This is a genomic window from Coleofasciculus sp. LEGE 07092 (assembly GCF_015207375.1).
GTDB lineage: Bacteria > Cyanobacteriota > Cyanobacteriia > Cyanobacteriales > Coleofasciculaceae > LEGE-07092.
In genome coordinates this window covers 1-48,040 of record NZ_JADEWY010000041.1, presented here as the reverse complement: position 1 = coordinate 48,040, position 48,040 = coordinate 1, and the positions used below count along the sequence as shown (strand labels likewise).

Below are 48,040 nucleotides of genomic sequence, written 5' to 3'. Positions count from 1 at the left end.
GTGCAGGGGTGCAGGGGATAAATTAACTTGTTTTCCATCTCCCTCATCTCCCTCATCTTCCCCATCTCCTCCATCTCCCCCACTCCCGTTCGGCTAACGCTCACGGCGAAGCCCACTCCCCACTCCCCTGTAAAATGCCAAAGCTGTGTTACCGTAAACTTTTTGGCGACAGATATCTAGCCCGGACATGGGTTGAGGTGTCCAGTGGTTGGGGCTGTATTCTACGGCTAGTTCTCCCGAATCGGCGAGTAACTGATACTTAGCGATCGCTTCTAATACCGGTTGGTATAAGTTGCTGGCATAGGGAGGGTCGAAGTAAATACGGTCAAACTGTTGACCTGCAAGGGTTTTCAATCGCCCCACCACATCGCCCCGGAGTACTTTAAATTCTTGTTCCGGCTGGGCAACTTTCTCCCAGTTTTCCTGAATAATTGAGCAGACTTTGCCCCATTTGTCAATCCCTACTACCAAGGATGCACCTCGACAAAGTGCCTCGGCACCCATCGAACCCGAACCCGCACACAAATCCAGCCAACGACAACCCGCGATCGCACCTTGCCAGATATTGAATACCGCCTCCCTCACCCGTGCTGGTGTTGGGCGGGTTGTTAGTCCGGGTAAAGTTTTGAGCTGACGGTTGCCGTAAATTCGCATTGATAAGTGTTTCTATTAACATAACATCTGTAAGGTAGCGCAGAATTCCTCGAACGACGGCAGAGGATATCTTGCAGATAGTACAAAAGTACTATCAAATGGGTTCAACTTAAAAATGCGTCAATAGGGCAGACAGGATGCCCACCCCACCAGAAAACGGTATCTCCCAAAACAATAATCTGAAATTGGTAAGGTCATTATGTATCCACATAACCATGTCACCACATTTGCCAATCGGAATGTTGAGGAATTTGACTCTGACAAAGGCATTACCGATTCAGTTGGTAGGGCGATCGCTCTCAGATGTGACTATGACAGTCATGAAAAAATTGCAGATAAGCTGCAAAAGTTGCTGCAAGATTCCCAAGCGAGTAAGCTAGAAGCCTTAGTTATCGGTGCGTGGGAAAGTTTGCTCGATGGCGGTAATGACTCCAGCAAAGTGATTAATGCCCTCGTTGCAGCCAAAGAACAGCTTAAAGGTCTTAAAGCTATTTTCATCGGCGATATTCTTTCGGACGAATATGAGATTTCCTGGATTGAGCAGTGCAATATTACTCCTCTTTTAGAGGCATATCCCAATCTGGAGGTGCTGCGGGTTCGTGGTGCGACGGGTCTAGGATTCACTCCGATACAGCACAATAGGTTAAAAACGCTGATTGTGGAATCGGGGGGACTTAGTGGGACACAAATTGCTCAAATTGTAGCGCTTGAGTTGCCAGCGTTGGAGCATCTGGAATTGTGGCTGGGTGATGAAAACTATGGGGGAGACTCTTCCGTTGATGATTTGATGCCGATTCTTCACAGGAATTTCTACCCAAAATTAACGTACTTGGGATTGCGGAATGCTACCTACACCGATGATATTGCTGAAGCTGTGGTAAATTCGCCTATTCTTTCCCAGATTAAAACCTTAGACCTGTCGATGGGAACGATGGGGGAGAAAGGGGTTGAAGCATTGATATCCTGCGATACGATTAATCAACTCGACGTGCTTGATGTTTCAGAGAATTTTTTAGAGGAAGAAGCAATCGCACGGCAAAAGAGGCTGAATATTCAAGTAATTGCTGACAACCAGAAGGAAGAAGAAGACGAAGAAGATTACGGATACAGTCGCTACTGCTCAGTTTCTGAATAGCAACAACTAGCGCAAAGGTAAATTTGAGCGATTCGGGAAGTATTTAGGGTATTCCTCTCAACACGTCACCACATTTGCTAACCGCAACGTTGAGGAGTTCAATCCTCAAATCGGCATCACCGATCCAGTGGGCACCGCCTACGCCCTCAGATGCGAACATGGCGCAGAGGATGATATTACAGGTCAGATTGCCCAGCTACTACAAGATCCGCAGGTTAGCAAGGTTGAAGCGTTGGTGTTCGGAATATGGAGCGGATTTACGGAGAGTGACTTTAACTCTCGTATTCTCGTTAATGCTCTAATCAATGCTAAAGACCAACTAACGAATCTCAAGGCGGTCTTTATTGGGGATATTCACTATGGGGAATGCGAGATTTCTTGGATTCAGCAGAGCAATATCAGTCCTGTTCTAGAAGCATATCCTAATCTGGAGGTGCTGCAAGTTCGTGGCACTCAAGGTCTGGGAGATGAATGTCTGTCTTTTAGTCCTTTGTCTCATGAGCATTTAGAGGCGCTTATTGTTGAAAGTGGAGGACTCTACCCTGAAACTATTACTGAAATTTGTGCTCTCGAGCTGCCAGCGTTGGAGCATCTGGAATTGTGGCTGGGTAGGGACAAGTATGGGGGAGATTCTTCAGTTGACGATTTGATGCCGATTCTGTCTGGCGAGTTATTCCCAAATTTGATCTACTTAGGACTGCGGAATGCGGTATACACAGACGATATTGCTGAAGCTGTGGTGAACTCGCCTATTCTTTCCCAAATTAAAATTCTAGACTTGTCGATGGGAACGATGGGAGAGAAAGGAGTTGAAGCGTTAATATCCTGCGATGGTATTAATCAACTCGACGTGCTTAATGTTTCGGAGAATTTTTTAGATGAAGAAGCGATCGCACAGCTAAAGAGGCTGAATATCCAAGTGATTGCCGACAACCAAGACGAAGAAGATGATGACGGATACGCTCGCTATTGCTCGGTTGCTGAATAGCAACAACTAGCGCAAAGGTAAATACGTGATGACCAACAATCCTAATCAACCCAGAAAAGATGATGCCGTGCTTGGGGGTCAATCTCCACCTCCTGTAGAGGGTGTTGTTTTGGGAGGTATCGAAGGAGTAAAGAGTCGATTGGCGAGTGCGGTTGTAGAAGCGCGAATTGCTGCTCTTTCTGAGGCACTCCATTATGGTGATACTGGCTTAGATTTAGTCATTGGGGCTTTAAAGGATGAATCAGAACAAGTGCAGCATTCTGCCAGTCTACTCTTAAAAAACTCGCCAAATCCTCAAGCCAAGCAAGCCTTATTCGACTACGACCCCTGGCTATTTTTTACCACCTTAGAAAACTGGAAACTTGAAGAGTTTGACCCAGAAATTGGCATTGCCGATCCTATGGGAACTGCCTACGGCGTAAGTGCAGGTAACATTGATAAGCTCCTCGAAGATCCCCAAATCAGCAATTTTGAAGCCTTAGTTTGTGAATATCATTATTATCGGTCAGGTCATAAAGATGATTTTGCCGAAATTCTCTCTGACGCCAGCGCCAAGCTAACCCGTCTCAAAGCCATATTTATTGGGGATGTGGACATGGTAGACGAGTTAGGCGGTTACAAAGCATCCCGGATTGAACTTAGTGAAGACTATAGCTACCTCTTAGCCGCCTATCCCAACTTAGAAGTGCTGCAACTTCGTGGTAAAGATGATATGGAATTCAGTCCGCTACAGCACAACTATTTAAAAACACTGATTATTGAGACTGGAGGACTCTCTAAGGATACCCTTGCTCAGATTTGTACGCTGAAGCTACCCAGACTAGAGTATTTGGAGTTATGGCTGGGTAGTGAACGTAGTTTTTATGGATGCGGAGATTCTTTTATTGATGATGTAATGCCGATTATTGGTGGTGTTGCTTTTCCTGAGTTAAAATACTTGGGTTTGTGCAGCAGTGACTACTCGGATTATATAGCCTTAGCTGTGGCGCGATCGCCTTTTATTCGTAAGCTAAAAATTCTAAATCTTTCAAAAGGAAATTTAACAGACGTTGGTGCTGAAGCCTTGCTAAATTGTCCGGCTATTAATCATCTTCACACCCTCAATCTTACGATGAATCTTTTATCTCCAACTATGATTGAGCGGTTGTCTCATCTGAATTGTCAAGTGATGGCACAGTCACAAGATGAAGAGTATGAAATCTATTCAAGTAGGAGCAGATATGAGACTTATCCTGTGGGCATAGAGCGCTATTTTGCACTATTTGAGTAGAGAATACAATCAGGGTGTCAGAAAATGCCCATAAACTTTATTATTGTAGGGAATTCAGAAAATCGGCGGGTTGGTTTCTTTCAGCAAGCCCTAGAACGTTGTGGGTTAGAACCAGCCACAGTAGTTTCTTACTCGGACTTGATTGCTGGTAGGGATACTCTAGAACAATTTAACAAACCCAATACTATCATCCGCTTTGATTCCCCTGAGAAGAATTTTGAGGTAGAAAAAGCGCTGATTGCTGCGGGTGCAGATGTACTGGATGCAGGCAACCATCAACGCATTAGTGCTGTCGATGCCATGAGGTTGGAATTTGATAAAGGGCGAATTCTTTACCCCCGGCAATTGTATCTGGGATGGCGTCACCTACTGCACCAATGGGGGAATCAGTTAAGGTGTTCTACCATGAACCATCCGGTAGAAATTGCCCAAATGTTCGATAAACCCCTATGTCACAAATTGTTTGAAAAGTATGCAACCCCTTATCTGCGAGTGGAAGAAGAGAAACCCGCATTTTCTCCCCCTTCGCCCTCTTTGGGAGAGGGGGGTAGGGGGGGTGAGGGCAAAATACCCGTACCCCGTTCATTAGGTGTTATCCGCAGTTATGACGAATTGCGCCAAGCCATGCAATCTCAAAACTGTTCCCGCGTCTTCGTCAAACTGTCCCACGGTTCCTCTGCATCCGGTGTTGTGGCATACCAAGCTAACCCCCGATATGAATCGGCAATCACTACTGTGGAACGAGTGCAGGAAAATGGTGAAAACCTTCTCTACAATTCCCGCCGAATTCGGAATTACACCCGACGAGAAGAAATTACTGATATTATCAATATCCTCTGTAAAGAAGGCGTTCAAGTCGAAGCATGGCTACCCAAAGCCAGACTGCAAAATCAGCCCTTTGATTTGCGTGTGGTGGTGATTGATGGTGAAGCGCAGCACGTTGTTGTGCGGTTGGGTAAAAGTCCCATGACTAACCTGCATTTAGGAAGCGATCGCGCGGGTTTAGATCTACTCCTCACCCAGGTTAAACTAGAGGACTGGGAAGTTATGAAGCGAACCTGCGAAACTGTGGCTGCTGTATTTCCCAATAGCTTATACTCCGGTATTGACCTGTTAGTCTACCCTGATTTCCGGCGACACGCTATTTTAGAAATTAATGCCTTTGGAGATTTGTTACCGGGTACGACTTGGAACGGACTTGATACTTATACCAGTGAAGTGAAAGCCATACTCAAGAAGGCAGAAGAAAGAGAAAACTGTATATTTAATGCTGGGGCAAAGCAGCCATGATTGATATGAACCAAATCGTGGGCAGTCATGACATTTTATTCGTCACTCTAGATACATTACGCTACGACGTTGCCAGAGACTTACTCGCCCAAGGACACACACCAAATCTCAAAGCAGTTTTACCCCCAGAAGGATGGGAAGAACGCCACTCTCCGGGTAACTTCACTTATGCTGCACACCACGCTTTTTTTGCCGGATTTCTACCAACCCCTATTACTCCAGGATTGCACTCTCGATTATTTGCAGTAGAATTCCAGGGAAGCAGCACCACTACAACTAACACCTGTATTTTAGAAGACTCCAATATCGCTGCTGGACTTGCCACTAAAGGCTATCATACTGTCTGTATCGGTGGCGTCGGATTCTTTAATAAATCCAACCCTCTTAGTAATGTTTTACCGGGAATGTTTGCCGAGAGTTACTGGAGTCCAGAACTCGGTGTTACTAACCCCCAATCCACAGAATATCAAATAACTCTCGCTCGAAAAATTATAGCAAAAACTCCTAAAGAACAGCGCTTATTCTTATTTATCAATATCTCCGCACTGCATCAACCCAACTGCTTTTATGTACCAGGTGCTACAGAAGACACACTAGAATCCCATGGGGCTGCTTTAGAGTATGTGGATCGACAATTGCCTAGACTTTGGGAAGTTTTGCGAGTTCCGACATTTTGTATTTTCTGTTCCGATCACGGTACGACTTACGGGGAGGAGGGTTACACGGGGCATCGCCTCAGCCATTCAGTAGTTTGGACAGTTCCTTATACAGAATTCATTTTCAAGAGTTTATCTCAAATTCCAATGACTACCCAGAATTCCGTCAAACTATAGGCGGGATTTAACTTCATTCAACCCCACCTACAAACTTTCATCATTCATCATTCAAAATGACTCATCGCCCCTCCCTTCAGGAGATGCTACAAAAGTCTTCCTATCAAGCTTACGTCTACTCCTACCCCCACAAAACCGCCTACCGTTCCATTAATCCGCCTATTTCCCTAGAAAAACTCTGGTCGGAAGAAAACCGCAAAGCACTCTTTCTCTATATCCATATTCCCTTCTGTGAAATGCGCTGCGGGTTCTGTAACCTCTTCACTACTGTGAAAACCGATAGTGATTTTGTCACCCAATATATCAACACCGTTCGTAGACAAGCGAATCGTGTGAAATCAGCATTGGGAGACGCAACCTTTGCCAGATTTGCTATCGGAGGTGGTACGCCAACTCAACTCCCCTTACACGGATTAGAAGCAATTTTAGATATTGCAGAAGAAACGATGGAGGCAAAATTACAAGATATTCCAATTTCCGTGGAAATGTCCCCAGAAACCGTTGATATTAACAAACTAACATTATTGCGCGATCGCGGCGTTGATCGTGCCAGTATTGGTGTCCAAAGCTTCATCGATGCTGAAGTTCTCGCCATCCACCGCCGCCAAAGCGCCTCTCAAGTAGACACTGCCCTTACTTTAATGCGAGAGGCAGGATTTCCTACTATTAATATTGACCTAATGTATGGGCTACCAGGGCAAACCGTAGACAGTTGGCTGCAATCAATTCGCGCTGCGTTGCGGTTTCAACCGGAAGAAATTTACCTGTATCCTTTGTATGTGCGCCCCTTGACGGGTTTAGGAAAAAGCGATCGCGAATGGGATGATAGTCGTATTGCCTGCTACCGAGAAGGGCGATCGCTCCTTCTATCTGAAGGGTATACTCAAGTTTCAATGCGGATGTTCCGTGCTAATCATGCACCAGAAGCTAGCCGTCCTGTTTACTGCTGCCAAGCGGATGGTATGGTAGGTTTAGGGTGCGGTGCTAGGTCTTATACGGATTCGCTGCATTATTCCTGTCACTATGCCGTCAGTGATCAGGAAGTCCGCCATATTTTAGAAGCGTTTATCAATACACCCGATGAAGCCTTCGATTCTGCCAATTATGGCTTTCAGTTAGATGCTGAAGATCGTCGCCGCCGCTATATTTTACTATCCTTACTGTCCGATGAAGGGTTAAATCAGGTGAATTACTGCGATCGCTTCGGTACGGATGCCTTTATCGACTTTCCCGAACTCTCTGAACTTATTCAATTAAATCTCGCCAGCTTAAATAATCATACCCTGGTTTTAACTCAGGCGGGTATTGAGCGTTCTGACACCATTGGTTCTTGGTTATTCTCAGATAAGGTTCGGCAACTCATGCAAGCCTACAACTTAAAATAAACCCAACCAATGAACCTAACCATCCTCTATCGCGGTTCCTTAATAAGCTGTAACTACGGTTGCGAATACTGCCCCTTCGCCAAGCGATCGCAATCAGCCGTAGAATTAGCTAGCGATCGCCAATCCTTAGAACGGTTTACCGATTGGATTGCCCAAAACACCCAACACCAGTTTTCCATCCTATTTACCCCGTGGGGAGAAGCGTTAATTCATCCCTGGTATCAGCAAGCCTTAGCCAAACTGACACACCTACCCAACGTTAATAAAGCAGCGATTCAAACTAATCTTTCCTGTAAATTAGATTGGGTGGACGACTGCAACAAAGAACGATTAGCGTTGTGGGCAACATTTCACCCCGAATGGGTATCCCTAGAACAGTTTCTCGCCCAATGTTGGGAGTTAGATCGGCGGAGGGTGCGGTTTAGTGCGGGAGTTGTGGGGTTTCCTAAGTTTAAGAATGCGATCGCATCTCTGCGTCGTCAATTACCGTCACACATTTATCTATGGATCAATGCTGTGAAGCGGGCACTCTCCCAGTTATCCGAGGCGGATCGGCAATTTTTTGACTCTATCGATCCGTTATATCACCTCAACACCCATTACTATCCCAGTTATGGCAAAACCTGTCGCGCTGGAGAGTCTGTGATTTCGGTGGATGGGGATGGTACAGTACGCCGATGTCACTTTATTAAAGAGCCAATTGGCAATATTTACGATCCTAAGTTTGAAGCGACACTCTTTAAACGACTTTGTACTAATGAAACCTGCCACTGTCACATCGGCTACGTTCATCTAGACTACTTGGAACTAGATAAAGTCTTTGGTTCTGGTATTTTAGAGCGGATTCCGGAAACGGTTTGAACGGTTCTGCAATTTGGTAGATGTCAAATCGAGAGTAGGAAACTCTCCTAGGGAGGAATAGCAGTAGGGTGGGCTGTTTAATTCTTAACTCGACTCATTCCGGAATGAAGTAAGACAGGAGTGGAGAGAAAGAAGCAGACTTCTCAAAACAGTATTAGGTGATGATCAAAAAAATTCCGGTTTTTGCGTCTAAACCCGCTATTTTTATCAGTTTGTTGATGCTAACCCCCATCTCAACGACCTGGGGAAATGACAACAGAGTAAGCGCTCAAACTTTCACTACCTCCCAAATCGCCTTCGTCTCTTTCCGCGACGACAGAAATGGTGAAATTTACCGAATGAACCCTGACGGTTCCAATCTCACGAGATTAACTAACAATTCAGTCTCCGATTATGAGCCGGCTTGGTCCCCCGATGGTCGTCAAATTGCTTTCTCTTCTAACCGCGAGGGCAATACAGATATCTATGTGATGAATGCCGATGGCTCTAATGTCACTCGACTTACTAACGATCCAGATTACGATGTTAAGCCAACTTGGTCCCCCGACGGACGCAAGATTGCTTTTGTCTCTGGGCGCAATGACAGTGAATCGGATAACAACTCAGAAATCTACGTGATGAATGCCGATGGTTCCAATCAAACCCGACTTACCAACCATCCCGGAGACGATAGTGACCCAGATTGGTCGCCGAATGGAAAGCAGATTGCTTTCACCTCGACTCGCGATGGCAACTTTGAAGTTTACGTGATGAACGCCGATGGTTCAAAGCTCAAGAATTTGACTCAAAATATGGAATCAGATGGCGATCCAGCTTGGTCGCCGGATGGGAAAAGGATCGCTTTTATGTCCCAGCGGGATGGAAACCGAGAAATTTATGCGATCGCTCCTAATGGTAAACAACTCACCCGACTTACCAACTATCCAGGAGATGATGATGCCCCAACTTGGTCTGCCGACGGAAAGCAGATTGCTTTCGTCTCGTCCCGCGATAGCACCGATCAAGACTACAACCTTGAAATCTACCTGATGAATGCCGATGGCTCTAACCAGACCCGACTCACTGACAATCCAGGGACTGATTATACTCCAGCTTGGCAACCACTGACATCATCACGGAAGCGCTAAATGTTGGGTAGTGACGTGGCAAGGCTAACATGATGCAATAAGAAATCAGCAAAAAACCGAATTCATTGGATTTTAATCTAATTATCTAATGCAAAAATTTAATCTTGCCACACCAGTAGGCTGAGTTCACTACCTGAATTCAGCATCTGTGAGAGTGCGATCGCGTACCATTTCTGAAAAATGCCGATATCCAGTACAATGCAACTCACCCTTGCTCCTTTATTATCGGATAACCATTGCTTAATCCCCAACCTGCACGTCTAACCCCCGATGAGACGGGATGGCACGGCAGTTTAGAGCTAGTCTATCGCCACCATCAGGGCGTTACCCAACTGGTTCGCAACAGCGTGCGATCGCCATTGAAGGTACAGCGCCCTTTTTACCCAGAAGGGCAGGGAGTTTGTCACACTGTAGTATTGCATACGGCTGGGGGAATGGTGGGAGGCGATCGCCTTTCTCAAACGATCCACCTCCAAACCAATGCACGCGCCTTAATTACCACGGCTGCGGCGAGTAAGCTGTATCGCAGCAACGGACAACCTGCCAAACAAACGATTCACATTCAAGTTGATGCCGGGGCTTGCTTGGAATGGTTGCCTCAAGAAACAATTGTATTTAATGGTGCAGTTTACCAGCAGGATTTGCGGGTAGAATTAGCACCGGGGGCGAGTTGGTTGGGATGGGAAATAACTCGCTTTGGTCGTACTGCCCGGAACGAAAGGTTTTTGCAGGGGAATTGGCGCTCGCATACTCAAGTCTGGCAGCAAGGATACCCCTTATGGATTGATCGTCAGTGGTTGCCGGGAGGAGAAGAAATCCTCAACAGTCCCCATGGCTTGGCGGGACAACCGATTGTCGCAAGCCTCATCTGGATTGGACAACCTGTATCCTCTGCGATCGTTGAGAAAGCCAGAACGATTTGGACGGCAACAGAACGGCAGGGGGAAGCAGACGTCACCCAAACCCAAGAGGAAGGATTAGTCTGTCGCTATCGGGGTTCGTCAACGGCTGAGGTACGAAACTGGTTTGTAGGGGTTTGGCAGTTACTGCGCTTCGCCTATTTTGGATGTACTGCCACAAAGCCCAGAGTTTGGCTCATGTAGCGATTAACGTATTATCGGATTTATCGATTACCTAACAACCAACATCCGATATGCAACTATCACCGCAGGAAAAGGACAAATTGCTTATTTTCACCGCTGCCCTGTTAGCAGAACGACGCAAAGAACGACACATCAAACTCAACTATCCAGAAGCTGTGGCTTATATCTCTGCTGCTATTTTAGAAGGTGCCAGAGAGGGGCGTACTTTAGCCGAGTTAATGAGTTATGGCACAACTATTCTGACACGGGATGATGTGATGGAAGGTATCCCGGAAATGGTGCAAGAAGTACAGGTAGAAGCGACGTTTCCTGATGGCACCAAGCTAGTAACCGTACACAATCCTATTCGTTAAAGGGAAAAGGAAGGGGAAAGGGGAAACACTATATCTATAAAAACCTTTTCCCTACCTTCATCAAACACCGAATGCAGATTTCCTCAGTAAAGCTACCCACATATTGGGGGGATTAGAATAGTAGCTAATTTTACTAACTCGATAGCGATCAGAGTTATCGCCATTTTGCACGATCAGAGCATCACCTTCTTTAATCCCTTGACCTTGCCCCGTCAGGTAAGCTTGCATTCCTCCCGCTTTAGGCACAAATACATGGTCGTGTGTCTCGTTCGATATCCTATGAGTTTGGGTTTTCGGATATCCCTGACATTGGCTACTTGGCACTCTATCACTGGATAGCCAATCGGCAGTAGTGGCAGTAATTGAAGGAGTTGAAAGCATGGTTTTTTGTTTCCGAATATTACAATTTGTTTGAAAATGTTGTCTTAGAGATTGAAGTATTACATTTTGTTTGAAAGTGTCAATACTTTATCACACCTTGTTTTTGTTGGGAATGCGGCTCCACTCTTAGTTCTAACGAAAATTGTGGATTACCGCTTCCGCAGAATGGCTGAATTTTCACCCCTCTGGGGACTGAGAGTAAGTTTAATTCGTTAAGTAAAGATTATTTACGATTATCCCTTGAAATTTTGCGATTGCAATTTAAGAGAAAAAATTACTTGCGATCGCCTCGATAGATTAAATAAAGATTAAATGATTGTCCTAGCGCAGGAAATTATTGTATGGTTATAAATCTTGTAACTCCTATTAACTTCTGAATTTTTCGGGGTCAAGTAAAATTTAAGGTTTGGGCGTAGGGACTGTTGCCCTACCCAAAACACAGTATCGTGAAGAGCTTTGAGGAGTAGAGTGTGATTCCAGGAGAACTGATTGCCAAGGATGGGGAAATTGAACTGAATGCAGGGCGTCCTACAATGAGATTACAGGTAGCGAATACAGGCGATCGCCCTATTCAAGTCGGTTCTCATTTTCACTTTTATGAAGTGAACGAGGCACTGGAATTTGCGCGAGAGCAAACCCAGGGAATGCGGTTGAATATCCCTGCTGGAACAGCGGTTCGCTTTGAGCCAGGGGATGAACGGGATGTTGAGTTAGTGCCGTTTGTCGGTCGGCGGGAAATTTATGGATTTAATGGCAAAATTAATGGGTCACTCTGAAGTGTAATGCGAGCGCATATCCTGCGCTCATTTAGCACAAAGTAGCATAGACTCTTGATTTAGGCGATGGTATTTAGTTACGGCTCATAATAATTAATGACAAATAACTAATAATCTTACGATTGCTCAATTAAATTGATCCGCTCCCACCAGCGATTGAGAGGGTAGTAGACAACAGGTGCCCACAGACTACTGAGAATTGCTGATGAAAGCGCAATCCGCTGGTGGTCAGCCCAAATTTGTGTTAAATTTCGATCGCCCATCAAACTATACTGAATAGCAATTATAGTCTCCCCAACAACTGCCATACCAAAAACAATTAAAGCGACCGAAATAAAATCTTCCTGAATATATCGTTGCTTCTGTAGCCGAGCCGTCAAGACTCCGACTAAAGCAAGGCTCACGACATGGGTAGGATCATGAGAGGTCATACCATCTTGAATCAGCCCTAACGCCAAGCCTGCTAAAGCTCCCTGAAGAGCTGTGCGTTTCAGACTCCAAGCCACAACCCAAATTAACAACCAGTTTGGAGAAATTCCCAATAATTCCATTCCCGGCAACCGGGATGGCAAAATTACCAAGCAAAGGATAACCGAAGTAACGGTTACTATCCAATTAATAAGTTGGCGAGCCCAAGGTGAAAACTGAGAAAGGTTGGCAAGGTTCTTCAAGAGCTTACGCCTCCACTGTCCGCTACAAACCTGAAATTCTAAATTTAAGCGCAAGTCCCTTACTTAAACTGAAGGGCAAAGGTTACGGTTGTTAATTGGCAGCCGTTGACTGGGGATAAACCATGACCCACTCTAGAGCATTAAAGGGTGCGGTCAGTTCAATAACTGCCTCTGGAGCCGGACTTTTATCAAGATTGACAGACTCTACTCGTCCCAAAGGCAAAGCAGATGGGAAGAGTTTGCTAACCGATGAGGTCGATATCACATCACCCCGTCGAACATCCGGCACCTTATTAAAAAACTGAATAACAGCGCGGTTAGACCCTTGTCCGCGCAGAAAACCCATACTGCGGCTACGGCTAACTACAGCACCGACCCGGCTGGTGGCATCGCTAATGAGCAATACTCGACTAGTATTCGATGTCACACTCACGACCCGACCCACCAAACCACCAGGTGCCATCACTACCGAGTCAACCTCAATACCATCTCGGCGTCCTCGTCCCAGAGTGACTTGCTGCCACCAATGGTCGGCGCTGCGCCCCACAATCGGAGCAAATACTCCTTGTTGCTTCTGAGTTTTAGAATAATCTAAAAACTCTTGCAACTTCTGGTTTTGGCTCTCTAGTTCAACCAATCGCTGTTGCAATTCCAGCACTTTAGCATTAGTAAGACGTTCCTCTTGGGTCGGGTTTACCTGAAAAGGACGGCTCAATAACTGGTAAGCCTCGAAGAGGGCTGCTCCCTGAGTTTGGCGAAGCAACCAGGCAGCACTCAGAGTCAGTCCCCCTAGCACAACGGCTACTCCATGTTTGTCCCACCAGCGGCGCATGATGTACATAACTTGTCTATAAACTGCCAGCTTCTAGCAGACGCTTGAGTTCCAATAGTGCGGGTAGACGACTCATGGGGTTTGCTCCCAAAACTCCTCAAGGCTGATTAGGTATACCTGACCCTTAGAGGTGGCGAGAACGTCCACTGAACACCCGTTCTAACTGCTTGAAATTCTCCAGAACTCGACCAGTTCCCAAGACTACGCAGCTTAAAGGATCAGCTGCCACGTGAGTCACGATGCCAGTTTCATGGCTGATGAGGGTATCTAACCCCTTCAATAAAGCACCGCCGCCTGCTAACATGATTCCCCTGTCAATAATATCCGCTGCTAATTCCGGCGGTGTCCGCTCTAGAGTCCGCTTAACAGCATCGACAATTACCGAAAGAGGTTCTGACATACTTTCGCGAATTTCAGGTCCTTTGATCGCAACCGTTCGCGGTAAACCAGAAAGCAGGTGCAATCCCCGAACTTCCATCGTGGCATCGTTATCGTCATGAGTAGGGTAAGCTGAACCAATATGAATTTTGATTTCTTCAGCAGTTCGTTCCCCGATTACGAGGTTGTGGACTTTTTTCATGTAATGAGTGATCGACTCACTCAGTTCATCACCAGCGACGCGCACGGATTCGCTGAGAACTGTACCTTGCAAACTCAGTACTGCTACTTCTGTCGTACCGCCGCCAATGTCAATGATCATGTTGCCTGTCGGCTCTGCCACCGGTAGCCCCGCACCAATGGCGGCGGCTACTGGCTCATCGATTAAATAAACATCTCTGGCACCTGCTTGAGATGCGGCTTCCATTACCGCTCGTCGTTCGACCCCAGTAACACCACTAGGAATGCCAATGACAATCCGAGGTTGAACTAACGTTCGTCCTTCGTGTACTCGCCGGATAAAATGCTTGAGCATTAACTCGGCAGTATCGAAGTCCGCAATCACACCATCGCGGAGAGGACGAAGGGCAACCACATTTCCTGGTGTTCTGCCCAACATTTTTTTGGCATCCTCGCCCACGGCTAGTGGAACTTTTTCGTCTTGATCCATGGCAACGACGGAAGGCTCTTGCAAGACAATGCCTTTGCCGGACACATATACTAGAGTATTAGCAGTACCTAGATCGATACCCATGTCCCGTGATAGGGAAAAGCGACTGAACAGACCCACTCGTTTCTACGCCCCCAAAGTCGAATTGTTACTATGTATAACCAAAATGTAACTGAACTGTAACCGAGGTGGATTCTATTATGTTTTTATGGCTGAGTCTAGTGAATTTGAGCAATTCATAGTCAAAAGTCTTGAACAGTAAGCTGAAACTATCATTCGACCTACCCTATTCCCAATCCGGAGAAAGTTGACTTTAGGGTCTGGGTGCTTGAGTTTATAGTCTTGGAGACTTGGCGCTTTGATTGTTTTAACTCCCATATATTAGCTAAAGTAGATCCATTATTAATTCAGTACATATGTACTAAAGTCATGAGCCTTAATGTTGTCAATCTAGTCGGTCGGGTGGGCGCAGACCCAGATGTAAAATATTTCGAGTCAGGCAGCGTGTTGTGTAAGCTGGCGCTGGCAGTTGATCGCCGTAGCCGTAACAATGATAAGCCTGACTGGTTCAATCTAGAATTATGGGGTAAGACTGCAGAAATAGCTGCCAACTACGTGCGCAAAGGGAAATTAATCGGCGTCCAAGGCTCCCTGAAAATTGATCGATGGAGCGATCGCACCACTGGGGTAGAGCGTTCAACACCAGTCATTAAAGTCGATCGCCTCGAGTTACTCGGTTCTAAACAGGACAACGATTCAAATGCTGTTGATAGTTACGATAACACAGAGTTCTAAGCCACATTAGTAACTAATTTCCAGCGTCACCGACGCCTGCACCTCCTGCTCCCCACCAATGACCGGCGTTTTAGCAAATTCTGCGTTAGAAGCAGATCTGTCCAACAATAAAGGCGTAGGTGGGGGTGGGGTAGCGCCGTTGACTTGAATGCTAACCACATCTTGGCGGGTCAGGTTTAGAACACTCAAAACAGCATCAGCTTGCTGTTGAGCATCCTGGGTAGCTTCCTGTAGAGCTTCTTTTTGAGCTGCTGCGATCGCATTATCGGGTGCTGTAAAGCTAATGCCATCAATTCGGCTAGCACCCGCCTCAACCGCATCATCCAATAGAGTACCCGCCTGCTCGGTGGGAACTCGAAAACTAACAATGTTGCTGCCAGAGTAACCAACCAGGCGTTGCACATTGTCTTCGTAGTTGTAAACTGGGTTGAGCTGGATGCCCCTCGTTTGTAATTGTTCCACATTCTGCGATCGCAGCAACTCAACAACAGCAGCTGAACGACGTGCCACTTCTTGCTGAACACCTGCCGCTGTTTTTCCCTGAACCTCGACCCCCAATTGCACCTGAGCCGTCGTTGTGGGAATCCGTTCAACCCCCTGACCCGTAACCGTTAAGGTACGCAGGCGTCGCTCTTGAGCCAGTACGGGGTTAGCTAACGCCACAGCCACCAAAACCCCAACCAAAAACATAATCGGTAACCACAGCCCTCCTCGAGAGCGGGAATGAGATAGAAGTGTTTGAGTCATTGATAAATTATCCTAACTAAAGAAATGGCAGGATTATTGTAGAGTAAGGCTGCCATTACCTCATTACTCTGACACGATAGGGTATCGAAGGTTTTAACGGTTACTATTTTTGCAACAAAGCTGAACTAAGCACTACACCATCAAAGTAGGATAAGGCGGAGCAAATTTTTTTGAGCAACTTATGGCTTACTGGCTCCTCAAAACTGAACCCCAGGACTATTCGTGGGCAGACTTAGAGCGAGATAAACGCACGGTTTGGAATGGTGTCAAAAATCCCCTGGCTCTCAAATATCTGAGAACCATGCGACTTGGTGACGGAGTATTGATTTACCACACCGGCAAAGAACGGCAAATCATGGGTGTTGCCGAAGTCCTTACCTCTGCCTACCCCGACCCCTCACTAACAGACTTGAAGCAGGTGGTGGTAGAAATTCGAGCCGTGCGATCACTTCCCAAACCCGTCACCCTGGCACAGCTCAAGCAAGAGGATAGCTTTACTGGCTTTGACCTGCTCGGCCTGCCTCGACTATCCGTCGTTCCCGTATCTAGTGAGTATTGGCAGCGTCTGCTGCAATTGGCTGGTGAATGAGCTGTTATATGTCTAAAATTGCCGATTAGGGCAAACGGGTTAAAGCGAAAAAAGTCTCGCCTGCCATTAACAGGCAAGATGCCTGTCCTAGAAACGAAAGAAAGGCTGATTTTGTTAAGAAGCTTGTAGAGTAGAAAGAATGATCTTTTTTCAACGAATGGTTGATGCAACTGCCTGGGTGAGTTTCCTGGCTCCCACCCAATCACTCCCATCTTGGTTCACTCACCAACCCCTCTTAGCAGCGGCTAGCGAGGCAACCTCCAGCGAAGCTGAAAGTACGTCTATGGTTCTAGCTGGGGTATTGCTGAGTTTAGTCGTGATTTACTTCGCTAGCAAATTGGGGGGTGAAATTTGTTCTCGAATTAACTTACCGCCTGTTTTGGGCGAACTGGTGGGTGGTGTAGTCGTAGGAGTCTCAGCCCTACACCTGTTGGTTTTTCCAGAAGGCGGGGCACAAATCACTAACTCCATGATCGTCAGCTTTCTGGAGCGTACTGCCGGTCTGAGTCCAGAGGGAGCCAATTCAGTATTTCTAGCCCAGAGCGAGGTCATTTCAGTTTTAGCAGAACTGGGCGTCGTCATCCTCTTATTTGAAATTGGACTAGAGTCCGACCTTCAAGAGCTTATCCGGGTTGGTCCTCAAGCGGCGGTGGTAGCCGTTGTGGGGGTTGTTGCTCCCTTTGCGGCTGGTACGGCTGGTCTAGTGTACCTATTTGACGTTCCCGCTGTGCCGGCGATTTTTGCGGGTGCGGCTCTCACTGCCACCAGTATCGGGATTACTGCCAAGGTTTTAGCAGAAATCGGTCGCCTGAGTTCTAAAGAAGGTCAGATTATTATCGGTGCGGCGGTTTTGGATGACGTCCTGGGAATCATTGTTCTGGCAGTGGTTGCTAGTCTCGCAAAAACCGGTGAAATTGTAATCACCAATGTCATTTACCTGATCATCAGTGCCGGAGTCTTTCTGGTTGGAGCCATTTTAATCGGTCGCTTCCTAGGACCCTACTTTGTGGCATTGGTGAATGAAATGAAGACTCGCGGTCAGGTTTTGGTAACTGCCCTGATTTTTGCCGCGATTTTGTCTTATGTCGCCGCTGCAATTCAACTAGAAGCAATTTTAGGAGCCTTTGCTGCTGGATTAGTTCTGGCAGAAACCGATAAACGTCGAGAATTGGAAGAGCAGATTATACCGGTTGCAGATGTGCTCACACCCATTTTCTTCGTTGTCGTGGGAGCCAAAACTGATTTAAGCGTTCTTAACCCAGCCGTTCCCAGCAATCGGGAAGGATTAATCCTGGCAATTTTCCTGATTTCAGTGGCAATTGTCGGTAAGGTCATTACGGGTTTTACGGTCTTTGGTCAACCGGGTATCAACCGTTTGGCAATCGGCGTCGGCATGATTCCCCGAGGAGAAGTGGGACTTGTTTTTGCGGGTGTTGGTTCGGCGAGTGGGGCATTATCGCCAGCGACTGAAGCCGCAATTATTATGATGGTTATCATAACGACCTTTGTCGCGCCTCCTTTTCTGCGGCTTGTCTTTCAGGAGCCAGAGGCTGCTCCTATGTCTGAACCTGTGCCGAGCTTAGATGCTGCCAGCCGGGGTGCAATTGCTGTAGAACAGCAGGAGGACTCTCAGGAGTCACGTCAAGACAATGTGAAGGATGAAGGATAAATTTTTTTAACTTCACACTTCAGGTGGACTGGTATTTTAGCCCTATGTTGGATTCGCGAAAAGCCGTGTATACTATTTTTCCTGAAACTTAAATTCCCTAGGTTACGTCCCCTGAGTTTGAGTGTCTAAAAGACGACAAACCCTCAGGGCATAAATTTTGGGGTGTGGCACGCTTTTTTTCTGTCCTAGTGGGAACGAGAAAGCAGTTGGTTTTAGGGATTGCTAACAAAAGGTCAGAAACGGAATTTCTATTGTTGAGTATTGCCTCATGACCCAACTGCTTTCTAAACGCAGCAACGAGCTTTGAACAGGAGCAATGATTGTGAGATTTCGCTGGCTACTCCTACTCTCCAGCTTTTTGAGTATTTTTCTATTTTCATCTGTTGCCCAAGCGCGTCAACTGCTATTTTGGCGCTTTGATAGCTCTCAGAACCAATTAGTATTCACGACAGATGAGGGGGTTCAACCCAGAGCACAACTGATTGCCAATCCAACGCGGGTGGTGATCGATCTGCCGGGAATTCTTTTGGGACGCCCGACTGCTAATCAGCAAGTGGGTGGTGCTATTCGAGAAGTTCGAGTGGGTCAATTTGACAACCAGACGACTCGAATCGTGATTGAATTAGCTCCAGGCTATACCCTAGACCCCCAGCAGGTGAAGTTTAAGGGAGCTTCGCCAACTCAGTGGACTGTGGATTTACCAACTCCGCAACGGACTGCCGTATCTCCCAGTCCACCCCCCCAAGTTACTAACCCACCCAACAATTCTTCGTCTCAACCAAAGCCACCCAGTTCGGGGACAGTTGCGGGGGTAGAACTGAATAGTTTTCAGGTGACTCGCGATGGTTTTTTTATCCGCTCCAGTGGTGGGGAACCGAAAGATATAAAGGTTAAGCGGAGTCGCGATCGCCGTAGTATTGAGATTGACTTGGAAGGTACTACCCTTTCAAGGGATCTGTTTGGGCAAGAGTTGGCAGTCAATCGTTATGGCGTCAGCCAAATCCAGTTCCAACAACTCAACAATTCCCCCTCAGTTGTCCGAATGACGTTGAACGTCAACCGAGACAGCCCCGATTGGCAGGCATTGTTCAGCAGTGTGGGGGGTATCGTGGTTTTGCCTCGGGGAACCACAGCGTCTGAACTAGGGGGTGGATCTGGGGGAACTGTTGAAGTAATCCCTGTGTCGAATGTCAGTCAATTGGCAACCATTCAATCGGTTGAACTGGCAAACAACCAGACTCAACTGTTGATTCAGGCAGATCGGCGGGTCAGAGCAACTAGCACTTGGGATAGGAGTGCAAATGCTTACCGGATTACCATTCCTGATGCCCAACTCGCTGAACGAATCAGAGGTCCCCAGCTTAGTGCTAGCAGTCCGCTATCACAAATACTGCTCCGGCAGCAAGATTCGCGCACGGTAGCGATTCTGGTAAAACCAAGCCCTGGCACCCAGATTGGACAACTCAATCAGCTTAACGACCAGCTTTTAGCCCTGGAATTGCAACAGAGCAGAGCTAGTGTACCTCCCACTGGCTCGATTCCTGTGCCGCCGCCAGCCGAAGTTCCAACACCGCCTACTCCGCCACCTGTTGTTCCTAGAGGTCGGGTTGTGGTTATTGTCGATCCAGGACATGGGGGGAAAGATCCGGGAGCGATTGGGATTGGGGGAGTGCAAGAGAAAAATGTGATTTTGCCGATTTCCCAAGAAGTTGCCGCGATTCTAGAGCAACAGGGTATTCAGGCAGTATTGACTCGTTCTTCAGATTACTTTGTCACCCTGCAAGGACGAGTTGATATGGCTGAACAGGCGAGAGCTGATTTGTTTGTCAGCATTCATGCCAATGCTATCAGCCTGAGCCGACCGGATGTGAATGGATTGGAAACCTATTATTACTCGAGTGGACAGGGTCTTGCCCAAACCGTTCATAATAGTATCTTACAGAGTGTTGATGTGGACAACCGAGGTGTACGGCAAGCTCGGTTTTATGTACTCAGAAAATCGTCAATGCCAGCTATTTTGGTAGAAGTGGGTTTTCTGACCGGTCGGGAGGATTCGGCAAAACTATCCAACCCCGCTTACCGCAGTCAAATCGCCCAAGCGATCGCTCGTGGCATTCTTCAGTACATTCAGCAATCTTTTTAAATGGGAGAAAAATGGGTGTTTTTACCCGAAATCCTGGTATTTTGTCATTTGACCAATGACCCATAACCAATAACCAATGACCAAAGACCAATTCTTGACCTTCAGGGAAGAGCCGCAACGACGTCGCATTGGTGTTTTCGATAGCGGTGTTGGAGGACTCACAGTTTTAAGAGAACTCTACCGACAACTCCCTAACGAATCAATTCTCTACTTTGCTGACACGGCGCGGCTTCCCTACGGGACTAGGTCTGCCAATGAAATCCTACAGTTCGGCTTTGAAATTCTAAGCTGGATGGTGCAACAGGATATCAAAATGGTAGTAATGGCTTGCAATACCAGTGACGCTCTGGCACTGGAAACCCTGCGAGGCGAGTTTAATCTGCCAATTCTGGGATTGATTTTACCGGGAGCTCGGGCTGCGGTACAACAAGGGCGACGGATTGGGGTAATTGCTACGCCGGCAACGGCTGCCAGCAATGCCTATCGACGTGCTTTATTAGAAGTTGAACCGACGGTACAAGTCTGGCAGGTTGGCTGTCCGGAGTTTGTTCCTTTAATTGAGCAAAATCGTTTGCACGATCCCTACATGGCAGAAATTGCAGCCCAATATCTGATGCCGTTGCTACAGCAACGCATCGATACCTTAGTCTATGGTTGTACCCATTACCCTCATTTAGAACCCCTATTGCGACAACTGTTACCGCCACAGGTTAAACTGATAGACCCAGCTAACTATGTAGTTGCGGCTGCGGCTCAAGAACTTGATTTATTGGGATTGAGGAATACTTATCCTGCCCTGCCGACTCGCTTCTGTGTTAGCGGTTGTCCCCAGCAGTTTGCTCAACTCTCAGTCCAATGGCTTGGTTGTACACCCGTCACGGAAAAAACACAATTGCCAACACCATCCCACTGTCCGACGATGCCCCTAGAACCTGTTGATTAACCGTTTCATTGAAATTGGGATGGAGGAGTTGGTCGAGTCCAACCCATCCTCCCGATTTCCAATTTACATACCTTAGCTAACGCAGGCTACTTGCTTCTCGAACAGCTTGAGCTTGAGAAGGTTCCACATCATCCTCAGAAGAGGTAGACTCTGTTGACACGTAAGGAGCATAAGCATCGGTGAAAGAGTCAGCCAGGTATAGCGAACTCTTGATCGTCCTTTGCGCTAGTATCAACAGAAGGTAAATCGTTAACAAATAAATACTGGCTAGAGCAGGAATAATCACAGGCATATCAGTGTAAATCATATGGATGGACAAAAGGGGAAAAAGAAATTCCAATACCCGTTCTGGCAACAGTCCTCTCAAGCCCGCTCGCTGGTTGAGGTTGCTGTTGTCAGTGGAAGCTGCTGGTGAATTAGCTTCTTCATGACTTTTACAGTCATGCCAGCACTAACCTAATTTTTATTAGGTCTTGCCAGACACTCTTTGGAGCAGAAAGCAATCGATTATGTATGACAAACAGTACGACTTAGCCAAATAGCCAAGCCATGAAAACAAGTCGATAGGCTATCACTGCCTACCCAAATGCGCATCAACCTCTCGGTCAGTCTACGCTTTCCCTACCATCTCAGAATCAATTAATCTATTAATTTTTTGAAACCCTTAATAGTTAGCTTAACACAAGAAGCCGGGGGATTTACACCAATTTTCTCAGAGAGTTAATAAGTCGATACAATTTTTTTCCTCTTGCCAGCTCTAATGTTAGTCAAACACCATTCCCCTACTGGGGACGCTTCGCTTAAAATTAAGGACAGATATGTAAACTTTCGTAACCTAACGCCTGAGTCGCCCGATCCATGACCTCAGTAACATCCCTTTTTGAGCCTGTGGAAGCAGATCTTTATCTGCTGACCGAAAATCTAAAAAACTTGGTGGGTGCCCGTCACCCTATCCTGTATGCAGCAGCAGAACATTTGTTCGGTGCTGGCGGCAAGCGGGTCAGACCAGCCGTCGTCCTTTTGATTTCGCGGGCAACCATGTTGGATAGGGATATCACTCCACGTCACAGACGTTTGGCTGAAATTACAGAGATGATTCACACGGCTTCTCTGGTGCATGACGACGTTGTTGACGAATCAGAAGTACGTCGAAACGTCCCCACTGTCAATAGCTTGTTCAACAATCGCATAGCCGTACTCGCTGGAGATTTTCTATTCGGTCAGTCGGCTTGGTATCTTGCTAATCTTAATAACTTAGAGGTGGTAAAGCTACTGTCACAGGTCATAAAGGATATGGCAGAAGGGGAAATTCAGCAAGGGCTGAATCGATTTGATACTAGCAGCACTATTGAAACCTATCTGGAGAAGACCTACAACAAAACAGCATCCCTAATTGCCAACAGTTCCAAGGCAGCCGGTTTGTTGAGTAGCGTCTCAGTAGAGGTGGCAGAAAATTTGTATACCTACGGATGTCACCTCGGGTTGGCATTCCAGATCGTCGATGATATATTAGACTTCACCGCTTCGACAGAAGTTTTGGGTAAGCCAGCCGGGTCAGATTTAATTAGTGGCAATCTGACTGCCCCAGTACTCTATGCCTTAGAAGAGAAACCCTATCTGGAAGTGCTGATTGAGCGGGAGTTTGCCCAACCCGATGATATCAATCAAGCCTTGGAACTGGTTGAGAAGAGTAAGGGTATTGAGCGATCGCGGGAACTAGCCGCTTACCACGCTCGGATTGCTGTAGAAAACCTGACCCCACTCAAGCCCTCAGAGTCTTCTAAAGCCTTGGTCGATTTGGCTGATTATGTCCTGAGTCGTCTGTATTAGAGGTTTGAGAAGGAGAATCTACGATTTGGATTCACAGGTGGAGTGCCTGATTAGAGTCTAGCTGTCCCATAATATATATGAGGGACTCCGGTGCGAGCTCTATGGAAATTGACATTTCGATGCTGATTCAAGGGTATGCCCAAGGCTACTTCTTGATGGCAGATGAAACCGACTATTTAGGATGGTATTCTAGCCCTCAGCGAACGATAGTTCCTCTAGACAATCGGTTTCGCTATCCTAAATCCCTACGTCGCATTTTAAATCAGGAACGCTTTAGCACGGCTATCAACCGGGACTTCAAAGCTGTGGTTGCCGGTTGTGCTAACCGCGAAACGACTTGGATTTCTCCAGAACTTCAAGAAATTTACTGGGCGCTTTACGAAGCGGGTTGGGCGTATAGTTTTGAAACGTGGCAGGGTAATGAACTCGCAGGCGGAATTTTAGGCATTGTTATAGGCGGAGCGTTTATTGGGGAATCCATGTTCTACCGGATTCCTGAAGGGTCAAAGGTGGCAATGGTAAGATTAGTAGAGCGGTTGCGATCGCGCGGCTTTGTCTTATTTGATGCTCAACTCATGAATCCCCACTTAGCTCGCTTCGGTGCCTGCACGATTGGGGAACAGGAGTATCAAGTTTTGCTACGGCAGGCATTACGCCGTCGGTGCTATTTTGATCGCCTTCAAGCCTGAAGCTGGCAATAATTCATCATTCATCTTTTTATTTGTAGGGGCAAACTATCTTTTAACGATAGTTTGCCCCTACCCGAGTTAACTAAAGTAACTCGACTGGGCAATTAACCGCCTTCGCCGCCTTCACCGCCTTCACCGCCTTCCTCAGCTTCATCACCTTCAACTTCCTCGCCTTCTTCAGCTTCTTCAGCTTCTTCAGCTTGCTCAACTTGACTATCTTGAGGCTGCTCGGTTTGGGGGAGAGTTTCTTCCACTTCACCGCCTTCGTCACCTTCAGTGGCTCCGTTACAGGCTCCCACAGTGGCTGCCAAAGTTAACGCCAAAAATAATTGAATGGTTTTTGAATGCATTTTGACACTCCTCAATCGAAATTTAAACCCTTAGGATTGAATTAGACCGTCTTTAACTATACGGTAATTGAGAAAGATTTGCATAAAAATAAACAATAGGGGTAAATTATAGTTTTCTCCATGAATTATAAATTTGGTCAATAACCTTTAGGATTAAAAGCCCTTACTCAACGTTCTGCCATGATTTTTGCGATTGACAATGTTCTGACACCAGAGGAACTCAACTGTATTGCTGACAGTTTGGATAGGGCTGATTTTGTAGACGGCAAAACGACAGCAGGCTGGCACGCCAAGTTTAGTAAAAACAATAAGCAGCTTCAGGGCAGTTCAACCTGTGCTAAGGATTTGCGAGAACTTGTGAAAGCGGCTTTCAAACGCAATCCTTTATTTCAAAGTGCCGTTCAGCCTAAAATAATTCATTCTCTGCTATTTAACCGCTACGAAATAGGGATGTCTTACGGTAGGCACGTTGATAATGCTTTCATGGGCGATCGCGAATTTTGGCGATCGGATGTGTCCTTTACCTTATTTCTTAGTTATCCTGCCACTTATGAAGGGGGCGAGTTAGTCATTGAATGCAGTGATGGCGATCGCACTTACAAACTTGAGGCGGGTTCAGCGATCGTTTACCCCTCTTCAAGTTTACATCAAGTCGAATCTGTGACAGACGGTGTAAGGTTAGCGGCTGTGGGTTGGGTGCAGAGTTTGGTGCGTGATCCGAATGCGCGAGAAATTTTGTTCGATTTAGATACGGCGCGTCGGTCTATTTTTGCCAAAGAAGGGAAGACAGTAGAATTTGATTTAATCTCGAAAAGTTATGCTAATTTGCTGCGTAGGTGGGCAGACTGAAAAGACAAAAGTTTAGCGATCTTACCCCCAACCCCTCTCCGAGAGGGCGAGGGCTTTTTGGGTATCTGCTCACAAGTTTTGTCAGTCAACCAGAATTATCTACCCCCCTAGCCTCCTTCATGAGCGCCCCATCGGGGGCGGGATTGAGTCCTTGCTTTTACCTATAATGAATAAATCTACCCCCCTAATTTATCCTACCCTTGATTTGTTTCTCTACGACCTACGTGACGGTTTAGGTGAATATCCCGGCGAAATTCAGCGCAACCGCCAGGGATTTTGGCAAAAAATTGACCGTGATTTGGACGAAAAGCAATTAGCCGAATTGGAGGCACTAGAAAGTTCAGAAGCCGATTACGTCCAACTGGCTAACAAGTCTTTTGAACCCCCTATCGATGGCTACTATTGTGCCCTGCAATTGGGGGATATCTATGCCCTTCAACTGAATTGTTCGGGTGAGTATAAAGATGTCAGTACTCAGCAACGAAATGAGGAAACTAAAACACTGGATAATTTGCGAACTCTAAAGCAACTCATTGTTTCCAAAATCAATCAAACTCTGGAGCGATCAGAAATTGCCCTAGAAGGGCAGGGAACTATTGGGCAAACCTGGGTAGTTTCTGTTCAGATAGCAGATACGAATCAAGACCCTAGACAGCTAGCCAAAGAATGCTACCAACACCTTACCCCAAATTCTAACTGGAAACCTACCTTTAAGGAACAGGGAAGGTTGTTAGGAGCCAGAATATTTGAGTATTGGCACTCGCCGGAAAATTGGAATCAAGACTGGGAGCTATTTAGTTCCGAAAATTACCATATTCTCATTTGCTTGTTTCCGGCGGGTAAGAAAGTCGCTGAAATCCGAGAAAAGGTTGACGATGTTTATTTAGATTTAACGCGCTTGTTTAGTTATCGCCATAAGGTTGTGTGGGCATATTGGCAGAGTCGTCGGCTGACTACCAATCTCAAAAATCAGTTTCTTGAGATTAGAGAGTTAACTGTCAAAGTTCGGGAGTTAACGAACCTAATTCAGTCCCCAAGGTTAAATTTGGAAACTTGGCAGATTATCTTAACAAAGTCTCTGTCTATTTTATCAGAGTATGCGGTAAATTTAAATGATTTGGAGTTTCACTCTCATACTATTCGAGTGAATATAGAAAATTATAAAAAATGGTGGTACAAAATCGAGCGAGAAGCGAATGGCTATTTGAAACCCCTCGGCAACTTCAGCGAATTAGCTGATGAAAAATATCTGCAACAAGTCGAGATAGATTGCGCAAACCTCCGTCCTGGTTTGAGGTTATTGGAAAATTTAATTCGCACGATTGGCGGAATTACCGAAATCGAACAAACTCGGAGCGATCGCGTCTTGAATCGGACGGTAGCAGTGGCGACGAGTGGACTGGTAATTAGTTTAATGGCTGCTGCTGTTTTAATTGAGCAGTTTCCCCCTGCTACTGATGTCCCTTTCTTCCTCACCTCAGCGTTTTTGGGGGGTATTGTGGCGGGTTTGATTCCGGTAGCGATCGCATTTGTTATTTTGAAATCTAGCTACCGTTGATTTAGGATTTTAACAGGTCTGTAAAGCATGACAGCCAAAAGGCTTATTTGGCAAGCCCTAGACTAAATACAAATTTTTGTAAATAATATTGAGAGCGAAAACATCAATAAATGTAAAAAAATGTAAACAAAATTAGGTCATTTCCTATCAAATTGTGTCAAATAAGAGCTGAAACGCTCCGTAGGTCAGCATTTTCTGGTAAAACCACTTAAGTTGCCCTAAAAGTAACGAATTGTTCCAGGATAGAGCCAACCGAACCTTCCCTGGAACCCTACCGATGAGAAGAGAACAAGCATCAGAAGGAGCCTTACCGCATGTTCACTCACGTCAAGTCCACCATTCGCCGCATTACCCCCGATGACCTGAATAATCGTCATTTGCTTAAGGTGGTCTATGTCGTGCTAGAGCCACAGTACCAGAGTGCTTTATCCGCCGCTGTTCGTTCGATTAATCAGAATCAGCCGGATTTAGCGATTGAAATGAGTGGCTACTTAATTGAAGAACTCCGCGATACCGAGAACTACGAAGCATTTAAGCGGGATATTGCCGAAGCGAATATCTTTATCGCTTCTCTGATCTTCATTGAAGACCTAGCAGATAAAGTTGTAGCCGCAGTCCAACCCCATCGCGATCGCTTAGATGCAGCGGTTGTCTTCCCCTCCATGCCCCAGGTGATGCGCCTCAATAAGCTGGGTAGCTTCTCCATGGCGCAACTGGGACAGTCTAAGAGTGCGATCGCCCAGTTCATGAAGAAGCGTAAAGAGAAGTCTGGGTCATCCTTCCAAGATGGGATGCTGAAACTGTTGCAGACGCTGCCTAAAGTCCTGAAGTATATGCCCTTGGATAAAGCCCAGGATGCCCGCAACTTTATGCTAAGTTTTCAGTATTGGCTAGGGGGTTCCTCCGATAACTTGGAGAACTTCCTGCTGATGCTGGCGGATAAGTATGTCCTCAAGGGTAGACACCTGAAATTCAAAGATCCGGTGGTTTACCCAGATATGGGCATCTGGCACCCTCTAGCACCGAAAATGTTTGAGGATGTTAAGGAGTATCTCAACTGGTACAATAGCCGTCAGGATATTTCTGAAGATTTGAAAGACCCCTTTGCCCCCTGCGTGGGTTTAGTGTTGCAGCGCACTCACCTAGTTACCGGGGATGATGCCCATTACGTGGCAATGGTACAAGAACTCGAAGCCATGGGCGCACGGGCAATCCCGGTATTTGCTGGGGGGCTGGATTTCTCCAAACCCGTAGATGCCTTTTTCTACGATATCCCTGCGGCTAAGGGGGAAAAAGGGAAAATTACCCTCGTGGATACGGTAGTATCTCTGACAGGATTTGCTCTGGTAGGAGGACCCGCACGGCAAGACCATCCCAAAGCGATAGACTCCCTGAAGCGCCTGAATCGCCCCTATATGGTAGCCCTGCCCTTGGTGTTCCAAACCACTGAGGAGTGGGAAGGCAGTGATTTGGGACTGCACCCGATTCAGGTGGCGTTGCAGATTGCGATTCCCGAATTGGATGGTGCCATTGAACCGATTATTTTATCAGGACGGGATGGCACGACCGGGAAAGCGATCGCACTTCAGGATCGGATTGAAGCCATTACGCATCGGGCGCTGAAATGGGCGAACCTGCGCCGCAAGCCGAAACTAGAGAAAAAAGTTGCCATTACCGTCTTCAGCTTCCCACCGGATAAAGGAAATGTCGGTAGCGCTGCCTATCTAGATGTCTTCGGGTCTATTTATAAGGTACTGGAAGCCCTGAAGCATAACGGTTATGATGTCCCCAACTTGCCAGAGTCTGCTGAGGCGCTGATGCAAGAAGTCATCCACGACGCCCAGGCGCAGTATGCCACTCCGGAATTAAATATTGCCTACCGGATGTCGGTGATGGAATACGAACGGTTTACCCCCTACTCCACCCGTTTAGAAGAAAATTGGGGTCCACCGCCAGGACATCTGAATAGTGATGGACAAAACTTACTCATTTATGGTAAGCAATTCGGAAATGTGTTTATTGGGGTGCAGCCTACCTTTGGGTATGAAGGCGACCCAATGCGGTTGTTATTTTCCCGGTCTGCGAGTCCTCATCATGGGTTTGCGGCATATTACACTTACTTAGAACATCTTTGGCAAGCGGATGCTGTGCTGCACTTCGGCACCCACGGGTCTCTGGAATTCATGCCCGGTAAGCAGATGGGAATGTCAGGGGACTGCTACCCGGATAACTTAATTGGTTCAATTCCCAATCTTTACTATTACGCGGCAAATAATCCCAGTGAGGCAACCATTGCCAAGCGCCGCAGCTATGCCGAGACAATTTCCTACCTCACCCCACCCGCAGAAAATGCTGGGTTGTATAAGGGGTTAAAGGAATTGAGTGAGTTGATTGGGTCTTACCAAACCCTAAAAGAAACGGGTCGCGGTATCCCGATTGTGAATACGATCATGGATAAGTGCCGGATGGTGAATCTAGATAAAGATATCCCCGCACTTGTAGGGGCGGGTTTAACCAATAATCCTGCGGGTAAACAAGCCAATGAAGTAAACCCGCCCTCTTTCCTAGATGCCAAGGACATGACCTCTGAGGAACGGGATACCCTAGTCGGCTTGGTGTATAAAAAGCTGATGGAGATTGAATCGAGGCTTTTACCCTGTGGGTTGCACGTTATTGGGAAACCGCCGACAGCAGAAGAAGCGATCGCAACTTTAGTCAATATTGCTGCCCTTGACCGCCCTGAAGAGGAAATACTGAGTTTACCTCGGATTATCGCCAATAGCATCGGGCGGGATATTGATGAAATTTACACCAACAACGATAAAGGTGTCTTAGCAGACGTGCAGTTGCTGCAAGATATTACCCTAGCAACCCGTGATGCCGTCGGTGCTTTAGTGAAAGCCCAAACCGATGCTGAAGGGCGAGTTTCCAAGGTTTCCAAGCTCAATTTCCTGAATATGGGTAAAAAAGAGCCTTGGATTGAAGCGTTGCACCAGTTAGATTACACCAAAGTTGACGCCCAAGCACTTAAACCCCTGTTCGAGTACCTGGAATTCTGCCTCCAGCAAATTGTCGCCGATAACGAACTGGGTGCGATGCTGCAAGCGTTGGAAGGGGAATACGTCATCCCCGGTCCCGGCGGCGATCCGATCCGCAACCCGGATGTATTGCCCACAGGGAAGAACATCCACGCCCTCGACCCCCAATCGATTCCCACCACAGCAGCGGTAAAATCGGCAAAAATTGTGGTAGACCGACTGTTGGAACGCCAAAAAGTCGATAATGGTGGGAAATACCCCGAAACCATTGCCTGTGTTCTCTGGGGAACCGATAATATCAAAACCTACGGGGAATCCCTGGCGCAAATTATGTGGATGGTTGGGGTTAAGCCAGTACCCGATGCCTTGGGACGGGTGAATAAGTTGGAACTGCTTCCCTTAGAAGAGTTAGGGCGTCCTCGGATTGACGTGGTAATCAACTGTTCCGGCGTCTTCCGCGACTTGTTCATCAACCAGATGAACCTCCTCGACCAAGCCGTGAAAATGGCAGCAGAGGCAGAGGAACCTGCTGAAATGAACTTTGTCCGCAAACACGCCATGCAACAGGCGGCGGAAATGGGGATTAATTTGCGGCAAGCTGCCACTCGTGTCTTCTCCAATGCGTCCGGTTCCTACTCCTCTAATGTCAATTTGGCAGTAGAAAACAGCACTTGGGAAAGCGAATCTGAGTTACAGGATATGTACTTGGCGCGGAAGTCCTTTGCTTTCACCTCGGATAGCCCAGGCACGATGGAACAGAATCGCCAGATTTTTGAGACGGCGCTGAAAACTGCCGATGTTACCTTCCAAAATCTGGATTCCTCGGAGATTAGTCTCACCGATGTATCCCACTACTTCGACTCTGACCCCACGAAGATAGTTGCGACTCTGCGAGAAGATGGCAAGATGCCAGCATCTTACATTGCCGATACCACTACGGCAAATGCCCAAGTCCGCACGCTTTCAGAAACCGTGCGCCTAGATGCGCGGACGAAGCTACTCAATCCCAAGTGGTACGAGGGAATGCTGAGTCACGGCTATGAGGGAGTCCGGGAACTCTCGAAGCGGTTAGTGAATACCATGGGTTGGTCTGCAACAGCAGGTGCTGTCGATAACTGGATTTACGAGGATACGAATGCCACGTTTATCCAGGATGAAGAAATGCGGAAGCGGTTGATGAACCTAAATCCTCATTCCTTCCGCAAGGTGGTTTCGACGTTGCTGGAAGTGAATGGACGGGGTTATTGGGAGACGAGTGAGAGTAATTTACAGATGTTGCGCGAGTTGTATCAGGAGGTTGAAGACCGGATTGAGGGGATAGAATAGTCGGTAACTGAAACCCCTTTAGAGATGTTGTAGAGACGTTCCGCCGGAACGTCTCTATCATTTAGATGACCAATAGACCTCTTGCAAAAGTCGAATTTTGCTACGCAAAACCAATACTTTCAGCCGTTGTTTTAGCATTTATGCAAGAGGTCTAATCTTTAACTAATTTGGCAAGGCTGGTTAGAGGAATCTAAGGCTTTCAATAACTCTATTTAGTACCTCTAAAAACCACAAACCATCTCATCGCCTTTCATGTAGGCTTGATTAATTGGTACTTCAAGCTTTCCACTACTGTAGCCCATCATCATCGCATCAACTCGCTCTTGAGGCGTACCATGATGATCGGGGTTCCAAAAGTTGTAATCACCCTTTTCAAATAGGCTTCTTGCAAAAGCACAAAGCTCTCGATGGGGGATGCAGTTTTTGAATCCGAAGTAGTATCCTGCCAGAAAGTCAGCGTGCAATTCTCTGTACTTTCCGACAAGCCGCGATTGATTTCTCCACTGGAGAATATGAGCGAACTCATGCGCCATGATTCCTACAACAGCTAAAAACCCCTTATCCATACTAAAAAGTTCATCGCGCAGGAGTCTGATACCCAAGTAGATTGTTCCATAGAATCCAGAAGCAGTCATTCCCCAATAGGCAAAGGCATTAGGACTTTGCCAGTCATCAATTATTAATATGGCTGGATTTACTTCAAAAATACTCGCTAATAGATTCCCTTCCCCGTAGATTAGGGCGTCAAGGTTCGGGTCATATGTAGTAGTACAGGTGACTCCAGGGAAAGGACTTCCTAGGGTACATGCAGATGTATATAAGTTGTTCCAGTATATGTTCGCGCTGTTAGCTCTCATTGGGTTTATCAATGGGCGTGTTTCATCAAGAATAAACATTTACTTTATCCTAAAATTATTAAAGCTGAGTCTAACATATACACATGGCGATTGCCTTTCTATGCCAATGGATGTGATCACGCTTGCAGTGTCATTGGATGCGATCGCGTCTATTTTTCCCAAGGTGTGATCGCGTTGAGGAAAAATGTGACTATAAAGAACACCACACAAAGAGCAGAACGTGAGTCAACAAGACAAACTGCTGGCTAAAATCCTAAGTGGCACTTCTGACTCAAACATCCCGTTTGCCCAGATGTGCCAACTTTTACGCAAACTCGGATTTGAAGAACGGATTCGCGGCAGTCACCATATCTTCACCAAGGAAAGCATAGAAGAAATTGTGAATTTGCAACCCAAAGGCTCACAAGCTAAAGCCTATCAAGTTAAGCAAGTCCGTGCCGTGATTCTCAAGTACCAGCTAGGAGGTCAAGATGATGATTCGCTATGAAATTATTCTCTACTGGAGCGAAGAAGACAAAGCATTTATTGCTGAAGTACCAGAGTTACCTGGTTGTGCTGCTGATGGCGAAACTTATCAAGAAGCACTGCAAAATGTAGAAGTTATTATGCAGGAGTGGATTGAGACTGCCGAGGAGTTAGGGCGTCCGATTCCTGAGCCTAAAGGTCGCTTGATGTTCGCCTAGCTGATGAAGTCTGAAGTGCGATCGCCTTTGGCGTGTCAGTGAATGCGATCGCATTCCTCGCTTAAATTAGTAATGTATCCACTTGGGGTTAAAGCTTGAAATGACCACCCTAACCATCAATCTCCAATCCCTAACACTTACAGACGAGCAATTTTATCAACTCTGTCAGGATAACGAAACGCTGAGATTTGAACGCACAGCTACGGGAGAATTAATTATTATGCCACCTACGGGGGGAGAAACCAGTAACCGTAATGCTGGACTAACTGCTCAAATCTGGATTTGGAATGAGCAAACTCAACTGGGTAAAGTTTTTGATTCCTCTGGAGGTTTTAAACTACCGAATGGTGCAGATCGTTCTCCTGATGCTTCTTGGGTAAAATTGGAACGCTGGAATGCTCTGACTCCCGAACAACAAACGAAATTTGCTCCTCTTTGCCCTGATTTTGTAGTTGAGTTACTTTCTCCAAGTGATAGCTTTACAGAAACTCAGGCAAAAATGAAGGAATATTTAGAGAATGGTATTCGTCTGGGTTGGTTAATTAATCGGAGAACTCGACAAGTGGAAATTTATCGGCAAGGTCAAGAAGTTGAGGTGCTTGAGTCTCCTGCTAGTTTATCAGGGGAAGATGTTCTACCTGGATTTGTTCTAAATCTTGAACCAATTTGGTAACACCCCACAGTGCGATCGCGTCTATCTTCTCTAATGTGCGATCGCCTTTGGAGTATCATGTATGCGATCGCCTTTGCAGTATCGTCTATGCGATCGCGTCTATCTTTCCCAAGGTGCGATCGCCATCTTGTAGGTTGGGTTGAGGCACGAAACCCAACATTTCCAAAGCATTTGGGTTTTTTATCAGTGGATGATTTCATAGCTTGAACGGCGTTGGGCAACGCTTACGCTCTACCCAACCTACAGTTGCTAACTCGAGAGGCACGTTCCCGCAGCGTTCCTGTTCCTCGTAGGGGTTGCCGCAGCGTCGAGTAACCCAACAAATCCGGAATTTTACGGTGTTGGAGAAACTTAATGGCTGGATAAGCTGGTTGGAGTTGGGTTTCACTATCGCTCAACCCAACCTACGAGGTTAACAACGCCATGCAATATCGTCGGGCAAAAATAGAAGGGGGCACCTACTTTTTCACCCTAGTAACTCACAAACGGCGCAAGATTTTGTGTGAACCCGATAATGTTCCCTTACTTCGAGAGATTTTTCGCTCTGTCAAAGCCAACCATCCATTTACAATCGACGCCTTCGTGTTGCTACCAGACCATTTGCATTGCATTTGGACATTACCCGAAGGTGACTGTGACTTTTCCACCCGTTGGCGATTGATTAAAAGCGAATTTAGCCGTCGCTGTCATCCCAAATACAAACAACAACCGTCTGCATCCAGGCAACGAAAAAAGGAACAGGCTGTTTGGCAGCAGCGATTTTGGGAACACCTCATTCGGGATGAGACAGATTTCACCCAGCATGTGGAGTACATTCACTACAACCCAGTGAAACATGGCTTGGTGCGAACTCCCAGAGATTGGGAATTTTCCAGTTTTCATCGTTATATCCGAGATAGTTTATACGATCGCTGCTGGGGTGAAGGCGAGGAGATTCCCTTTGTTGAAGGGATTGGGAATGAATGAATTGATAGTAGGGTTAGTAGATTGACTTGGTGTTGGGTTTCGCTAATGCTCAACCCAACCTACGTTTGTTTGGAGAAAAGTGCGGGAGTGCGATCGCCTTTGTGCCTCAGTGGATGCGATCGCGCCTATCTTCCCCAAAGTGAACTCGGCTTCGGAGTGTCGACGGATGCGATCGCGTCTCTGTTTCCCAAAGTGCGATCGCTCAGTCTTCATCTTCCACAAATAGCGCTTCGAGATCGCGATAACCGCCCACCACCCGCATCACCTCGATTCCGTTTGAAACCAGACGATAAAAAATCAGGTAATCTTCTAACGATACACTCCGCAAGCCAGGATAGAGTTCATCTCGTTTGCGTCCTATTCGAGGGAACTGAGCTAGCATTTTGAACTTCGTGTCGATCTTCTCAAGAAAACGCTCTGCCGTTTCAATACTTCCTCTCTCAGCGAGATAGTCCATAATACTCTCTATATCTCGGCTTGCTGTCGGTGTAATTCGGCAAAAATTGCTCATCAATTAGCCTAAGCGCGACGCTGTTGCAATTTTTCTTGCAGTCCAATTATGACGGTTTCTGCATCCAACAATTCGCCTCGTTCAGCCTCTTCAACCCCCACCATAACCTCACGACGTAATTCTTCAAACCGTCCTTGATAAAGATTTTCTCGTTCTTGTAGCAGCTTAATACCTGCTAAAAAGACTTCATCAATGGAGGCATACTTGCCGCTAGCAAGCTGATTTTTGATAAACTGTTCCAGTTCCGGTGGCAATGTAATTGGCATACTAAAATCAGCTTCGGATTAACCTGCTGCTATTTTAGCGCGATCGCGCTTGCCGTTTGAGTGGATGCGATCTGCGCTTCTCCCAAGGGGAGACGCCAAGGGCGAACGCAGCAGCGCTGACGCTCGTTCCTCGCTATAGCTTCGCTTCACGCTATCGCGTCTATCTTTACCCAACGTGCGATCGCGTTCCTGTGTCGGTGTATGCGATTCGCTAACGCAATAGCTTCGCTTCACGCGCCTATCTTCTTCAAAGTGCGATCGCGTTTGCAATATCGGTGGATGCGATCTGGGCTTCTCCTTGCGGAGAGGCTACGCCAACGCAGCAGCGCTGACGCTCGTTCCTCGCTATAGCTTCGCTTCACGCTATCGCGTCTATCTTTCCCAAAATGTGATCACACCTGCCTAAAATCAAGCCCTCAGTTCCTCTAACACCAACACTTCCAACCCAGGTAAAGAAGGTAAACGTGAATCATTAGTCAAAAAAAACGAAGCACCTTGGCGAATTGCTGTAGCCATTTGAATTGCATCAGGCGTTCTCAAATTGTAAGTTGCCCGGAGCTGTGCAGCGATTTCAGCAATAGCTGGAGAAACTTCGATGGTTGTCAAACCTTCTTCATCCGATAGGATGTCACGATATTGTTGAGCTAGTATACTGTTCCCTTGTCGCAGAGGATAAACTAGCACTTCTAACAAAGTTATCACCGAGGTTACAACCCTTAACTCCCCGTGCACCATCGCCTCAAAGAAAGCGTCAGTCATCTCCAAGTAAGCCGGATTTTCTTCTATAAAGTAAATCAGCGGCGCACTATCCAAACCGACTACTTGCCCCTGTAACTGGGCTATCCATTCCATGAGTCTCGTTCCTGATTGACATATTCTTGAGCATCAATGCCATTCCAGATTTCTTTACCTAACCCTCGCAACTCCAGGATGCTACGTTTGGGCTTAGGTGTCAGCGTAAGTTGTTGACGAATTAAGCTGAACAATTCTTCTATCAGCCGCATTTGCTCATCAGGAGTAAGGTTTTCAGCTAGACGACGTACTTCATGATAAGTAGACATACACTTTCTCTTGTAATGCTCTTGCCCTAAGTCCAATATACAGAAGCTAGAATTTCCTCAAAAATAGGCTGCACGGTTGGGTCATCGTTAAAGTAATAAATCAGGATGTTTGTATCCAGTAGATAACTATTATTCACCCCATTCTTGCCTGAGTGACTTCTGAAACTCTAAAGCATCCACGCGCTTAGGCAAAAATCCCCACCATTTGTCTTTACTTACCCCTTGTAATTGGAGAAGGTGACGTTGATGCTCCGATGTTACCTTCTGACGAACCAGCGCTGCTAATTCTTCCAACAGGCGCAGTTGCTCATCAGAGGTAAGGCTTTGAACTTGACTGAGTACTTCGTTATAGGTGGACATGGACTCTATCTGAATAATTCTTTTGCTCTAAGTCCACTATATACACCAGAGCGATCGCGCTTGCCGTTTCAGTGGATGCGATCGGGTCTATCTTTCCTAAAGTGCGATCGCGCTTCAGTGTGGATAGATGCGATCACGTCTATCTTTCCCAACGTGCGATCGCATTCCTCGCTTAAATTAGTGAATTTCGGGAAGTGACAGAAGAGGGATAAGACTTGGAATTTTTATGCAACTTAGTCTCGTGACAAGTAAGAATTCCATTCGGGTTGGTAATCAAACAACCATCTAAACTGCCAGTCAGCTAACCAGGTTGGAGTAAGTTTGTAGATCCAATTGCGCAGGAAGCAGCCGAAGGCAGTGTCAGCTTGTCCGAGATTGCCAACCTGACGGGAGATATTGAAGACACGAGTAACTCGATTGCTGCGACTGTTCTCGAATTGACGCAGTAGCGTTGGCACTTGGTCATAATTTGTTTCGTTAGTCAACAGTCCCTTAACTAACTCAAAAGCATCTTCCACCGCCATACAGCCGCCCTGTCCTAGATTGGGTTGGACGGGGTGTGCAGCATCTCCGATTAGCGTAACCTGCCCTCGTCCCCACTCTCGACTAAGGGGTTGGCGATCAAGGATATCATCTCGGTAGATATTATATTGATCGAGAGATTCGATGATAGCGGGTACTGGGTCAGCATAGTCTGAAAAGAGCGATCGCATTACCTTTAAAGAACCTCCTACCGCGTCGTCATTCCCCCCAGATTCAGTATTCTTAAAGGCGTAAAAACCAAACCGACCTCCCCCCACATCAAAGTACCCAAAGCGGTTTCCCTGACCCCAAAATTCCCCCCAGCTATAGCGATCATCAAGGGGTAGATTTGAACGGTTGAAATATCCCCGCCAGCAACACATTCCACTGTAGATTGGTTGCTCTAACTGCTCCCGATCGTTGAGACGAGCACGCACTTTTGAGTAGAGTCCATCAGCTCCCACTAAAATATCACCTTCTGCAATGCTGCCATCATTGAAAAAGACTCGCACGCCATCCCCCGTATCTTCAAAATGCTCGAAGGCAATACCCGTCCGTACAGTTCCTGCAGGTAAGGATTCGTAGAGAATCTGCTGCAGTTCAGGTCGCAGAAGGCACACACCTAAGTCGTCTTCTCCAACAAACCCAGGCGTGTTGATGTAAAGGGGAGTCCCGTCTTTGCTGAAAAATCCACCTTTGAGAATCTTGCCTCCCTGTTCGTAGAAACGATTGTAGATTTTTCCGTCCCAGAGGAGTTTGTAGACGCGCATCGCATTTCTTTGTATGAAAATTCCTCCGGGTCCCGACAACATAGAATCTAGGTGGCGTTTCTCGTATAACTCCACCTCAATTCCTACATCAAGGCAGGCACGGGCAAAGGTCAAACCACCTATTCCACCTCCAACAACGATCGCTTTCGACACAGATGATTTGATGGCATTAGGGGTTGTTGGCATCACTCTCTCCAGGAAGTTTTCGATACTTAATCTAACGTTACTCTCTCTAAATATCGAAATATTTGGTAAAATAATGTTAGGTAGGGCGGCATTTGTTCGGCACGACCTAGCACCTAAAGAACTTAAGATTATGCGGTTCCAGTAGAGAACAAGCCCTCAAATCACTATCTTAGAAATCATTAAAACCCCATGATCCGATCGCAAGTAAGGAACCGAAGCCGCCTTAAACCCCGTTACAAAGGGCTTGTGATGCAACTGCCAGTAACTCGGACTCAAATCATGGGCGATCGCTTTTAATTCCCTCAGTTCCTCCACCAATTCCGCTGCCAGTTCGTTGATCCGATTGGCGCGCTCATAAGCCTCTTGGACTGTTGCCTCAATTTGCTCTTCCGGTGTCAGGGGTTGCTTGCGTTCCACTCGCGGCTGTAACTCTAGCTGTTTTTGCTCTAACTGCGCCTGTAGTGCGGCGATCGCATTATCAATTCCCTCGACTTCTGCCGATACCTGTGGCGCTTCCCTAGCTTGGCGGCGGTAAGCTTCAGAGATTGCTTCTGGTGAATCATTCTGTGGCAGTATCTCCTTCGCCATTAATGCATCCCGTTCGCGGCGCAATGCCTCAATTTGAGAGCGAATTGCCTCAAGTTCTGCCTGTATTCGGTCCATCCTAACCTCAGCTATAACCTTCTGCTCCTTACTCTAAACTCTATAACGACCTGTTATTGGGCGAAAGGGGAAAGAGTTGTTTTATCTTCTTTTTTGCTTTCATAAAAAAACCTGTGCGTGCAGACTTTTTTGGAGTAGATACCCAGAAAGCTCTCACCCCAAGGCAGAGGGCGCAGTTGCGATGTGCGATCGCTAACTCAACTCTGCATAACACCCAAGACGTTGGAACTATAGCATCATAGAGGTATGCAGACAGCGCTGAGTGTCGGTCTGAGGTAAATAATGCTACAAACTGCACAAGTCTTACAGGAACGTTACCGACTGCAACGCCAGTTGGGAAATAATGCGGGGCGTCAAACTTGGCTGGCAAAGGATATCCAAACTTCACCCGCCGAACCCGTAACCCTGAAGCTGCTGGCGTTTAGTCCTCAGATGCAATGGGAAGAATTTAAGCTATTTGAACGGGAAGCTTCTATCCTCAAACAACTCAACCATCCCCGTATTCCCCGCTATCGTGATTACTTTTCCCTAGACAAACAGACAGGTGCAGGGTTGTGCTGGTTTGGCTTAGTGCAGGATTACATCCCAGGTTACTCCCTGCAACAGCTAATAGACTCTGGCAAGCGGTTTACCGAAGTACAGGTGCGTTCTATTGCCACTCAAGTATTGAAGATTCTCTCGTATTTGCATGGATTAAATCCACCCGTCCTCCATCGGGATATCAAACCCAGCAATCTTATTTTGGGAAAAGACAAGCGGGTTTATCTGGTGGATTTTGGTGCAGTTCAAGATAGTGCGGCGGTTGAAGGTGTCACGTTTACTGTAGTGGGCACGACTGGATACGCACCCCTCGAACAGTTTTGGGGACAAGCGGTTCCGGCGTCTGATCTATACGCCTTGGGTGCTACCTTAATTCACTTATTAACAGGCATTTCTCCGGCTGAGTTACCCCAGAATAACCTACGGATTCAATTTCGCGATCGCGTCAGTATTAATCCCACATTCCTCAACTGGATTGAAGCCCTCACCGAACCCGATCTTGACCTGCGATTGAGTACAGTTGCACAAGCATTAGAAGCACTTGAAACGGGTCGCCATATCAGCTATCCATTGGAAACGGTTAAACCCCCGTTTAATAGCCAAATAAAGCTTAAAAAATCTCCCCATCAGTTAAGTATTAAGATTCCTGGACGGCGGAGATCCGTTCTTCGGGGGAGATCCGTTCTTCTAAGTATCATCATAGTGGCAGGAAAATTACTTCCCTTTTTCAGCTTGGCAATTGTAATGCTAGTGCTAAGTTTATTAATTCCAGCCTTAGTAGTAGTATTTGTAGCATCTGTAGGCTTACTCTTTTCCTCTTTTAAAGATTTTTCTGTAGGCTTACTTTTTTCCTTTTTTGAAGATTTTCTGGCTGTGGTATTTCTTTTTAGTATGGCTATGGCAAGCTTAATCATGTTTTGGATATGGGGACGCGAGAATTTCGTGAAAATGGCAGATGATATAGAGCAGAGTCATTTCTCTGCCTCCGTATTTAGCAACTGTTGTCTTGAGTTTGATAGAAATAAGTTTTCTATTGAATTTAGACAGTTTGGGAGAATCAATTCCCACTACCAAGGTCAAGTTTCAGAGATTAAAGAGGTCTGGGATAATCCTTCACTTAAAAAGGTTTTTTTAAAAACGGAAGCTAAGACCTATTGTTTGACTAAAGGATTAACTCAAGCTGAACGTCAGTGGCTCGTTCAAGAAATTAACGAGTGGTTGGCAGACGTATAAAAAACCTAGAACTAAATTAATTCATCATGCTAAAAGCCAAAGATACTTTAAAAGAACGCTATCAACTGATTCGACAGCTAGGGCAAAATGCGGGTCGTCAAACCTGGCTTGCAACTGACATCGAATCCTCTCCTCCTAAAACTGTCATCGTCAAACTGCTAGCGTTTAATCCCCAAATGCAGTGGGATGACTTGAAGCTGTTTGAACGGGAAGCCCAAGTTCTCAAAAATATTAATCATCCCAAGATTCCTGAGTATCTCGATTATTTCTCGGTAGACGATGTAGGGGCGGGTTTGCAGACATCTTCCCTAGGTTGTCAGGATATTGGTAAAGCCGCCCTGACAGGCTTACCTTGGTTTTGCCTAGTGCAGGAATACATCCCCGGTGACTCTCTCAAACAGCTTTTAGAGCAAGGCAAACCTTTTACAGAACAGCAAGTACGCTATTTTGCCGAAGACATTCTCAAAATTTTGAGTTACCTGCATGAGCTGAGTCCACCCATTCTTCACCGTGACATCAAACCTAGTAACTTGATTTTGGCAAAAAATAACCAAATTTATCTCGTTGATTTTGGTGCCGTTCAAGACAGAGCCAAGGCAGAAGGCGTTACGTTTACCGTGGTGGGAACTAGTGGTTATGCACCGCCAGAACAGCTATGGGGAAAAGCTGTCGCAGCTTCCGATCTTTATGCTTTAGGGGCAACTCTGATTCACTTATTAACGGGTATTTCTCCGGCTAATTTGCCCCAGCGTCGGATGCGAATCCAGTTTAAGGATAGGGTTAGTATTAATCCCGATTTTGCCAAATGGATTGAACAACTCATCCAACCCGCTCCCGAAAAACGATTCAGCACGGCACGTCAAGCACTCTCGGCGCTGCAAGCTCCTCTCCTGCCTCGCCCAAATCGCCACTCAATCTCAGGCAATAGCTATTCACCTCAAACTAACCGTGGATACGGCTGTGGATGCTTGGCATTGATAGTGTTCGTTGTCGCTCCTCCCTTAGTCTTGATGGCAACATCATTTCTGGACAAAGAAAGAGACAGAGGAGCTGTTGGTGAGATGAACCGCTACCAAGCTGCCTATTTTATTGAAGATAATACCTTTAACGATGACTTTGGAGAGGTGAAGCGTGCCGTTGAGGGGGAATATGGCAGTCTACCATCAGAGAGATACAACTATATAATGCGTGTGACCGACGGAGCTGTCTTTCACTATGCGTTATCCCGGAAAGAAAAACTTAAAAGCTATGTTGGAGGTATTTTTGCCGTTCCCTCGATGGAGGTTGGGATCAACGATACATCCAATTCTATGACGACACTAAGTATCCTGTGCGTAGCGGAGTTTCCTGGACTAGTCAAACCGACAGAGCCAACTTATAGCAATGGTAAACTTGCCTGCGGTGAAGGCACAAGGCACAGTGGAGGTTAGATAGAGGGAAGCGGAGACAAGGGAACTATTGCCGAGCCTTGTCCCATCACCTCCCTTACCTACCCTCTAAGCTCAGTACTGCTTAGGAACGATTCAGAAATGCCTGAACTTGTCTCAAAGCAGCAGCACCGATATTGAATAAAGCCCAGCTTGCTGCCAGGATGATAGGTAACAAAACGACAACTAACCGCCAATCCATAGTCTTAGCTCCCTCACTTACTTCTTGAAGTTTTTTGAACTTTTCTCATTATTTATCGTTTTAATCAGATTTTACCCCCATAGGTCAATACAGAGGAACCTTTTTTTCTCAACACTTACGCTGAGGGTTGAGTAAACCCCAAGTTGGTTCCTTTGCCTGCGTGTACGAGAGCAAGCTGTTCATAGCGGCGTGCGTGTTCGATTAACTCAGCCGCCTCGGTTTCTGACATATCGCGGACTCGTCTAGCTGGAACGCCGACAACTAGGGATAGGGGGGGAACGTCTTTTGTGACTAAAGCACCAGCACCAACCATACTGCCATATCCCACACGCACACCATCGAGTACCACGGCACCAATCCCAATCAGACAACCCCGTTCGATATGAGCTGAATGAATCACCGCCCGATGTCCAACGGTAACGTGGTCTTCTAAAATCGTAGGCTTGCCTGGGTCGCCGTGTAAAATGGCACCATCTTGGATATTGGTGCGATCGCCAATTTCGATACGCTCTACATCTCCCCGCACGACAGCACCATACCAGATACTGACTCCAGTAGCTAACTGCACCTCACCTATCACCACCGCATTAGGGGCGATAAAGGCAGTTTGAGAAAGGTCAGGGGGAGACCAATAAGACGGATTAAAATGATTCATGATTGTTTTTAAACTCCCAGACTCTCACCACAAAGCTCCGGCAAGAAACTAAAAAATAAATCCAGATTCAACTCAATCGCGCCCCGCACTCTAATAGTTTCGTGCCCCCGGCTAGTGTTATCATATCTAGGCGCTATTGCCAAATTTGTTATCTCAATCCTCTTTCACGAGGAGTGTCTCTGACGGTATCCTATAATGAAACCAAAGGTACTAGCACACCCACCGAAAGACGCCCTGTAGCATTTGATGATCAACCCTAGCTTGCAGTACCCCATATTTGGTTCTGAGATTCAATGTCCTCACTGCCGTCAGTTAATTCCGGCATTGACATTGACAGATACTTATTTGTGTCCCCGGCATGGTGCTTTTGAAGCAGATCCGAAAACAGAAGAACTGATTCACTTACAGTCCGGGCGTCACTGGCGTCGGTGGAATGAGGAGTGGTATCGTCAACACACCCATCCTGATGGCATCCGCTTCGAGATTCACGAAGCCCTCGATCGCCTCTACACCCAAGGCTATCGAGCGACAAGGGTAATCATTGCCAGCCGCTATCGAGAATTAGTGAGTGCCTACTTGGAGCGCAGCACACCTTGGCGGGGGCAGTCTGAGACAGCGAAACCCCGACTCTACGGCTTGCCGGTTGAGTTCAGCCCCGATCCAGCACAAGAACCGTGCTGGGACGTGATTAATTTTGATTTGGAAAAAGAACCCGGTATCCCCGTGCGCTATCCTTACTTCCGATTGTTTGAGTAGACGGCAAGATGTTCCATCACGCTTCGATTCGCACGGCAAATATCCATCGCGCGATCGCATTCTACGAAGAATTGGGATTTACGATCTCTGAACGCTTTACCGCCGGAATCACCCTCGCTTGCTGGATGGAGGGAATTGGTGGACGGATCGAATTGATCCAAATTCCTGAACCTAAACCCGCCCCCGATGCCTTTGGAGATGAGCATTACGTCGGCTATTACCACCTCTCCTTTGACATTACAGAGGTAGCGACTGATTTGCTAAGTTGGTTAACGTCTCTCCAAAACCGTTTTACCGAAGCAGCAAGTCAGAACCCTGAGCAGTTTCAGCCCTTGAAAGTTCTCTTAGAACCGACTCAACAAATTATTGGCGATCGCGTTTACGAAGTCACGTTCATTGCTGATACAGATGGATTACCCTTGGAATTTATTCGAGTTTTGGGAATGGGACAAGGAGTAGGGAATAGGGAGTAGGCTTTTGCCGTGAGCGTCAGCGTTCGACTGAACTTCGACAGGCTCAGTTGCCGCGCTCACGCCGAAGTCCGAACGGGAGTAGGGATAAAGATGTTCAATGATACGGTTTAATTTCTCTATGGATAAACAAAAGAGTCAGCGTCGATGGATTTACCTAGGGTTGACGCTCGTGCTAGGCATAATTTTTGGGTTGGGGAGAATCACTCCATCTGCCATCGCCGCTACTGCTCAACCCATTACTGAGGTTACTGTCAGCTTGGGCAATAGCACTGATGAACTCAAGTTTTTTCCCGATAAATTGGAGTTTGTAGCTGGCAAACGCTATAAACTGCTTTTAAATAATCCCAGTCCTCAAAAGCACTACTTCACCTCTAAAGACTTTGCTGATGCCAGTTGGACTCAGAAAGTTGAATCCGGCAAACTTGAAGTCAAAGGCGCAATCCATGAAGTGGAACTGAAGCCCGGAGGTGAGGCGGAATGGGTATTTGTACCAATGAAACCGGGAACTTACGAACTTCATTGTTCCATTCGAGGACATTCAGAAGCTGGAATGAGGGGGGAAATTGCGATCGCAGCGCAGTAGTTTAAGCTAGACGTTTTCCGATTGTCTGAAGGGGCAGGAGACAAATGGGCGTCCTGGCTATCTTGCTAATGGTTCAAGATGTGAGCGCCCAAAAAAATACCCCACGAGAGTCAAGGAGTGGGGTACAGACTCAATCAGTGGTTTGTACACTAATCATAAGGTTTCATTCGGTAAAGAGACTTCACCTGATTGATTCACCCGATCGGGTGATGTTTTACTATTAACGCAGTTGAAAGCCGGAGTTCATTAAAATATAAAAGATATTTTACATTGGAGTAAGACCTTAAGGACTCAAATCAGCGACTTCGTAGCGCCATTGTCAGTACCCATTTAACAGCCATCTATGAATATTCTGAGCAACTTGCTTCCCAAACAGACTCAAGCTTCCCGTCAGAACAAAAAACGTCGGGGTGTTGAAATCAAATCCGAGCGCGAAATTGAAATTATGCGGCAGGCAGCCCAGATTGTCGCCAAAGTACTGAAAGAAATTTCCGAAATGGTTGAGCCGGGAATGACAACGGCTGACTTGGATGCTCACGCCGAAAAACGCATCCGCGAAATGGGAGCAATACCCAGTTTCAAAGGGTATCACGGCTTTCCGGCATCCATCTGCTCTAGTATCAATAACGAAGTGGTTCACGGTATTCCCAATCGCAAGAAGGTGATTCGCGTCGGTGATGTTCTGAAAGTAGATACCGGGGCTTGCTATGAAGGCTTCCACGGCGACTCCTGCATTACTATCGCCGTTGGTGACGTTAAACCCGCAGCCGCTAAGTTAATTCGCGTTGCAGAAGAAACTCTCTACAAGGGTATCGAACAGGTGAAGGAAGGAAACTACTTACTTGATATTGCCGGTGCGATCGAAGATCATGTTAAAGCAAATGGCTATAGTGTAGTGGAAGATTTCACCGGTCATGGTGTGGGGCGGAACTTGCATGAAGAACCCTCAGTGTTTAACTTCCGCACCCGCGAAATGCCGAATGTTAAGCTTCGTGCTGGGATGACGCTGGCGATTGAACCGATTGTCAATGCGGGTTCTAAAGTTACACGCATTCTATCTGACCGTTGGACGGCAGTTACCGTAGATAATGCATTATCGGCTCAGTTTGAGCATACAGTCTTGGTGACAGCAGATGGCTATGAGATTTTAACAGATCGAACGAAGGTATAGAATTGGGAAGCACGATCGCGCTTTATTCTGAATCAGAACCGAACTCCTATCCCTTAGGCATCTGAGGGGCGAAAAGAAGCGAGTAGAACGACATCCTAGAGGTAAAATATGTCAGAAATCGTCTCGATCCACTCATTCCGTGGGGGTACTGGCAAGTCGAACTCAACCGCAAATCTTGCTGCCACGGTTGCTCGTGAGGGGTATCGGGTGGGTATTGTAGATACCGATATCCAGTCTCCAGGCATTCACGTCCTTTTCGGTTTCGATGAGGATAAAATTCAAAATTCCCTGAACGATTATTTGTGGGGTCGGTGTGCGATCGAGGATGCGGCTTATGATGTGAGTTGGGTACTGGGGGAAAAACGCAAGCTCAACAGCAAAATTCACCTAATTCCGTCGAGTATCCGCATGGGTGAGATTACTCGCATTTTGCGGGAAGGGTACGATGTGAATATGCTGATTGATGGCTTTGAGGAACTGATTGAAGCCTTGAAGTTAGATTATTTGTTCATTGACACTCACCCCGGTCTTAACGAAGAAACTCTCCTATCGATTACAATCTCTGATACACTGCTTCTTATCCTGCGTCCAGACCGTCAAGATTTCCAGGGTACGGCAGTCACGGTGGAAGTTGCCCGGAAGTTGCAGGTGCCAAAGCTTTTACTTATGGTGAATAAAGCACTTCCGTCTTTAGATTTTAAAGCCTTGAAACAAGATATGGAGAGAACCTATAAAGCTACCGTGGCGGGTATCCTGCCCTTAGCTGAGGAGATGATTCAGTTAGCTAGCGGTGATGTCTTTTGCTTGCGCTATCCCAATCATCCCCTAAGCAAGGAAATCCAAAAGGTTGCCCAACATATTATTAGCTAATGGGGCACAACCTCAGATATCCAAACGTTGATAAACCTCCTCTAGATGCTGGAAATGGTATTGTGGGTCAAAACACGCCTCAATTTCTGCTGGCGTTAGCCGACTAGTGACGCGGGAATCCTTTGCAATCAGGTTGTGAAAGTTGCCTTCAGGCTGATTCCAAGCAGCGTGGGCGCAAGACTGCACGGTGCTGTAAGCGTCTTCCCGATTCATGCCTTTTTCGACAAGGGTTAATAAGACTCGCTGACTAAAAATAACACCCCCGTAAAGATTTAGGTTTCGTTTCATGTTTTCGGGGTAAACCAACAGGTGTTTTACCAAGTCGGTAATTTCCGAAAGCATGAAATGCGTCAAAATGCAAGCATCGGGTAAAATCACTCGTTCGACGGAACTGTGAGAAATATCTCGTTCGTGCCAAAGAGCGACATTTTCTAGTGCTGCAACCCCATGAGCTCGGACAATTCGCGCCATTCCTGTTAGTCGTTCGGAACGAATTGGGTTACGCTTGTGCGGCATTGCCGAAGAACCTTTTTGTCCTTTAGAAAAGTATTCCTCAACTTCTAAGACATCGGTTCTTTGCAAATTGCGAATTTCTACAGCAAAGCGTTCAATGGATGCCGTCAACAGTGCTAACTGCTGCACAAAGTCAGCATGGCGATCGCGTGATATTATCTGAGTTGAAGCCGTATCCGGGTCAAGTCCAAGTTTGGAACAGGCGATCGCTTCTATCCGGGGGTTAATGTTGGCATAAGTTCCCACAGCACCGGAAATCTTGCCAACAGAAATTTGCTGGCGCAGGCGCACTAAGCGATCGCGGTGCCGCAATACTTCTGCTAACCAACCCGCCAACTTAAACCCAAAGCTAATCGGTTCGGCGTGAATTCCGTGAGAACGCCCGATCATCACCGTGTAGCGGTGTTGTTGAGCCTGATAGCGGATGGCTTGACATAACCGCTCTACGTGTTCCAGGATAATATTCAAGCTGGCGACGAGTTGCAGGGCTAGGGCAGTATCCAACACATCTGAACTCGTCAAACCCAAATGAATATAACGCCCCGCATCGCCCACATATTCATTCACGTTGGTGAGAAAGGCGATGACATCATGGCGAACCTCCGCCTCAATCTCTTCAATCCGTTGGGGATTAAAATTCGCCTTTGCCTTAATTTCCTCAACCGCCTCAGCCGGAATCTCACCTAGTTCCGCTTTGGCTTCGCAAACAGCTATCTCAACCTGAAGCCAGGTTTTGTATTTATAGCTGTCTGTCCACAGTTCGCCCATTTCGGGCAGGGTATAGCGCTCGATCAATGCCAATGTCGCAGAATACAACCGTCATATTGTATAGCAAAAGGCTGGGGTGCTGGGGTGCGGGGGGGCAG

Annotated in this window: 55 protein-coding genes; 34 read left to right on the top strand and 21 right to left on the bottom strand. The window is 46.7% G+C overall.

Translation table 11 applies throughout. From position 1 onward, the window contains the following. Positions 1–93: 93 nt before the first annotated feature. Positions 94–654: a 16S rRNA (guanine(966)-N(2))-methyltransferase RsmD gene (gene rsmD / locus IQ257_RS12410; RefSeq protein WP_193933049.1), complete on the bottom strand. Its 561-nt coding sequence runs from the start codon at positions 652–654 to the stop codon at positions 94–96. A gap of 199 nt (positions 655–853) precedes the next feature. Between rsmD and IQ257_RS12405 the strand changes: the two genes are divergently transcribed. The 10 genes from IQ257_RS12405 (at position 854) to ureA (ending at position 10,999) form a co-directional block, all read left to right on the top strand. After that, the gene (locus IQ257_RS12405; protein ID WP_193877960.1) at positions 854–1,789 is read left to right on the top strand and encodes an STM4015 family protein; all 936 of its coding nucleotides are present in this window, start codon (positions 854–856) and stop codon (positions 1,787–1,789) included. Positions 1,790–1,916: 127 nt separating this feature from the next. After that, complete coding sequence (locus IQ257_RS12400) at positions 1,917–2,777, top strand: STM4015 family protein (RefSeq protein WP_322744305.1); 861 nt, start codon at positions 1,917–1,919, stop codon at positions 2,775–2,777. 28 nt (positions 2,778–2,805) lie between these two features. Next, positions 2,806–4,047 carry a HEAT repeat domain-containing protein gene (locus IQ257_RS12395; RefSeq protein ID WP_193877961.1) on the top strand — a complete coding sequence of 414 codons (1,242 nt, stop codon included), beginning with the start codon at positions 2,806–2,808 and terminating at the stop codon, positions 4,045–4,047. Positions 4,048–4,071: 24 nt separating this feature from the next. Next, positions 4,072–5,337 carry an STM4014 family protein gene (locus IQ257_RS12390; RefSeq protein WP_193877962.1) on the top strand — a complete coding sequence of 422 codons (1,266 nt, stop codon included), beginning with the start codon at positions 4,072–4,074 and terminating at the stop codon, positions 5,335–5,337. After that, positions 5,334–6,170, top strand: coding sequence for an STM4013/SEN3800 family hydrolase (locus IQ257_RS12385; RefSeq protein ID WP_193877963.1), 837 nt, complete (start codon positions 5,334–5,336; stop codon positions 6,168–6,170). Before IQ257_RS12390 ends, IQ257_RS12385 begins: the two co-directional genes overlap by 4 nt. Positions 6,171–6,226: 56 nt before the next feature. Beyond that, positions 6,227–7,555: an STM4012 family radical SAM protein gene (locus IQ257_RS12380; RefSeq protein ID WP_193877964.1), complete on the top strand. Its 1,329-nt coding sequence runs from the start codon at positions 6,227–6,229 to the stop codon at positions 7,553–7,555. A gap of 9 nt (positions 7,556–7,564) precedes the next feature. Continuing rightward, positions 7,565–8,416 carry an STM4011 family radical SAM protein gene (locus IQ257_RS12375; RefSeq protein WP_193877965.1) on the top strand — a complete coding sequence of 284 codons (852 nt, stop codon included), beginning with the start codon at positions 7,565–7,567 and terminating at the stop codon, positions 8,414–8,416. Positions 8,417–8,577: 161 nt separating this feature from the next. Continuing rightward, positions 8,578–9,543 carry a DUF5050 domain-containing protein gene (locus IQ257_RS12370; RefSeq protein ID WP_228060655.1) on the top strand — a complete coding sequence of 322 codons (966 nt, stop codon included), beginning with the start codon at positions 8,578–8,580 and terminating at the stop codon, positions 9,541–9,543. A 236-nt stretch (positions 9,544–9,779) separates the two neighbouring features. Continuing rightward, entirely contained in the window at positions 9,780–10,646 is an 867-nt protein-coding gene (locus IQ257_RS12365) for an urease accessory protein UreD (protein ID WP_193877966.1), read from the top strand. Positions 10,647–10,696: 50 nt separating this feature from the next. Then, complete coding sequence (gene ureA / locus IQ257_RS12360) at positions 10,697–10,999, top strand: urease subunit gamma (protein WP_193877968.1); 303 nt, start codon at positions 10,697–10,699, stop codon at positions 10,997–10,999. Positions 11,000–11,059: 60 nt separating this feature from the next. Here ureA and IQ257_RS12355 read toward each other — a convergent pair whose 3' ends face one another. Continuing rightward, the gene (locus tag IQ257_RS12355; RefSeq protein ID WP_193877970.1) at positions 11,060–11,380 is read right to left on the bottom strand and encodes a hypothetical protein; all 321 of its coding nucleotides are present in this window, start codon (positions 11,378–11,380) and stop codon (positions 11,060–11,062) included. 470 nt (positions 11,381–11,850) lie between these two features. Between IQ257_RS12355 and IQ257_RS12350 the strand changes: the two genes are divergently transcribed. Beyond that, a complete protein-coding gene (locus tag IQ257_RS12350; protein WP_193877978.1) occupies positions 11,851–12,156 on the top strand; it encodes an urease subunit beta in 306 nt (101 codons plus the stop codon). Positions 12,157–12,272: 116 nt separating this feature from the next. On the opposite strand, the gene mreD is transcribed toward IQ257_RS12350, so the two are convergent. From mreD to IQ257_RS12335, 3 genes are all read right to left on the bottom strand, one after another. Next, positions 12,273–12,827, bottom strand: coding sequence for a rod shape-determining protein MreD (gene mreD / locus IQ257_RS12345; RefSeq protein ID WP_193877979.1), 555 nt, complete (start codon positions 12,825–12,827; stop codon positions 12,273–12,275). Positions 12,828–12,918: 91 nt separating this feature from the next. Continuing rightward, a complete protein-coding gene (gene mreC, locus IQ257_RS12340) occupies positions 12,919–13,668 on the bottom strand; it encodes a rod shape-determining protein MreC (protein ID WP_193877980.1) in 750 nt (249 codons plus the stop codon). A 115-nt stretch (positions 13,669–13,783) separates the two neighbouring features. Continuing rightward, positions 13,784–14,791, bottom strand: a complete 1,008-nt coding sequence (locus IQ257_RS12335) for a rod shape-determining protein (RefSeq protein ID WP_193877992.1) — start codon at positions 14,789–14,791, stop codon at positions 13,784–13,786. 345 nt (positions 14,792–15,136) lie between these two features. Here IQ257_RS12335 and IQ257_RS12330 point away from each other — a divergent pair, with 345 nt between their 5' ends. Beyond that, positions 15,137–15,502, top strand: a complete 366-nt coding sequence (locus IQ257_RS12330) for a single-stranded DNA-binding protein (RefSeq protein ID WP_193877981.1) — start codon at positions 15,137–15,139, stop codon at positions 15,500–15,502. Between the two features lie 6 nt (positions 15,503–15,508). On the opposite strand, the gene IQ257_RS12325 is transcribed toward IQ257_RS12330, so the two are convergent. Continuing rightward, on the bottom strand, positions 15,509–16,249 hold the full coding sequence (locus IQ257_RS12325) for an SIMPL domain-containing protein (RefSeq protein ID WP_193877982.1): 741 nt from the start codon (positions 16,247–16,249) through the stop codon (positions 15,509–15,511). A 181-nt stretch (positions 16,250–16,430) separates the two neighbouring features. Between IQ257_RS12325 and IQ257_RS12320 the strand changes: the two genes are divergently transcribed. The 4 genes from IQ257_RS12320 to murI all read left to right on the top strand — a co-directional run bounded on the left by IQ257_RS12320 (position 16,431) and on the right by murI (position 21,593). After that, entirely contained in the window at positions 16,431–16,838 is a 408-nt protein-coding gene (locus IQ257_RS12320) for an EVE domain-containing protein (protein ID WP_193877983.1), read from the top strand. 139 nt (positions 16,839–16,977) lie between these two features. Next, positions 16,978–18,507 carry a cation:proton antiporter gene (locus IQ257_RS12315; protein WP_193877985.1) on the top strand — a complete coding sequence of 510 codons (1,530 nt, stop codon included), beginning with the start codon at positions 16,978–16,980 and terminating at the stop codon, positions 18,505–18,507. Between the two features lie 316 nt (positions 18,508–18,823). Continuing rightward, on the top strand, positions 18,824–20,650 hold the full coding sequence (locus IQ257_RS12310) for an N-acetylmuramoyl-L-alanine amidase (protein WP_228060654.1): 1,827 nt from the start codon (positions 18,824–18,826) through the stop codon (positions 20,648–20,650). Positions 20,651–20,726: 76 nt separating this feature from the next. Further along, entirely contained in the window at positions 20,727–21,593 is an 867-nt protein-coding gene (murI, locus tag IQ257_RS12305) for a glutamate racemase (protein ID WP_193875825.1), read from the top strand. A 76-nt stretch (positions 21,594–21,669) separates the two neighbouring features. On the opposite strand, the gene IQ257_RS12300 is transcribed toward murI, so the two are convergent. Further along, positions 21,670–21,900, bottom strand: a complete 231-nt coding sequence (locus tag IQ257_RS12300; protein ID WP_193875827.1) for a hypothetical protein — start codon at positions 21,898–21,900, stop codon at positions 21,670–21,672. Positions 21,901–22,451: 551 nt separating this feature from the next. Between IQ257_RS12300 and sds the strand changes: the two genes are divergently transcribed. Next, positions 22,452–23,423, top strand: coding sequence for a solanesyl diphosphate synthase (sds, locus tag IQ257_RS12295; RefSeq protein ID WP_193875829.1), 972 nt, complete (start codon positions 22,452–22,454; stop codon positions 23,421–23,423). A gap of 101 nt (positions 23,424–23,524) precedes the next feature. Beyond that, on the top strand, positions 23,525–24,112 hold the full coding sequence (gene aat, locus IQ257_RS12290; RefSeq protein ID WP_193875831.1) for a leucyl/phenylalanyl-tRNA--protein transferase: 588 nt from the start codon (positions 23,525–23,527) through the stop codon (positions 24,110–24,112). 104 nt (positions 24,113–24,216) lie between these two features. On the opposite strand, the gene IQ257_RS12285 is transcribed toward aat, so the two are convergent. Further along, the gene (locus IQ257_RS12285) at positions 24,217–24,462 is read right to left on the bottom strand and encodes a hypothetical protein (protein ID WP_193875833.1); all 246 of its coding nucleotides are present in this window, start codon (positions 24,460–24,462) and stop codon (positions 24,217–24,219) included. Positions 24,463–24,642: 180 nt separating this feature from the next. Between IQ257_RS12285 and IQ257_RS12280 the strand changes: the two genes are divergently transcribed. The 3 genes from IQ257_RS12280 to IQ257_RS12270 all read left to right on the top strand — a co-directional run bounded on the left by IQ257_RS12280 (position 24,643) and on the right by IQ257_RS12270 (position 31,233). Further along, complete coding sequence (locus tag IQ257_RS12280; RefSeq protein WP_193875835.1) at positions 24,643–25,311, top strand: Fe2+-dependent dioxygenase; 669 nt, start codon at positions 24,643–24,645, stop codon at positions 25,309–25,311. Positions 25,312–25,477: 166 nt separating this feature from the next. Then, entirely contained in the window at positions 25,478–26,869 is a 1,392-nt protein-coding gene (locus tag IQ257_RS12275; RefSeq protein ID WP_193875837.1) for a hypothetical protein, read from the top strand. Between the two features lie 314 nt (positions 26,870–27,183). Further along, positions 27,184–31,233, top strand: coding sequence for a magnesium chelatase subunit H (locus IQ257_RS12270; protein WP_193875839.1), 4,050 nt, complete (start codon positions 27,184–27,186; stop codon positions 31,231–31,233). Between the two features lie 221 nt (positions 31,234–31,454). Here the strand turns inward: IQ257_RS12270 and IQ257_RS12265 are convergent, their stop codons facing one another. Continuing rightward, positions 31,455–32,129, bottom strand: coding sequence for a hypothetical protein (locus IQ257_RS12265; RefSeq protein ID WP_193875841.1), 675 nt, complete (start codon positions 32,127–32,129; stop codon positions 31,455–31,457). Between the two features lie 181 nt (positions 32,130–32,310). On the opposite strand from IQ257_RS12265, the gene IQ257_RS12260 reads away from it, so the two are divergent. From IQ257_RS12260 to IQ257_RS12245, 4 genes are all read left to right on the top strand, one after another. After that, on the top strand, positions 32,311–32,577 hold the full coding sequence (locus tag IQ257_RS12260) for a type II toxin-antitoxin system HicA family toxin (RefSeq protein ID WP_193875843.1): 267 nt from the start codon (positions 32,311–32,313) through the stop codon (positions 32,575–32,577). Beyond that, positions 32,561–32,773: a type II toxin-antitoxin system HicB family antitoxin gene (locus IQ257_RS12255; RefSeq protein ID WP_193875845.1), complete on the top strand. Its 213-nt coding sequence runs from the start codon at positions 32,561–32,563 to the stop codon at positions 32,771–32,773. The genes IQ257_RS12260 and IQ257_RS12255 overlap by 17 nt, the downstream gene beginning before the upstream one ends. Positions 32,774–32,873: 100 nt before the next feature. Beyond that, positions 32,874–33,446 carry a Uma2 family endonuclease gene (locus IQ257_RS12250; RefSeq protein ID WP_193875846.1) on the top strand — a complete coding sequence of 191 codons (573 nt, stop codon included), beginning with the start codon at positions 32,874–32,876 and terminating at the stop codon, positions 33,444–33,446. Beyond that, positions 33,440–33,589 carry a hypothetical protein gene (locus tag IQ257_RS12245; protein ID WP_193875848.1) on the top strand — a complete coding sequence of 50 codons (150 nt, stop codon included), beginning with the start codon at positions 33,440–33,442 and terminating at the stop codon, positions 33,587–33,589. The genes IQ257_RS12250 and IQ257_RS12245 overlap by 7 nt, the downstream gene beginning before the upstream one ends. An 81-nt stretch (positions 33,590–33,670) precedes the next feature. On the opposite strand, the gene IQ257_RS12240 is transcribed toward IQ257_RS12245, so the two are convergent. After that, positions 33,671–33,844, bottom strand: a complete 174-nt coding sequence (locus tag IQ257_RS12240; RefSeq protein ID WP_193875850.1) for a hypothetical protein — start codon at positions 33,842–33,844, stop codon at positions 33,671–33,673. A gap of 25 nt (positions 33,845–33,869) precedes the next feature. On the opposite strand from IQ257_RS12240, the gene IQ257_RS12235 reads away from it, so the two are divergent. After that, entirely contained in the window at positions 33,870–34,412 is a 543-nt protein-coding gene (locus tag IQ257_RS12235) for an REP-associated tyrosine transposase (protein WP_193875852.1), read from the top strand. 202 nt (positions 34,413–34,614) lie between these two features. Here IQ257_RS12235 and IQ257_RS12230 read toward each other — a convergent pair whose 3' ends face one another. The 8 genes from IQ257_RS12230 to IQ257_RS12195 all read right to left on the bottom strand — a co-directional run bounded on the left by IQ257_RS12230 (position 34,615) and on the right by IQ257_RS12195 (position 38,751). Next, on the bottom strand, positions 34,615–34,923 hold the full coding sequence (locus tag IQ257_RS12230; RefSeq protein WP_193875854.1) for a type II toxin-antitoxin system RelE/ParE family toxin: 309 nt from the start codon (positions 34,921–34,923) through the stop codon (positions 34,615–34,617). Positions 34,924–34,931: 8 nt separating this feature from the next. Then, a complete protein-coding gene (locus IQ257_RS12225; RefSeq protein WP_193875856.1) occupies positions 34,932–35,189 on the bottom strand; it encodes a type II toxin-antitoxin system ParD family antitoxin in 258 nt (85 codons plus the stop codon). A gap of 18 nt (positions 35,190–35,207) precedes the next feature. Continuing rightward, entirely contained in the window at positions 35,208–35,423 is a 216-nt protein-coding gene (locus tag IQ257_RS12220; protein WP_193875858.1) for a hypothetical protein, read from the bottom strand. 174 nt (positions 35,424–35,597) lie between these two features. Beyond that, the gene (locus IQ257_RS12215) at positions 35,598–36,041 is read right to left on the bottom strand and encodes a type II toxin-antitoxin system VapC family toxin (protein WP_193875860.1); all 444 of its coding nucleotides are present in this window, start codon (positions 36,039–36,041) and stop codon (positions 35,598–35,600) included. After that, positions 36,029–36,250 carry a hypothetical protein gene (locus IQ257_RS12210; RefSeq protein WP_193875862.1) on the bottom strand — a complete coding sequence of 74 codons (222 nt, stop codon included), beginning with the start codon at positions 36,248–36,250 and terminating at the stop codon, positions 36,029–36,031. Before IQ257_RS12210 ends, IQ257_RS12215 begins: the two co-directional genes overlap by 13 nt. Before the next feature lie 129 nt (positions 36,251–36,379). Beyond that, positions 36,380–36,610 carry a hypothetical protein gene (locus IQ257_RS12205; protein ID WP_193875864.1) on the bottom strand — a complete coding sequence of 77 codons (231 nt, stop codon included), beginning with the start codon at positions 36,608–36,610 and terminating at the stop codon, positions 36,380–36,382. 233 nt (positions 36,611–36,843) lie between these two features. Further along, positions 36,844–38,088, bottom strand: coding sequence for an FAD-dependent monooxygenase (locus IQ257_RS12200; RefSeq protein WP_193875866.1), 1,245 nt, complete (start codon positions 38,086–38,088; stop codon positions 36,844–36,846). Positions 38,089–38,244: 156 nt separating this feature from the next. Further along, the gene (locus IQ257_RS12195) at positions 38,245–38,751 is read right to left on the bottom strand and encodes a hypothetical protein (protein ID WP_193875868.1); all 507 of its coding nucleotides are present in this window, start codon (positions 38,749–38,751) and stop codon (positions 38,245–38,247) included. A gap of 113 nt (positions 38,752–38,864) precedes the next feature. Between IQ257_RS12195 and IQ257_RS30745 the strand changes: the two genes are divergently transcribed. Genes IQ257_RS30745 through IQ257_RS12185 form a run of 3 tightly spaced genes read left to right on the top strand, consistent with a single transcriptional unit; the run spans position 38,865 to position 41,954 of the window. Next, positions 38,865–38,993 (top strand): hypothetical protein, encoded by a 129-nt coding sequence (locus IQ257_RS30745; RefSeq protein WP_265584511.1) that lies wholly within the window; start codon positions 38,865–38,867, stop codon positions 38,991–38,993. A 40-nt stretch (positions 38,994–39,033) separates the two neighbouring features. Next, complete coding sequence (locus IQ257_RS12190; RefSeq protein ID WP_193875870.1) at positions 39,034–40,524, top strand: serine/threonine protein kinase; 1,491 nt, start codon at positions 39,034–39,036, stop codon at positions 40,522–40,524. A 26-nt stretch (positions 40,525–40,550) separates the two neighbouring features. Then, a complete protein-coding gene (locus tag IQ257_RS12185) occupies positions 40,551–41,954 on the top strand; it encodes a protein kinase domain-containing protein (protein ID WP_193875872.1) in 1,404 nt (467 codons plus the stop codon). 82 nt (positions 41,955–42,036) lie between these two features. On the opposite strand, the gene IQ257_RS12180 is transcribed toward IQ257_RS12185, so the two are convergent. Beyond that, on the bottom strand, positions 42,037–42,153 hold the full coding sequence (locus IQ257_RS12180) for a photosystem II protein Y (protein ID WP_193875874.1): 117 nt from the start codon (positions 42,151–42,153) through the stop codon (positions 42,037–42,039). A 115-nt stretch (positions 42,154–42,268) separates the two neighbouring features. Continuing rightward, positions 42,269–42,808, bottom strand: a complete 540-nt coding sequence (locus tag IQ257_RS12175) for a gamma carbonic anhydrase family protein (RefSeq protein WP_193875876.1) — start codon at positions 42,806–42,808, stop codon at positions 42,269–42,271. A gap of 246 nt (positions 42,809–43,054) precedes the next feature. Between IQ257_RS12175 and IQ257_RS12170 the strand changes: the two genes are divergently transcribed. The 5 genes from IQ257_RS12170 (at position 43,055) to IQ257_RS12150 (ending at position 46,661) form a co-directional block, all read left to right on the top strand. After that, entirely contained in the window at positions 43,055–43,564 is a 510-nt protein-coding gene (locus IQ257_RS12170) for a TIGR02652 family protein (protein ID WP_193875877.1), read from the top strand. An 8-nt stretch (positions 43,565–43,572) separates the two neighbouring features. Then, a complete protein-coding gene (locus IQ257_RS12165; RefSeq protein WP_193875879.1) occupies positions 43,573–44,037 on the top strand; it encodes a VOC family protein in 465 nt (154 codons plus the stop codon). A gap of 118 nt (positions 44,038–44,155) precedes the next feature. Next, positions 44,156–44,620, top strand: coding sequence for a cupredoxin domain-containing protein (locus tag IQ257_RS12160; protein WP_228060653.1), 465 nt, complete (start codon positions 44,156–44,158; stop codon positions 44,618–44,620). A gap of 343 nt (positions 44,621–44,963) precedes the next feature. Beyond that, positions 44,964–45,791 (top strand): type I methionyl aminopeptidase, encoded by an 828-nt coding sequence (gene map, locus IQ257_RS12155; RefSeq protein WP_193875883.1) that lies wholly within the window; start codon positions 44,964–44,966, stop codon positions 45,789–45,791. A 108-nt stretch (positions 45,792–45,899) separates the two neighbouring features. Continuing rightward, complete coding sequence (locus IQ257_RS12150; protein ID WP_193875885.1) at positions 45,900–46,661, top strand: MinD/ParA family ATP-binding protein; 762 nt, start codon at positions 45,900–45,902, stop codon at positions 46,659–46,661. Between the two features lie 12 nt (positions 46,662–46,673). Here IQ257_RS12150 and purB read toward each other — a convergent pair whose 3' ends face one another. Next, positions 46,674–47,969: an adenylosuccinate lyase gene (gene purB, locus IQ257_RS12145; RefSeq protein WP_193875887.1), complete on the bottom strand. Its 1,296-nt coding sequence runs from the start codon at positions 47,967–47,969 to the stop codon at positions 46,674–46,676. Positions 47,970–48,040 lie beyond the last annotated feature (71 nt).

Bases quoted from the DNA above. Each gene is read 5' to 3' on its own strand.
- rsmD (WP_193933049.1), bottom strand. From the start codon at position 654: ATGCGAATTTACGGCAACCGTCAGCTCAAAACTTTACCCGGACTAACA.
- IQ257_RS12405 (WP_193877960.1), top strand. From the start codon at position 854: ATGTATCCACATAACCATGTCACCACATTTGCCAATCGGAATGTTGAG.
- IQ257_RS12395 (WP_193877961.1), top strand. From the start codon at position 2,806: ATGACCAACAATCCTAATCAACCCAGAAAAGATGATGCCGTGCTTGGG.
- IQ257_RS12390 (WP_193877962.1), top strand. From the start codon at position 4,072: ATGCCCATAAACTTTATTATTGTAGGGAATTCAGAAAATCGGCGGGTT.
- IQ257_RS12385 (WP_193877963.1), top strand. From the start codon at position 5,334: ATGATTGATATGAACCAAATCGTGGGCAGTCATGACATTTTATTCGTC.
- IQ257_RS12380 (WP_193877964.1), top strand. From the start codon at position 6,227: ATGACTCATCGCCCCTCCCTTCAGGAGATGCTACAAAAGTCTTCCTAT.
- IQ257_RS12375 (WP_193877965.1), top strand. From the start codon at position 7,565: ATGAACCTAACCATCCTCTATCGCGGTTCCTTAATAAGCTGTAACTAC.
- IQ257_RS12370 (WP_228060655.1), top strand. From the start codon at position 8,578: ATGATCAAAAAAATTCCGGTTTTTGCGTCTAAACCCGCTATTTTTATC.
- ureA (WP_193877968.1), top strand. From the start codon at position 10,697: ATGCAACTATCACCGCAGGAAAAGGACAAATTGCTTATTTTCACCGCT.
- IQ257_RS12355 (WP_193877970.1), bottom strand. From the start codon at position 11,380: ATGCTTTCAACTCCTTCAATTACTGCCACTACTGCCGATTGGCTATCC.
- mreC (WP_193877980.1), bottom strand. From the start codon at position 13,668: ATGTACATCATGCGCCGCTGGTGGGACAAACATGGAGTAGCCGTTGTG.
- IQ257_RS12335 (WP_193877992.1), bottom strand. From the start codon at position 14,791: ATGGGTATCGATCTAGGTACTGCTAATACTCTAGTATATGTGTCCGGC.
- IQ257_RS12330 (WP_193877981.1), top strand. From the start codon at position 15,137: ATGAGCCTTAATGTTGTCAATCTAGTCGGTCGGGTGGGCGCAGACCCA.
- IQ257_RS12325 (WP_193877982.1), bottom strand. From the start codon at position 16,249: ATGACTCAAACACTTCTATCTCATTCCCGCTCTCGAGGAGGGCTGTGG.
- IQ257_RS12320 (WP_193877983.1), top strand. From the start codon at position 16,431: ATGGCTTACTGGCTCCTCAAAACTGAACCCCAGGACTATTCGTGGGCA.
- IQ257_RS12315 (WP_193877985.1), top strand. From the start codon at position 16,978: ATGATCTTTTTTCAACGAATGGTTGATGCAACTGCCTGGGTGAGTTTC.
- IQ257_RS12310 (WP_228060654.1), top strand. From the start codon at position 18,824: ATGATTGTGAGATTTCGCTGGCTACTCCTACTCTCCAGCTTTTTGAGT.
- murI (WP_193875825.1), top strand. From the start codon at position 20,727: ATGACCAAAGACCAATTCTTGACCTTCAGGGAAGAGCCGCAACGACGT.
- IQ257_RS12300 (WP_193875827.1), bottom strand. From the start codon at position 21,900: ATGATTTACACTGATATGCCTGTGATTATTCCTGCTCTAGCCAGTATT.
- sds (WP_193875829.1), top strand. From the start codon at position 22,452: ATGACCTCAGTAACATCCCTTTTTGAGCCTGTGGAAGCAGATCTTTAT.
- aat (WP_193875831.1), top strand. From the start codon at position 23,525: ATGGAAATTGACATTTCGATGCTGATTCAAGGGTATGCCCAAGGCTAC.
- IQ257_RS12285 (WP_193875833.1), bottom strand. From the start codon at position 24,462: ATGCATTCAAAAACCATTCAATTATTTTTGGCGTTAACTTTGGCAGCC.
- IQ257_RS12280 (WP_193875835.1), top strand. From the start codon at position 24,643: ATGATTTTTGCGATTGACAATGTTCTGACACCAGAGGAACTCAACTGT.
- IQ257_RS12275 (WP_193875837.1), top strand. From the start codon at position 25,478: ATGAATAAATCTACCCCCCTAATTTATCCTACCCTTGATTTGTTTCTC.
- IQ257_RS12270 (WP_193875839.1), top strand. From the start codon at position 27,184: ATGTTCACTCACGTCAAGTCCACCATTCGCCGCATTACCCCCGATGAC.
- IQ257_RS12265 (WP_193875841.1), bottom strand. From the start codon at position 32,129: ATGTTTATTCTTGATGAAACACGCCCATTGATAAACCCAATGAGAGCT.
- IQ257_RS12255 (WP_193875845.1), top strand. From the start codon at position 32,561: ATGATGATTCGCTATGAAATTATTCTCTACTGGAGCGAAGAAGACAAA.
- IQ257_RS12250 (WP_193875846.1), top strand. From the start codon at position 32,874: ATGACCACCCTAACCATCAATCTCCAATCCCTAACACTTACAGACGAG.
- IQ257_RS12235 (WP_193875852.1), top strand. From the start codon at position 33,870: ATGCAATATCGTCGGGCAAAAATAGAAGGGGGCACCTACTTTTTCACC.
- IQ257_RS12230 (WP_193875854.1), bottom strand. From the start codon at position 34,923: ATGAGCAATTTTTGCCGAATTACACCGACAGCAAGCCGAGATATAGAG.
- IQ257_RS12225 (WP_193875856.1), bottom strand. From the start codon at position 35,189: ATGCCAATTACATTGCCACCGGAACTGGAACAGTTTATCAAAAATCAG.
- IQ257_RS12215 (WP_193875860.1), bottom strand. From the start codon at position 36,041: ATGGAATGGATAGCCCAGTTACAGGGGCAAGTAGTCGGTTTGGATAGT.
- IQ257_RS12210 (WP_193875862.1), bottom strand. From the start codon at position 36,250: ATGTCTACTTATCATGAAGTACGTCGTCTAGCTGAAAACCTTACTCCT.
- IQ257_RS12205 (WP_193875864.1), bottom strand. From the start codon at position 36,610: ATGTCCACCTATAACGAAGTACTCAGTCAAGTTCAAAGCCTTACCTCT.
- IQ257_RS12200 (WP_193875866.1), bottom strand. From the start codon at position 38,088: ATGCCAACAACCCCTAATGCCATCAAATCATCTGTGTCGAAAGCGATC.
- IQ257_RS12195 (WP_193875868.1), bottom strand. From the start codon at position 38,751: ATGGACCGAATACAGGCAGAACTTGAGGCAATTCGCTCTCAAATTGAG.
- IQ257_RS12190 (WP_193875870.1), top strand. From the start codon at position 39,034: ATGCTACAAACTGCACAAGTCTTACAGGAACGTTACCGACTGCAACGC.
- IQ257_RS12185 (WP_193875872.1), top strand. From the start codon at position 40,551: ATGCTAAAAGCCAAAGATACTTTAAAAGAACGCTATCAACTGATTCGA.
- IQ257_RS12180 (WP_193875874.1), bottom strand. From the start codon at position 42,153: ATGGATTGGCGGTTAGTTGTCGTTTTGTTACCTATCATCCTGGCAGCA.
- IQ257_RS12175 (WP_193875876.1), bottom strand. From the start codon at position 42,808: ATGAATCATTTTAATCCGTCTTATTGGTCTCCCCCTGACCTTTCTCAA.
- IQ257_RS12170 (WP_193875877.1), top strand. From the start codon at position 43,055: ATGATCAACCCTAGCTTGCAGTACCCCATATTTGGTTCTGAGATTCAA.
- IQ257_RS12165 (WP_193875879.1), top strand. From the start codon at position 43,573: ATGTTCCATCACGCTTCGATTCGCACGGCAAATATCCATCGCGCGATC.
- IQ257_RS12160 (WP_228060653.1), top strand. From the start codon at position 44,156: ATGGATAAACAAAAGAGTCAGCGTCGATGGATTTACCTAGGGTTGACG.
- map (WP_193875883.1), top strand. From the start codon at position 44,964: ATGAATATTCTGAGCAACTTGCTTCCCAAACAGACTCAAGCTTCCCGT.
- IQ257_RS12150 (WP_193875885.1), top strand. From the start codon at position 45,900: ATGTCAGAAATCGTCTCGATCCACTCATTCCGTGGGGGTACTGGCAAG.